Origin of the sequence: Sphaerisporangium sp. TRM90804 (assembly GCF_029846175.1) — a bacterium.
In the GTDB taxonomy this organism is placed as follows: domain Bacteria; phylum Actinomycetota; class Actinomycetes; order Streptosporangiales; family Streptosporangiaceae; genus Sphaerisporangium.
In genome coordinates, this window is record NZ_JARWAC010000029.1 from 1 (window position 1) to 56,819 (window position 56,819).

49 protein-coding genes and 2 tRNA genes (1 of these 51 running past the window's edge) are annotated in these 56,819 nt (G+C 72.9%); 18 read left to right on the plus strand and 33 right to left on the minus strand.

Going from position 1 to position 56,819, the window contains the following annotated elements; translation table 11 throughout:
• Window positions 1-135: 135 nt before the first annotated feature.
• From PYR91_RS31110 to mshB, 4 genes are all read right to left on the minus strand, one after another.
• On the minus strand, window positions 136-1,401 hold the full coding sequence (locus PYR91_RS31110) for a hypothetical protein (protein WP_279785642.1): 1,266 nt from the start codon (window positions 1,399-1,401) through the stop codon (window positions 136-138).
• A 408-nt stretch (window positions 1,402-1,809) separates the two neighbouring features.
• Window positions 1,810-2,259 (minus strand): hypothetical protein, encoded by a 450-nt coding sequence (locus PYR91_RS31115; RefSeq protein WP_279785644.1) that lies wholly within the window; start codon window positions 2,257-2,259, stop codon window positions 1,810-1,812.
• Between the two features lie 80 nt (window positions 2,260-2,339).
• A complete protein-coding gene (locus PYR91_RS31120; RefSeq protein ID WP_279785646.1) occupies window positions 2,340-2,804 on the minus strand; it encodes a DUF6113 family protein in 465 nt (154 codons plus the stop codon).
• An 11-nt stretch (window positions 2,805-2,815) separates the two neighbouring features.
• Entirely contained in the window at window positions 2,816-3,724 is a 909-nt protein-coding gene (gene mshB / locus PYR91_RS31125; RefSeq protein WP_279785647.1) for an N-acetyl-1-D-myo-inositol-2-amino-2-deoxy-alpha-D-glucopyranoside deacetylase, read from the minus strand.
• Between the two features lie 70 nt (window positions 3,725-3,794).
• Here mshB and PYR91_RS31130 point away from each other — a divergent pair, with 70 nt between their 5' ends.
• Entirely contained in the window at window positions 3,795-5,906 is a 2,112-nt protein-coding gene (locus PYR91_RS31130; RefSeq protein WP_279785649.1) for a prolyl oligopeptidase family serine peptidase, read from the plus strand.
• 185 nt (window positions 5,907-6,091) lie between these two features.
• Here PYR91_RS31130 and PYR91_RS31135 read toward each other — a convergent pair whose 3' ends face one another.
• From PYR91_RS31135 to PYR91_RS31150, 4 genes are all read right to left on the minus strand, one after another.
• Entirely contained in the window at window positions 6,092-7,957 is a 1,866-nt protein-coding gene (locus PYR91_RS31135; RefSeq protein ID WP_279785651.1) for a DUF2264 domain-containing protein, read from the minus strand.
• A gap of 81 nt (window positions 7,958-8,038) precedes the next feature.
• Window positions 8,039-8,932: a carbohydrate ABC transporter permease gene (locus PYR91_RS31140; RefSeq protein ID WP_279785653.1), complete on the minus strand. Its 894-nt coding sequence runs from the start codon at window positions 8,930-8,932 to the stop codon at window positions 8,039-8,041.
• The gene (locus tag PYR91_RS31145) at window positions 8,929-9,939 is read right to left on the minus strand and encodes a sugar ABC transporter permease (RefSeq protein WP_279785655.1); all 1,011 of its coding nucleotides are present in this window, start codon (window positions 9,937-9,939) and stop codon (window positions 8,929-8,931) included. The genes PYR91_RS31140 and PYR91_RS31145 overlap by 4 nt, the downstream gene beginning before the upstream one ends.
• A complete protein-coding gene (locus PYR91_RS31150; RefSeq protein WP_279785657.1) occupies window positions 9,927-11,147 on the minus strand; it encodes an ABC transporter substrate-binding protein in 1,221 nt (406 codons plus the stop codon). The genes PYR91_RS31145 and PYR91_RS31150 overlap by 13 nt, the downstream gene beginning before the upstream one ends.
• 183 nt (window positions 11,148-11,330) lie before the next feature.
• Here PYR91_RS31150 and PYR91_RS31155 point away from each other — a divergent pair, with 183 nt between their 5' ends.
• Window positions 11,331-12,518: an ROK family protein gene (locus tag PYR91_RS31155; RefSeq protein ID WP_279785659.1), complete on the plus strand. Its 1,188-nt coding sequence runs from the start codon at window positions 11,331-11,333 to the stop codon at window positions 12,516-12,518.
• A gap of 127 nt (window positions 12,519-12,645) precedes the next feature.
• Complete coding sequence (locus tag PYR91_RS31160; protein WP_279785661.1) at window positions 12,646-13,455, plus strand: sugar phosphate isomerase/epimerase; 810 nt, start codon at window positions 12,646-12,648, stop codon at window positions 13,453-13,455.
• Window positions 13,456-13,793: 338 nt separating this feature from the next.
• Here PYR91_RS31160 and PYR91_RS31165 read toward each other — a convergent pair whose 3' ends face one another.
• Both PYR91_RS31165 and PYR91_RS31170 read right to left on the minus strand, forming a co-directional pair.
• Window positions 13,794-15,716: an ABC transporter ATP-binding protein gene (locus PYR91_RS31165; RefSeq protein ID WP_279785663.1), complete on the minus strand. Its 1,923-nt coding sequence runs from the start codon at window positions 15,714-15,716 to the stop codon at window positions 13,794-13,796.
• A gap of 2 nt (window positions 15,717-15,718) precedes the next feature.
• On the minus strand, window positions 15,719-17,521 hold the full coding sequence (locus PYR91_RS31170) for an ABC transporter ATP-binding protein (protein ID WP_279785665.1): 1,803 nt from the start codon (window positions 17,519-17,521) through the stop codon (window positions 15,719-15,721).
• A gap of 170 nt (window positions 17,522-17,691) precedes the next feature.
• Between PYR91_RS31170 and PYR91_RS31175 the strand changes: the two genes are divergently transcribed.
• The 5 genes from PYR91_RS31175 to glnII all read left to right on the plus strand — a co-directional run bounded on the left by PYR91_RS31175 (window position 17,692) and on the right by glnII (window position 21,945).
• A complete protein-coding gene (locus PYR91_RS31175) occupies window positions 17,692-17,925 on the plus strand; it encodes an RNA polymerase subunit sigma-70 (RefSeq protein ID WP_279785667.1) in 234 nt (77 codons plus the stop codon).
• A 2-nt stretch (window positions 17,926-17,927) separates the two neighbouring features.
• Window positions 17,928-18,488, plus strand: a complete 561-nt coding sequence (locus tag PYR91_RS31180) for a Clp protease N-terminal domain-containing protein (protein WP_279785669.1) — start codon at window positions 17,928-17,930, stop codon at window positions 18,486-18,488.
• A 448-nt stretch (window positions 18,489-18,936) separates the two neighbouring features.
• A complete protein-coding gene (locus tag PYR91_RS31185; RefSeq protein WP_279785671.1) occupies window positions 18,937-19,935 on the plus strand; it encodes an ATP-binding cassette domain-containing protein in 999 nt (332 codons plus the stop codon).
• Window positions 19,932-20,699, plus strand: coding sequence for an ABC transporter permease (locus PYR91_RS31190; RefSeq protein WP_279785672.1), 768 nt, complete (start codon window positions 19,932-19,934; stop codon window positions 20,697-20,699). The genes PYR91_RS31185 and PYR91_RS31190 overlap by 4 nt, the downstream gene beginning before the upstream one ends.
• Before the next feature lie 232 nt (window positions 20,700-20,931).
• Window positions 20,932-21,945, plus strand: a complete 1,014-nt coding sequence (gene glnII / locus PYR91_RS31195) for a glutamine synthetase (protein ID WP_279785674.1) — start codon at window positions 20,932-20,934, stop codon at window positions 21,943-21,945.
• A gap of 76 nt (window positions 21,946-22,021) precedes the next feature.
• Here glnII and PYR91_RS31200 read toward each other — a convergent pair whose 3' ends face one another.
• The 7 genes from PYR91_RS31200 to dnaK form a co-directional block, all read right to left on the minus strand.
• Window positions 22,022-22,690 carry an ATP-dependent Clp protease proteolytic subunit gene (locus PYR91_RS31200; protein WP_279785676.1) on the minus strand — a complete coding sequence of 223 codons (669 nt, stop codon included), beginning with the start codon at window positions 22,688-22,690 and terminating at the stop codon, window positions 22,022-22,024.
• A 61-nt stretch (window positions 22,691-22,751) separates the two neighbouring features.
• Entirely contained in the window at window positions 22,752-23,309 is a 558-nt protein-coding gene (locus tag PYR91_RS31205) for an ATP-dependent Clp protease proteolytic subunit (RefSeq protein WP_279785678.1), read from the minus strand.
• A gap of 284 nt (window positions 23,310-23,593) precedes the next feature.
• Entirely contained in the window at window positions 23,594-26,236 is a 2,643-nt protein-coding gene (gene clpB / locus PYR91_RS31210; RefSeq protein WP_279785680.1) for an ATP-dependent chaperone ClpB, read from the minus strand.
• A complete protein-coding gene (locus PYR91_RS31215) occupies window positions 26,218-26,538 on the minus strand; it encodes a chaperone modulator CbpM (protein WP_279785682.1) in 321 nt (106 codons plus the stop codon). The genes clpB and PYR91_RS31215 overlap by 19 nt, the downstream gene beginning before the upstream one ends.
• Before the next feature lie 17 nt (window positions 26,539-26,555).
• On the minus strand, window positions 26,556-27,533 hold the full coding sequence (locus PYR91_RS31220; protein ID WP_279785684.1) for a DnaJ C-terminal domain-containing protein: 978 nt from the start codon (window positions 27,531-27,533) through the stop codon (window positions 26,556-26,558).
• A 7-nt stretch (window positions 27,534-27,540) separates the two neighbouring features.
• Window positions 27,541-28,158 carry a nucleotide exchange factor GrpE gene (locus PYR91_RS31225; protein WP_279785686.1) on the minus strand — a complete coding sequence of 206 codons (618 nt, stop codon included), beginning with the start codon at window positions 28,156-28,158 and terminating at the stop codon, window positions 27,541-27,543.
• A gap of 5 nt (window positions 28,159-28,163) precedes the next feature.
• Window positions 28,164-30,062, minus strand: a complete 1,899-nt coding sequence (gene dnaK, locus PYR91_RS31230; protein WP_279785688.1) for a molecular chaperone DnaK — start codon at window positions 30,060-30,062, stop codon at window positions 28,164-28,166.
• 367 nt (window positions 30,063-30,429) lie between these two features.
• Here dnaK and PYR91_RS31235 point away from each other — a divergent pair, with 367 nt between their 5' ends.
• The 4 genes from PYR91_RS31235 (at window position 30,430) to PYR91_RS31250 (ending at window position 36,419) form a co-directional block, all read left to right on the plus strand.
• Window positions 30,430-33,504: an AAA family ATPase gene (locus PYR91_RS31235; protein ID WP_279785690.1), complete on the plus strand. Its 3,075-nt coding sequence runs from the start codon at window positions 30,430-30,432 to the stop codon at window positions 33,502-33,504.
• 271 nt (window positions 33,505-33,775) lie between these two features.
• Entirely contained in the window at window positions 33,776-34,693 is a 918-nt protein-coding gene (locus PYR91_RS31240; RefSeq protein ID WP_279785692.1) for a helix-turn-helix transcriptional regulator, read from the plus strand.
• Window positions 34,694-34,784: 91 nt separating this feature from the next.
• A complete protein-coding gene (locus PYR91_RS31245; RefSeq protein ID WP_279785694.1) occupies window positions 34,785-35,330 on the plus strand; it encodes a type 1 glutamine amidotransferase in 546 nt (181 codons plus the stop codon).
• Between the two features lie 201 nt (window positions 35,331-35,531).
• Window positions 35,532-36,419, plus strand: coding sequence for a sugar kinase (locus PYR91_RS31250; RefSeq protein ID WP_279785696.1), 888 nt, complete (start codon window positions 35,532-35,534; stop codon window positions 36,417-36,419).
• Between the two features lie 11 nt (window positions 36,420-36,430).
• Here the strand turns inward: PYR91_RS31250 and PYR91_RS31255 are convergent, their stop codons facing one another.
• Window positions 36,431-38,869, minus strand: coding sequence for an FAD-dependent oxidoreductase (locus PYR91_RS31255; RefSeq protein ID WP_279785698.1), 2,439 nt, complete (start codon window positions 38,867-38,869; stop codon window positions 36,431-36,433).
• A gap of 73 nt (window positions 38,870-38,942) precedes the next feature.
• On the opposite strand from PYR91_RS31255, the gene PYR91_RS31260 reads away from it, so the two are divergent.
• Window positions 38,943-39,920 carry a phosphotransferase gene (locus tag PYR91_RS31260; RefSeq protein WP_279785700.1) on the plus strand — a complete coding sequence of 326 codons (978 nt, stop codon included), beginning with the start codon at window positions 38,943-38,945 and terminating at the stop codon, window positions 39,918-39,920.
• Complete coding sequence (locus tag PYR91_RS31265) at window positions 39,921-41,483, plus strand: amino acid permease (protein WP_279785701.1); 1,563 nt, start codon at window positions 39,921-39,923, stop codon at window positions 41,481-41,483.
• 32 nt (window positions 41,484-41,515) lie between these two features.
• On the opposite strand, the gene lipB is transcribed toward PYR91_RS31265, so the two are convergent.
• Window positions 41,516-42,178 carry a lipoyl(octanoyl) transferase LipB gene (lipB, locus tag PYR91_RS31270; protein WP_279785703.1) on the minus strand — a complete coding sequence of 221 codons (663 nt, stop codon included), beginning with the start codon at window positions 42,176-42,178 and terminating at the stop codon, window positions 41,516-41,518.
• A gap of 31 nt (window positions 42,179-42,209) precedes the next feature.
• Window positions 42,210-42,416, minus strand: coding sequence for a PspC domain-containing protein (locus PYR91_RS31275; RefSeq protein ID WP_279785705.1), 207 nt, complete (start codon window positions 42,414-42,416; stop codon window positions 42,210-42,212).
• A 162-nt stretch (window positions 42,417-42,578) separates the two neighbouring features.
• Here PYR91_RS31275 and PYR91_RS31280 point away from each other — a divergent pair, with 162 nt between their 5' ends.
• Window positions 42,579-43,157, plus strand: a complete 579-nt coding sequence (locus PYR91_RS31280; protein WP_279785707.1) for a hypothetical protein — start codon at window positions 42,579-42,581, stop codon at window positions 43,155-43,157.
• A 73-nt stretch (window positions 43,158-43,230) separates the two neighbouring features.
• Here PYR91_RS31280 and PYR91_RS31285 read toward each other — a convergent pair whose 3' ends face one another.
• The 5 genes from PYR91_RS31285 to deoC form a co-directional block, all read right to left on the minus strand.
• Window positions 43,231-44,205 (minus strand): hypothetical protein, encoded by a 975-nt coding sequence (locus PYR91_RS31285; protein ID WP_279785709.1) that lies wholly within the window; start codon window positions 44,203-44,205, stop codon window positions 43,231-43,233.
• A 171-nt stretch (window positions 44,206-44,376) separates the two neighbouring features.
• Window positions 44,377-45,246 (minus strand): aldehyde dehydrogenase family protein, encoded by an 870-nt coding sequence (locus tag PYR91_RS31290; protein WP_279785711.1) that lies wholly within the window; start codon window positions 45,244-45,246, stop codon window positions 44,377-44,379.
• Window positions 45,239-45,448 (minus strand): hypothetical protein, encoded by a 210-nt coding sequence (locus PYR91_RS31295; RefSeq protein ID WP_279785712.1) that lies wholly within the window; start codon window positions 45,446-45,448, stop codon window positions 45,239-45,241. Before PYR91_RS31295 ends, PYR91_RS31290 begins: the two co-directional genes overlap by 8 nt.
• A complete protein-coding gene (locus PYR91_RS31300; RefSeq protein WP_279785714.1) occupies window positions 45,441-46,889 on the minus strand; it encodes an aldehyde dehydrogenase family protein in 1,449 nt (482 codons plus the stop codon). The genes PYR91_RS31295 and PYR91_RS31300 overlap by 8 nt, the downstream gene beginning before the upstream one ends.
• An 11-nt stretch (window positions 46,890-46,900) precedes the next feature.
• Window positions 46,901-47,857: a deoxyribose-phosphate aldolase gene (gene deoC, locus PYR91_RS31305; RefSeq protein ID WP_279785767.1), complete on the minus strand. Its 957-nt coding sequence runs from the start codon at window positions 47,855-47,857 to the stop codon at window positions 46,901-46,903.
• A 336-nt stretch (window positions 47,858-48,193) separates the two neighbouring features.
• On the opposite strand from deoC, the gene PYR91_RS31310 reads away from it, so the two are divergent.
• The 3 genes from PYR91_RS31310 (at window position 48,194) to PYR91_RS31320 (ending at window position 52,364) form a co-directional block, all read left to right on the plus strand.
• Entirely contained in the window at window positions 48,194-48,358 is a 165-nt protein-coding gene (locus PYR91_RS31310) for a hypothetical protein (protein ID WP_279785716.1), read from the plus strand.
• Window positions 48,359-48,665: 307 nt separating this feature from the next.
• Complete coding sequence (locus PYR91_RS31315) at window positions 48,666-51,533, plus strand: helix-turn-helix transcriptional regulator (RefSeq protein WP_279785718.1); 2,868 nt, start codon at window positions 48,666-48,668, stop codon at window positions 51,531-51,533.
• Window positions 51,534-51,797: 264 nt separating this feature from the next.
• Window positions 51,798-52,364 carry a TMEM165/GDT1 family protein gene (locus tag PYR91_RS31320; RefSeq protein WP_279785720.1) on the plus strand — a complete coding sequence of 189 codons (567 nt, stop codon included), beginning with the start codon at window positions 51,798-51,800 and terminating at the stop codon, window positions 52,362-52,364.
• A gap of 36 nt (window positions 52,365-52,400) precedes the next feature.
• On the opposite strand, the gene PYR91_RS31325 is transcribed toward PYR91_RS31320, so the two are convergent.
• From PYR91_RS31325 to PYR91_RS31360, 8 genes are all read right to left on the minus strand, one after another.
• Complete coding sequence (locus PYR91_RS31325; RefSeq protein WP_279785722.1) at window positions 52,401-53,528, minus strand: UDP-N-acetylmuramate dehydrogenase; 1,128 nt, start codon at window positions 53,526-53,528, stop codon at window positions 52,401-52,403.
• A gap of 50 nt (window positions 53,529-53,578) precedes the next feature.
• Entirely contained in the window at window positions 53,579-54,736 is a 1,158-nt protein-coding gene (locus tag PYR91_RS31330; protein WP_279785724.1) for a hypothetical protein, read from the minus strand.
• Window positions 54,737-54,832: 96 nt separating this feature from the next.
• Entirely contained in the window at window positions 54,833-55,261 is a 429-nt protein-coding gene (locus PYR91_RS31335; RefSeq protein WP_279785726.1) for a MaoC family dehydratase, read from the minus strand.
• A 2-nt stretch (window positions 55,262-55,263) separates the two neighbouring features.
• Entirely contained in the window at window positions 55,264-55,713 is a 450-nt protein-coding gene (locus tag PYR91_RS31340; protein WP_279785728.1) for a MaoC family dehydratase N-terminal domain-containing protein, read from the minus strand.
• Window positions 55,714-55,926: 213 nt separating this feature from the next.
• On the minus strand, window positions 55,927-56,091 hold the full coding sequence (gene rpmG / locus PYR91_RS31345) for a 50S ribosomal protein L33 (RefSeq protein WP_114028158.1): 165 nt from the start codon (window positions 56,089-56,091) through the stop codon (window positions 55,927-55,929).
• Between the two features lie 79 nt (window positions 56,092-56,170).
• Window positions 56,171-56,244 (minus strand) — tRNA-Met (locus PYR91_RS31350).
• Window positions 56,245-56,460: 216 nt separating this feature from the next.
• Window positions 56,461-56,533: transfer RNA gene (locus PYR91_RS31355), tRNA-Thr, on the minus strand.
• Window positions 56,534-56,644: 111 nt separating this feature from the next.
• On the minus strand, window positions 56,645-56,819 hold the 3' portion of the coding sequence (locus PYR91_RS31360; RefSeq protein WP_279785733.1) for a transposase. The gene runs 44 nt beyond the window's last position; 175 of the gene's 219 nt are visible here — the last part of the coding sequence; its start codon lies off the right edge, out of view; the stop codon is at window positions 56,645-56,647.

Below are 56,819 nucleotides of genomic sequence, written 5' to 3' on the forward strand. Positions count from 1 at the left end.
CCCGGCCCGGCCCCGCCGCGCGGCCGGGCCCCCGGGGGGGGGGGGGCGCCGTGGGGGGGGGGGGGGCGCCCCCCCCCCCCCCACCGAGGGCTGTCAGCCGGTCACCGGTCAGCCGGTGACGATCCGCTCAGCCGGTCAGCCGGTGATGATCGTGATTCCGGGGAACGCGGTGGTCGCGTTGCTCCAGGGCGCGTAGTACATGCGCCAGGCGCAGATGCGGCCGGTGGTGACGTAGCCGGTGCAGGCCACGGCGGTGTTGCCGTCGATCGCCGTGTTGACGCCCGCCGCGTACACCTGGAGGGTGTTGTTGGGGTTGACGACCTCGACGGAGCCGCCGCTGTCGCCCTGGCCGACGGCGTTGGTGCCGTTGACCTGCTCCGCGTGGACGGTGCCGAAGATCAGGTAGCCGACGTTGATGGTGACGTTGACCGTCTTGACCTGGATGTTGCAGTTGGTGCCGGAGTAGGCGCCGGAGGTGCAGATCCACATGCCGACGACGCTGCCCGAGGTGCCGATCACCGGGTTGCTGAACTCGCTGGGCGGCGGGCTGCCGGGAGTGTTGTTGAACACCCGGCCGGCCGACGTCCCGTTGATCAGCAGCACGTCGCGGCTGTTGTTGTCATGGGAGATGGGGCCGATGACCTGGCCGGTCGGGTCGGTGGCGGTCTGCGGCACGTCACCGCAGTGGCCGGCCGAGAGCATCCGGCTGACGCCGCCGTAGCTGACGGCGAAGCCGGTGGAGCAGCCGCCGCCGGTGCTGGCGTTGCGCCAAGCGCCGCCGCCCCACCAGGGCGGGGAGTCGTCCCACCGGGTGGCGAGCTGCGGGCGGACGCCGGCCTCGACCGTGACCGGCACGGCCGCGTCGGCGAGCGCGGAGTTGGCGGCGAAGCCGCCGGCGGTGCCGACGGTGAGGCCGCTGCCGTCGGGCTTGGCCGCGACCGAGGTGATGGCGCTGCCGGCCTTGCGGATCAGCCGGTTGCCCTCACGCTCCAGCTCGCGCGCCGAGTACGACGCGGGCAGGACGCTGACCGGGACGCCGGCGCGCAGTTCGCCGACGAGCTTGCCGATCTTCTTGGGGACGTCGCCCTTCCAGTAGACGCGCAGTTCACGGTTCTCGGGGGCGGCGACGACGCCGGCGTAGCCGGCACCGCCCGCGGCGGTGACCCGCTCGGCGGCCTTGACCAGCCGCTCCTGGGTGGCGAGCAGTTCCTGCCACGACCCGAAGCCGCCGGGGACGGCGCCGGTGTGCTCGACCGCCTGGGCGCGCAGGTCCTTGCCGGGGTCCAGCTCGGCGACGGCGGGGGACCCGCCGAGTGCCGCGAGCACGAGCACGCCACCGAGGGCGGTCGCCGCACGCAGGGAGAAACGCTTCTTTCGATCGACGGACTGGGGGGTTATCACGCGGTTTTTCCTCCTTGGCCCACATTGAGGGGGACCAGAGTTGTATTTCACAGGTTCAAAGCGTCAATCAACGGGTTGACACGATGTTCGACCGATGGTAATCGCGACTTTTACTCTGCCCTTATGGCGGAGTTCCGGGCGGGATGTTATGGCGTCCAGCATGCGGACACCCTGGTCGTAGGCCCACTACCTGCGTTAAACAACCGCTTATTTTGTGAATTGATCCCTTGGCGAGCAAAGAGGTCCCATGTCCGCTTGTGGCCAGGAGAAGAAAACGGGAACGGTCGGAACCTGCACACAGGATCGGCCAATACACCGACCCGCTAAAGGCGGAATACCCCCAGCTCAACCGGCAAAGATGAGCCTGCGGATAAAAGATTCACATCACGAGAGAGCGGACGGTGAGTGCTAGCCGGGGAGTCCGGCGCCGCCCGCCCGGCGCCGCCCGCGCCTCCATCGGGACGGGTGGCGGGGATAGCCCCCCTCGTCCAGATCCGCGAGCCGCTCGAAGACGTTCCACGAGGCGGGATGGCCGCAGACCACGACCGAGAACACCACCGCCAGCACGTAGAGCGGCAGCAGCGGGAGGCCGGCGCAGCAGGCCCACTGGGTGGCGTGCCGGGCCTCGTGCCGCAGGAGCGCACCGGTGAGGTAGCCCTCCCCGTGGGCGGTCAGCACCACGTTGCCGACCGTGAAGGCCCCGGCGACCGGGAAGCGGATGCGGTAACCGTAGGCGTGGATGAGGCCGTGCTCGCCGCGCCGGAGCCTGGCGCGCCCGATCAGCGCGATGAGCAGTCCGAGCGGCGTCGAGAGGTTGGCGTAGTTGATCACCGACCTCGCGCGATGCCGTGGGCGCATGCCCCGATTGTCACCCCGGGGCGCCCTGACGGCACGGTGCGGAAGGTGTCCCCCGGCGGACGTGCCGGAGGATCCCCCGGCTACGCCGACCTGCCGTCGGAGACGTCCACCGGGCGCCGCCTGCCGTACGCGCCCTGGTGCAGCAGCCAGGAGGTGGAGGAGGGGATGAGCAGGACGGCCACCACCAGGGCCAGCGCGCCGCCCAGCAGGAACCAGTAGCCCGGAGCGTCACCCGCGATCACCAGGTCGCCCTCGGACTTGCGGGTGGAGAACAGCAGGGCCACCAGCATCCAGCCGAGGCCCGGGACGAACGCGCCCAGCCTGGTGCCCATCAGCCGCCCGGCGGAGTACAGCAGCCCGAACAGCAGCAGGGTCAGCACGATCGGGATCGGCGGCACGGGCTCCCACAGGTTCCAGGAGTGCTCGAAGCCGGAGACGACGCCGAAGACGGCGCCCAGCACGAAGAGCACGCCGTACGCCGCGCCGGCGACGGCGGTGGCGGTGTAGGCCCCCCGCTCGGCGCCCTCGACCTGCTCCTCCTCCATGCTCAGCAAGGCTAGCCGACCCCCACGAAGAGATCGTCTTCGCGGTCGTGGGGCTCGCCGAGGCCCCAGTCGCCGGTGGACGGGCCCTCGGCGGCGGGCCCGCGTGCGCCGGCCTTGAGGATGTAGTGCTCGACGCCGAGGCCGTCCATGCCGAGCCTGTCGGCCAGCACGAACCAGGGGGCGTCCAGGGCGATCTGCGAGCGGTGGGCGCGCATGGCGTCCAGCTTCGCCGCCGCGAACGGGCGGGCGTCGACCTCGGTGGTGATCTCCTCGTCGGGCGAGCCGAAGGGCGGCACGTCGGCGGCGTCCTCGGTCAGGAAGTCGAGGTCGGTGCCGCGCATCGACGCGGCGACGCGCCTGATGAAGCTTCTGGGCATCGCGGTGAAGTAGAACTTGGCGACCTGCCAGGGCTCGCCCTCGCCGAACGAGGGGTCGGCCGCCAGCTCGAACGCCCGCCACGAGACGCGGTACGCCTGGATGTGGTCGGGGTGGCCGTAGAAGCCGTTCTCGTCGTAGGTCACGAGCACCTGGGGACGGACCTCGCGGATGATCGCCACCAGCTCGCCGGCCGCCTCGTCGAGGTCGGCCCGCCAGAACGCCTGGGGGTGGTCGTTGGTGGGCAGGCCCATCATGCCGGAGTCGCGCCAGCGGCCGGGGCCGCCGAGGAAACGGTGGTCCTTGACGCCGAGGGCCTCGCAGGCGGCGTCCAGCTCGCCGACGCGGTGCGGGCCGAGCCTGTCCTCCCGGTCGACGGCCAGATGGGCCAGGTCGGGGACGACGACCTCGCCCTCCTCGCCGAGCGTGCAGGTCACCAGCGTCACCTGGGCGCCCTCGGCGGCGTACTTCGCCATCGTCGCGCCTGTGGCGATGGACTCGTCGTCGGGGTGGGCGTGCACGAGAAGCAAGCGACGGTCAGCCATGCACCGAGGTTATCCCCAGCCCCAAGCAAGGGGCATGGCGCCCTCATGGCGGCCTGGCAGGATGAGGGGCATGAGTGAGAGCTTCCCGCGCATGTACGCAAGGACCCGCCGATTCACGCTCGGAGTGCCCCGGGGCTTCACGATCGCCCCCGGGGGCGACCGCGTCGTCTTCCTGCGCAGCCGGTCGGGCACCGATCCGGTGACCAGCCTGTGGGAGCTCGACCTCGGTTCCGGCGTCGAGCGCCTGGTGCTCGACCCCGCCCGCCTCGGCGCCGACGACGAGCACCTGCCCGCCGAGGAGCGCGCCCGCCGCGAGCGCGCCCGCGAGCAGGGCGGCGGCGTGGTGGCCTACACCACCGACGCGGCGGTGACCTCCGCCGCCTTCGCGCTGTCGGGCGGGCTGCACGTGGTCGAGCTCGCCTCGGGCGAGGTCCGGCGGTTCGACACGCCGGGCGCGGTGATCGACCCCCGGCTGTCGCCCGACGGCACCCGGGTGGCGTACGTCACCGGGGGCGCGCTGCACGTGCTGGAGCTCGCCTCGGGCGATGACCGCACGCTGGCCGCCCCCGAGGCCGAGGGCGTGACGTACGGCCTGGCCGAGTTCGCCGCCGCCGAGGAGTTCGACCGCCTGCGCGGCCACTGGTGGTCGCCCGACGGCACGGCGCTGCTGGCCGAGCGCGCCGACGTGTCGCCCGTGCAGACCTGGCACATCGCCGATCCCGCTAACCCCTCGCGCCCGCCGGTCTCCGTGGCCTACCCGGCGGCGGGCACGCCGAACGCCGTGGTCGAGCTGGTGATCCTCGGTCTCGACGGGTCGCGCACGGCCGTGCCCTTCGACGACGAGTACCTGATCTCCGCCTCGTGGGGCCACCAGGGCCCGCTGATCGTCACCATGCCGCGCGACCAGAAGACCGTCCGGGTCCTGTCGGCCGATCCCGCCACGGGCTCCACCGAGCTCCTGGGCGAGGATTGCGACGACGCCTGGGTGGAGGCCGCGTCCGGCGTGCCGGCTCGCCTTGACGACGGCACCCTGGTGTGGGTGGCCGACTCCGAGGGCGCCCGCCGGCTGCTCATCGGCGGCGTCCCCGTCAGCCCGCCCAACCTCCAGGTGCGCGAGGTGCTGGGCGTCGACGGCGGCACCGTCCTGTTCCGGGCGAGCACCGACCCCACCGAGATCCACCTGTTCACCTGGGCGCGCGCAGCCTCCTCGCCGGCGGCCGGCGGCGACCGGCCCGCCGGGGTGGTGTCGCTGGTGACCTCCGAGCCGGGGGTGCACACCGGCCGGCTCGCCGGGGGCACGCTGGTGACGGCCGTCCAGACCCTCGACGGCCCGGGCACCGCCGTCTGGGTCCGGCGCGGCGAGAAGCGCCTGCCCATCGCCTCGCTGGCCGAGCGCCCGCGCCTGGAACCCCGCGTCGCGCTGGTGCGCACCGGCGAGCGCGACCTGTCGACCGCCGTCCTGCTGCCCAGCGGGCACGTGCCCGGCTCCCGGCGCCTGCCCGTCCTCATGGATCCCTACGGCGGGCCGCACGCCCAGCGGGTGACGGCCTCGGGCCGCACCTACCTGGAGCCGCAGTGGTTCGCCGACCAGGGGTTCGCGGTCATCGTCGCCGACGGCCGGGGCACGCCCGGGCGCGGCCCGGCCTTCGAGCGCGAGATCCAACACGACCTCGCCGGCCCGGTGCTGGACGACCAGGTGGACGCCCTGCACGGCGCCGCCCGCCTCTACCCCGACGACCTCGACCTCGGGCGTGTGGCTATCAAGGGCTGGTCCTTCGGCGGCTTCCTCGCGGCGCTGGCGGTGCTGCGCAGGCCCGACGTCTTCCACGCCGCGATCGCCGGCGCCCCGGTCACCGACTGGCGCCTGTACGACACCGCCTACACCGAGCGTTACCTGGGCCATCCCGACGAGCACCCGGAGGCCTACGAGCGCTCCTCCCTGCTGGCCGACGCCGCGCGCCCGGAGAAGCTCGAACGCCCCCTGCTGCTCATCCACGGCCTGGCCGACGACAACGTCGTGGCCGCGCACACCCTCAGGCTCTCCTCGGCCCTGCTCGCGGCGGGCCGCCCGCACACCGTGCTTCCGCTGTCGGGCGTCACCCACATGACCCCCCAGGAGGTCGTCGCCGAGAACCTCCTGCTGCTCCAGGTCGACTTCCTCAGGAAGTCCCTGGACGCCTGAGCGCGGCGTAGACCCCGGGCGCGACAGACCTCGCGCCCGGGACAGCGCTCACTCCGGGCGCGGCAGACCTCTGCGACCCCCGGGTGTCACCGGATGCCTGTGCGCGCTCACTCCAGGCCGACGGCCCGCTCGGTGAGGACGGCACGCGCCCCCGCGCGGTGGGAGTGGCCGGATGCTGTGCGCGCTCACTCCAGGCCGACGGCGCGCTCGGTGGTGAGTGCGTCCAGCAGGCGGGGCGCGTCGGGTGATCTGTGCCGGGCGAGCAGCTCGGCCACGGCGTCCCAGCCGGGGCGGGCCGGCCAGGGGGCGGCCGGTCTCGGGTGGGCCATGCCGAGCACCGCGCAGGTCAGGTTGTGGGTGCCGGGTTCGTGCGTGGCGAGCAGGGTGGGGATCACCGTGCGCGGCGAGAGCACGTTCGTGCCGGGCAGGGCCTGCACGAGGCTGCCCTCGCGCTCGCCGGCCAGGTCCTCGATCAGGCACGCCCCCGCCGGCGACTCCACGCGGGCGTGCCCGGCGCCGGTTTCGAAGCGGTGGAAGGGCAGGTCGCGGTTGAGCGCGAAGCCGCCCTCGGCCGACCGCAGGGCCCGGCCGGTGGTCACGCGGTGCACGCGGATGTGCCAGGGCGGGTAGGCGATCAGCCAGGTCTCCACCTCCACCTCCGGCCAGGGCGTCCACCGCGAGCGCAGTAGACCGTCGCAGGCCTCGGCGTCGGCCGGCACCTCGCACGGGCGCCAGTGGATCCCGTCCTCGCTGAACGCGAGGGTGCTGTCCAGGGCCGCCTGCTCCAGGCCGTAGGAGCCGCTGGGCACGCTGAAGCCGAACGACGTGGAGTAGGCGAACTTCGCGTACTTCGCGGCGCCGCCGCGCACCCACGTGTGGTGCTGGCGGGCGCTGAGCATGACGACGTGCCGGCCCTCCTCGCAGCGCATCAGCGTGACGCCCGCCTCGGGCTGGGTGCTGACCTCCGGCAGGTGGGGCGCGTCCTGCTCCGGCGACGTCCAGAAGGGGTGGTCTGCGGGCACGGCGAGCGGCAGGAACGCCTTGAACGCCCAGTAGGGCGAGCCGGGCCCGTTGTACTGCTCCATGAGCGCGGGCTGGGCGTAGCCGTACCCCAGGGTGAGCAGCCCGCCGGGGTCGGTGATCGGCTGCCGCAGCCACCAGCGCAGGTGCCGCATGAGGTGGCCCTTGACGGTGCCCCACGGCAGCGCCTCCACGTCGGCGAACGCCAGCGCGCCCCAGAACGCGCCCTGCGCGAAGCGGTAGGTCAGGCTGCGGCCGAACGGCACGGCGGCCCCGTCGGAGGTGAACCAGTGCTCGAAGTCGAGCGCGAAGGCGCGGGCGCGCTCGCGGAACCGCGCGGCCCGGGCGGCGTCGCGGTCGCCGGCCAGCGCCGCGTACAGCAGGCCGTAGTAGTGCATCGCGAAGGGGACGTAGTAGTCGCGCTGGGCGGTGGGGCCGTCGCTGTACCAGCCCCGGCCGAGCGCGAACGATTCCAGCCGGTCGAGCCGGGCGGCGTTGGGGGCCGGGTCGTGCGCGACCCCGACGCGCGCGAGCCCGAGCCCGACGACCACCGGGAAGAACTGCCAGTTGTTGTCGACGGGCTCGGCCGCCATGGCGTTGAGCAGCCACGACCGTACGTTGTCACGCTCCCGCCCGCTCAGCGGGTCCCAGACGTGCTCGGGCGCCAGGGCCAGGGCGAGGCCGAGCGCGGCGGTCTCGACCAGGCGCTGGTCGATGTCGGTCACCGCGCCCCAGAACTCCTCGTGCCGGGGGTCGGTGCCCGCCGCGAGGCCGCGGCGCCACAACTCCCAGTGCTCGTGGGAGCCGCCGCCCGCCGCGAGCGGCGCGAGCCCCCACAGCGGGCGGGCGAACGCCTCCAGCTCGGCGGCGGCGTCCACGTAGTGCGCGGCGTTGCCGCCCAGCCGCAGCCGGGCCGCGCCGGGGCTGAAGTGCGCGATCAGCGGCTCGGTCAGCTCGCGTACGAGCCGTGCCATGTCCTCGCGGGTGCTCGGCACGGCGGGCCCGACGCCGTCCATCCGCTGACTCTCCATCCGACTCCCCGTCGTCGACTCCGGTGCCCCGGTTACTTCGATGCTTCACTAAAAGCTCTGAAAATCAACCCCCGGTAGCCGTCAGGTCTTCAGACCGGTGAACGCGATGCCCTCCATGATGCGGCGCTGGAAGATCATCAGGACGATGATCACGGGGATCACGGCCAGCGCGGCACCGGCCATGATGTAGTACGCGCGCCCCGACTCGGTGCTGGCGAGCTGCTGCAGGGCGAGCGGCAGCGTGTACAGCTCGGGGTCGTTGAGCACCACGAGCGGCCACACCAGGTCGTTCCAGTGGAAGATGAAGCTGGTGATCGTGACGACCGCCAGCACCGGCTTCGACAGCGGCACGATGATGCGCCAGAAGATCTGCATCCGCCCGGCGCCGTCGATGAGCGCCGCCTCCTCCAGCTCGCCCGGCAGCGACATGAAGAACTGCCGCAGCAGGAAGATGTCGAGCACCGAGGCCACGTTGGGAATGATCAGCCCCCACCCGGAGTCGAACATGCCGAGCTCCTGGGTGACGTGGATGCGCGGCACCAGCAGGGTGATCGTCGGCACCATCATGCCGGCGAGCAGCACCACGAACAGCTTGTCCCTGCCCGGGAACGGGATGCGGGCGAAGGCGTACGCGGCCAGCGCGTCGATCAGCAGCTTGACGGGCACCAGGACCAGGCACACCCACACGCTGTTGAGGAACGCGCGGCCGAGGCCGCCGAGCTGCAGGACGTGCTCGTAGTTCTCCAGCGTGGGCGACCATTCGCCGGTCTTGCGATCCATCGGCAGCAGGTTCGGCACCTTGGTGTAGACGTCCGAGCCGTGCTTGAACGAGGTGGCGAGCATCCACAGGAACGGGACGACCGACACCAGGGCCAGCAGCACCAGCGCGACGTACACGGGGGTGAGCCGCACCTGCTTCGGGATGCCTCGCGCCCGCCGCGCACGGCCCGCCTGGGACGACCCGACGCTCGTCACGACGCCTCCTGCTTGATGAACTTGAACTGCAGCGCGGTGATGATCATGATGAAGACCAGCAGGATGAAGGACATCGCGCAGGCGGCGCCCATCGCGTCGTACCTGAACGCGTACAGGTAGAGGTGCAGCACGTAGGTCAGGCCCGACTGCTCGGGCCCGCCGGTCACGCTCCTGTTGCCGCCGCCGGAGAAGATGACGTACACCAGGCCGAACACCTGCAACGCCGCGATGACGCCGGTCACCGTCAGGTAGAACGTCGTGGGCCGCAGCATCGGCACGACGATCCTCCAGAACCGCTGCACCGGGCCCGCCCCGTCGACGATCGCCGCCTCGCGGATGGAGGACGGGATCCCCTTCAGGCCGGCCAGGTAGATGATCATGGAGATGCCGCACTGCCAGGCGGCGATGAAGGACAGGGCCGGGATCACCAGCTCGGGGGTGTTGAGCCAGTTCTGCCGGGGGATGCCGACCAGCCCGATCACGGTGTTGATCAGGCCGTACTGCGGGTCGTAGAGCCAGCGCCAGATCGCGCCGACGGCCGCCTCTGCGGTGACCACCGGTAGGAAGAGCAGCAGCCGGAAGACGTTCGCGCCCCGGCGGATCGTGTTGAGCAGCAGGGCCTGTGCCAGCGCCGCCATCAGCGTCAGCGGCACCGCGATGATCGTGTACTGCAGGCTGACCCGCACCGACTGCCAGAAGTGCGGGTACTTCACGTCGTCGAACAGCAGGTCGGCGTAGTTGGCGAAGCCGACCCAGTCGGGCGTCGTCCGCAGGTTCCAGTCGGTGAAGCTGTAGTACAGGGCCGCCAGGGCGGGATACAGGAGGAAGACGACGAAGTACACCAGCGCGGGAGCGATCAGCAGCCACGCGGTGACGCGGTCGCGCCACCGGACGCCCGGGCGGCGGCGCCGCCCGGGCTCGGGAGTCGCGGTGGGCCGGTCGACCGGCACCGGAGTCGCCGTGGTGATCTCTCCCCCGGCCGGCGGACTGCCGGTCAGCCGGTCCATCCGAGCAGGGCGCGGGTCTTGTCCGCCGCGTCGGTGAGGGCCTGCTGGGAGGTGGCCTTGCCGCTGAGCGCCGACTCGATCGCCGGGGCGATGATCTCGTCGTTGATCTGGATCCACTCGGGCACGGCCGGGCGGGCCTGAGCGACCTTGAGCTGCTCCAGGAAGGCCGCCTGGTCGGGGCCGAACGTCGCGGCGTCGCGCTCGGCCGCCGCGATGTTGGTCGGGAACCCGCCGAGCGCCTGCGCGAGCTGGGTGTTGTTGGTGGAGTTGGTCAGCCAGGCCAGCCACTTCCAGGCGATGTCGGCGTTCTTGCCCTTGCTGAACACCACCGCGTTCTCGCCGCCGATGTTGCCGGCGGGCTCGTTCTTGTACGGCAGCGGTGCGACGCTGAACTGCATGTCGGGGAACTGGTCCTTGATGGTGGCGACGTCCCACGGGCCGGAGATCATCATTCCGGCGAGGCCGTTCTGGAACGCCATGTCCGCGTCGGTGATCTCGCGGGGAGAGGACTTCAGCAGGTCGACCCAGAGCTGCAGCGCCTCGACGGCGGGAGGCTGGTCGAACAGGACCTTCTTCTCGTCGGCGTTCGCCATCTCGCCGCCGGCCGAGGCGACGAAGCCGGGCCACATCCAGCCGCCGTAGCCGTCGCCCTTGGGCACGACGATGCCCGCGACCTTCGAGTCCTTCTGGTGGATGCCCGCGGCCACCTGCTTCAGCTCGTCCCAGGTCTTGGGCGGCGTCGGCACGAGCTGCTTGTTGTAGAAGAGCCCGACCGTCGTGTGGTCGACCGGCACGCCGTACAGCTTGCCGTTGACGCGGTTGGTCGTCAGCGCGCCCTCGTAGAACGCCTTCTCGTCGACGGTGCCGGCCGGCACCTCCTTGATCGTGCTGTCAAGGGCGTAACGCGAGACGAGCGGCTGGTCGAGGATCCCGGCGTCGGGCACCGAGCCGCTGGCGAGGGCGCTGCCCAGCTTGGTGTTGTAGTCGTCCTTCGGGATCTTGACGATCTTGACGCTTACGCCGGGGTTCGCCTTCTCGAAGTCGGTGCGGATCTTCTCGACCACTTCGCCGGCCTGCGGCGTGCGGTCCTGGAACATCCAGTACGTCAGCGTCTTGTCAGCCGCGCCGCCCTCGGAGTCGCCGCCGCACGCGGCGAGCCCGGCGAGCAACGCTACGGCCGCGGCCGCTCCGGTCACTCTCCTGATCATGGTCGTCTCCTAGTCGGGGGGGTTGCACAGAAGATAATGTAAGTTTCGAAAAAAGATGAGAGCCCGCGGGAAACGCTTTGGTAACGCGAATGTGAGACGTTCCCAGGCCAGGTGTCCGCAGGTGACGGGCGACCCGCGTTCGGTTTCTGAACTAACATGGCGCCTGAATCGGGAGGTAGACCATTGGCCAGGCTCGAACGCAGGACGGTCCGCGATGTCCGTAAGGGCAACCGCGCGATGCTCCTGCGGACGCTCTACTTCACCGGTTCCGCGAGCCGCAACGACCTCATCCGGCTGACCGGGCTGAGCGCCGCGACCGTCAGCACCATGACCGGCGACCTCCTTGAGGAGTCGATCATCATGGAGGCCGGGCAGGTCGACTCCGACGGCGGGCGCCCGCGCGTCCTGCTGCGCGTCAACCCCACCTATGGGTACGCGGTCGGCGTCGACGTGGCCGAGACGCACGTCCGCGTCGAGCTGTTCGACCTTGAGATGAAGGAACGCGCCAAGGTCGACTACGCGCTGCGCCCCGCCCGGCACGACCCCGAGCTGGTCGCCCGCCACATCCTGGCGGGCATCGACGTCGTGCTCTCCGACGCCGGCGTCACCACCGGCCAGGTGCTCGGCGTCGGGGTCGGCGTGCCCGGCATAGTGCGGCGCGGGCCCGACTTCGTCATCCACGCCAAGACCTTCGGCTGGGACGGCGTGCCGTTCGGCACGCTCCTGAGCGCGGGCACCCCGCTTCCGCTGTACGTCGACAACGGCGCCAAGGCGATGGGGCAGGCCGAGCTGTGGTTCGGCTCGGGCCGGGGCGCGGGCAACGCCGTCATCGTGCTGATCGGCTCGGGCGTCGGCGCCACCGTCGTCTCCGACGGGGCCACGTTCCAGGGCGTGAGCAGCAGCGCCGGCGAGTGGGGGCACACCAAGATCATCGTTGGCGGGCGGCCCTGCCGGTGCGGCGGGCGTGGATGCCTGGAGGCCTACATCGGCGCCGAGGCCATCCTCGAACGCGCCGGGGTCTCCACGCAGACGACCGGCTGGCAGGAGGAGCTGGCCCGCGTGCTCGACTCCGGCTCCCCCGCGGTCGCGGAGACCGCCACCTACCTGGGCGTCGGGCTGGCCAACCTGGTCAACCTGCTCAACCCCGAGCGCATCGTCATCGGCGGCTGGGTCGGCCTGATGCTCGGCGAGCGACTGCTGCCCGAGATCCTCCAGGCCGCCGCCGAGAACTCCCTGGCTCAGCCGTACGCCGCGACGTCGATCGTGCTCGGCCGCCTGGGCCCCGACGCCGTCGCCCTGGGCGCCGCCACCCTCGTCCTGCGGAACTTCCTCGACGCCACCCCCGCCTCCCGCGTCACCGCCGCGGGATGACCCCTCCCCACGCCCCGGCGATGACGTCCCGTCCCCCCGTACCGGACACCCCCGGCCCGACGGGCACCCGCTCCGCCGAGCCCCGCCCCGCGGGGCCGCCGCCACGGGCCCGGCACCAGGCAGCGCGATGACGGCCTGGCCGCTGGCGGTGAGCACGCTCGGGCTGCCGGGGAGCGACCTGGCCGAGGCGTGCCGCGTCGCCGCGAGGGCCGGGTGCGCGGGGCTGGAGCTGCGAGCCCACCCCGACACCGGTGTGCACGTCGGCATGTCCGCGCGGGAACGCGCGCGTGCCCGCGACGTGCTCGCCGACGCGGGCCTGGTCGCGCTCGCCGTCGCCGGGTACACCCGCGTCGCCGCCCCGGCGCCCGACGCGGACGTCCTGGACTCCCTGCGCGCCGAGATCACCCTCGCCGCCGACCTCGGCGCCCGCCACCTGCGTGTCTTCCCCGGCGGTGACCCGGAGACCCAGACGGACGACCCGGACGCCGAGCGGGCGGCGCGGCGGCTGCGCGCGGTCGCCGGGCAGGCGGGGGAGGCAGGGGTGCGGGTGCTGGTGGAGACGCACGACTCCCACGCCACGGGCCGCCGGGTGCGGCACCTGCTGGAGGCGGCGGCCGTGCCCGAGGTCACCGGGGCGATCTGGGACGTCCTGCACCCGTGGCGGCACGGCGAGGACCCGCCGGACACCCTGGCCGCCCTCGGCGACCACCTCGGCTACGTGCAGATCAAGGACGCCGTCTCGGCCACCGACACCACCCCCGTCCCCCTGGGCACCGGAAGCGTCCCGCTCCCCCGGATCCAGCGCCTCCTGGCCGACCACCGCTACAACGGCTGGATCTCCCTGGAGTGGGAACGCACCTGGTACCCCCACGTCCCCCCGGTCACCGCCATCCTCCCCGCCGCCCTGACCTGGTCCCAAGCCCTCCCACCCCGCTGACCCGGCGCCGCCGGCCGTCCGAGGATCGGTCTCCCGTCCTCCAGGTGAGGTGTTCGTCCGGCCGTCCCTGAAATGGCGCCTTCGGCCCAGCCTTCCAGGGCGCCCCTCATTCAGCCCCTTCGCCCGCCGTCGCGCTGGTGGCAGGTCGCCCGCGCGACGGTGAATGGTGGGCAGGGCGAGAGTCGCCCTTGAGAAGGGCGCGCCGAAGGCACCATTTCAGGGACGGCCCTCCGATCGAAGACGGTCCGGGGACGGCTCCTGGATCAGTGACGACCGCTGGGTGGGCGCTACCGCGGGGGCACCTGGCTCACCCCCCGGCGGACGGTGGGGTGAGCCAGTTAGCGGGAGGTGCCGTGCCAGCTTTGCCAGAGGGCGGCGTAGGGGCCTTCGGCCGCCACCAGCTCCTCGTGGGAGCCGAGTTCGGTGATGCGGCCGTTCTCGACGACGGCCACGCGGTCGGCGTCGTGCGCGGTGTACAGGCGGTGCGCGATGGCGATCACCGTGCGGCCCTGCAGGACGGCGGCGAGCGAGCGTTCCAGATGCCGGGCCGCGCGGGGGTCGATGAGCGAGGTGGCCTCGTCGAGGACCAGCGTGTGCGGGTCGGCGAGCACCAGCCGGGCGAGGGCCACCTGCTGCGCCTGCGCGGGCGAGACCGCGAGGCCGCCCGAGCCGACGACGGTGCCGAGGCCGTCCGGCAGGGCTTCGACCCACTCCCAGGCGTCCACCGCCCGCAGCGCCCCCGTGACCTCGTCGTCCCCGGCGCCGGGGCGGCCGATGAGCACGTTGTCGCGCACGGTGCCCCGGAACACGTGGTGCTCCTGGGTGACCAGCGCGACGTGCCCGCGCAGCTCGTCGAGCGGAAGGTCGACCAGCGGCACTCCCCCGACGGTGACCGCGCCGGTGCGCGGGCCGTGGATGCCCGCCAGCAGCCGGCCCAGCGTCGACTTGCCGGCGCCGGACGGGCCCACCATGGCGAGCCGCTCGCCCGGGGCGAGGTCCAGCGAGACGCCGTGCAGCACGTCGCGGCCCTCGCGGTAGGCGTAGCGCACGTCGTCGGCGACGATGGCCTCGCCGTCGGGGCGGCGCGCGCCGGGCGCGCGGTCGTCGGGCACGTTGGCCACGCCCAGCAGGCGCGCCATGGACGCGCCGCCGACCTGCAGCTCGTCGACCCACGACAGGAAGCGGTCGAGCGGGTCGATGAGCTGCTGCACGTACAGCGTGGCGGCGGTGACCTGGGCCAGCGACACCCACCCGTTCAGGTGGAACAGGCCGCCGGCCAGCAGCGTGGCCACGACGGGCAGGACGTAGCCGAACTCGACGGCGGGGAACCACACCGTGCGCAGGCTCAGCGTGTAGCGCTCGGCGGCCCACGACCGCGCGATGTCGGTGTCGGTGCGCTCGTGCCTGCGGCGCTGCAGGTTGTAGGCCTCGACGGTCCTCGCGCCCTCGACGGTCTCGCTGAGCCCTGCGGTCATCTCCGCGTACGCGGCGTTCTCGCGCAGGTAGCCGTCCCTGGCCCGCTTGAGGTACCAGCGGGTGGAGATCCAGATCAGCGGGACGGCGACCAGCGCGGGCAGCATCAGCAGCGGGCCCACGAGCAGCAGCGCGCCGAGCACGAACGCGCCCGCGACCACGGCGATCAGGGTCTCCGGGACGGCGTGCCGCACCGTGCGCGACAGCGCGTCGACGTCGCGGGAGGTGCGGGTCACGAGGTCGCCGGTGCCCGCGCGCTCGACCGTGGACAGCGGCAGGGCGAGCACGCGGTCGACGAACTCCTCGCGCAGCTCCGCCAGCACCTTCTCGCCCAGCTTGGCCGAGGCGTACACGGCGAACCGGATCAGGACGGCCTGGACCAGGATGAAGCCCGCGATGGTGAGCACGACCACGTCGACGTCGACGCCGCTGCCGTCGCGGACCCCCTGCACCAGATCGCCGAGCAGCCGGGGGCCGGCCAGCCCCGCGACCGCCGCCAGGCCGTGCAGGCCGAGCGCGACGCCGAGCCGGCGCGGGTACTTCAGCGTCAGCCGCCGCGCGTACGCCCGTACCTGCGCCTGGTCGGCGACGGGCAGGATGCGCGTGGGGTCGCCGCCGGCCGCCGCCGGGCCGGGTGCCGCACCCGCCGGGGACGCGCCCGCCGGGGACGCGGCCGGGGCCCGGCCGTCGACGGCCGGGCCGGCCTGCCCGCCCGGGGACGCGGTCAGCGGGTCGCCGGGCTTCGCCTGCCCCGTGGAGGGGGAGGTCGTGCCGGTGGTGTCGTCCATGCCTAGTCCTCCCCTCGGGTGACGGTCGCGCGGTAGGCGGGGGCGGACGCGAGCAGGGCCCGGTGGGAGCCCTCGGCGCGTACCAGGCCGCCGTCGATGAAGATCACGTGGTCGGCCCGGTCGAGGACCAGCGGGCTGGTCGTGCAGACCAGCGTGGTGCGTCCGAGGCGGGCCTTGCCGAGCCGCTCGGCGATGCGCGCCTCGGTGTGGGCGTCGACCGCGCTGGTGGGCTCGACCAGCACCAGCACCTCGGGGTCGGCGAGCAGGGCGCGCGCCAGCCTCAGGCGCTGCTGCTGGCCGCCGGAGAACTCGCGGCCGGCCTCGGCCACGTGCGACTCCAGGCCCTCGGGCAGCGCCTCGACGACGTCCTCGGCGCAGGCCGTGTGCAGCGCGTGCGCCAGGTCGTCCTCCGACGCCGAACCGGTGACGTCGAGCTGGTCGCGCAGCCGCCCGGTGAACAGCCGGGCGGCGTTGTCGGCCACCAGGACGCGCCCGCGCACCTCGGCCAGCGGCAGATCGCGGAGCTGGACGCCGCCGAAGGTGACGTCGGCGGGGACGTAGTGCCCGAGCCGGTCGGCGACGGTGACGGCCTCCTCGGGGGTCGTGCCGGCCAGGGCGGTGAACCGCCCGCACCGCACGGTGACGCCCGAGGCGGTGTCCACCAGGTCGCCGCCGGGCGTGGTGTCGCCGGCCCGCTCGCCGCCGCGCGGGGCGGCGGAGGTCTCCTGGCCGGCGCCGTGGGCGGCCTCGCGGTTTCCGCCGCGTGTGCCGGCGGCTGACGCCTGGTCGCCCCGGGGTGCGGGCGCGCCGGTGATCTCGGGGTCCAGGGCGAGGATGCGGACGACGCGACGCGCGGCCACGTGGCCCTTGGTGAGCTTGTCGGCGGCCTCCGTCAGGGTGCGCAGCGGGCCTATCAGGAACAGCGCGTAGCCGTAGAAGGCGACGAGCTGGCCGACGGTGATCGCGCCGTCCTGGGCCAGGTGGGCTCCGCGCCAGGTGACGAACGCCACCAGTATCCCGGGCAGCAGGAGCTGCGCCCCCTCCAGGGCGGCGTCGATCGAGGCGACCCGCACCCCGGCGTGCCGCACCTTCTGGGACTCCTCGCGGTAGCGGTCGGCGAAGACCCGCTCGCCGCCGATGCCGCGCAGCACCCGCAGGCCCGCCACGATGTCGGAGGCGCGGGTGGCGAGATCGCCCTGAAGGTCGCGCTGCCGGTGCTGCCTGCGGTGCAGCGGGCGCAGCAGCGGGGCGACCGCCAGTGCCATCAGCGGCACGCCGACCAGCACGATCAGGCCGAGCTGCGGCGAGGTGCCGAGCAGGATGACGGTGACCGTGCCGATCGCGACGACCGAGCCGCTGCCGCGCAGCAGGATGTCCATGGAGTTGCCGATGTGGGCGATGTCGGAGTTGCCGACGCTGATCACCTCACCGGTGGAGAGCAGCTTCGGCAGCGTCGCGCCCAGCCGGGTGGCCTGCCGGGCGGTCACCTGCACCGTGCGGTAGGCGGCGCCCAGCCAGGTGTAGACCGCGAACCGGTGGCGCATGATGCCGCCGAAGGCCGTGACGCTGCCGAGGCCGAGCAGCACGGCCGACCAGCGGACGAGCCCTTCGGCGTCCTCGGCGGTGAGGCTGTCGATCGCGCGGCCGATGACCGCGGGCACCAGCGCCTGCGCCAGATACCACAGCACCGCGTACCCGATGCCGATCAGCAGCGGCCCCTTCTGCCCGCGCGCGATCCACCACAGGTACCGGAAAGGGCTGCGGGCATCGGGCACGCCGGGATCGGCGACGGGAAGGGAGCGCATAGGCCTTCAAGGCTGTCGCACCCGAGGTGGGCCCGGCAAACCATTTATCCAGCCTCCACGCGGCGGCACCAGCGAAAACACGCGGCGCCGCCGGGTCCGTCGCAGATCTTCCCGCGCACGCGCGTCAACCAAGGTTGACACCGGATGGGCGTCAACCTATATTGACACTCATGAGCGACACGGCACAGCTCGCCTCCGACGCCGGCAGTCGCGACCCCTCCGTTGGACTTCGCGCCGTTCGGGCGCTGCGGACTCTGGTGGAGCGCCTTGAGGCGCTCCAGGTGGAGAACGCGCGCGAACAGGGCTGGTCCTGGCAGGAGATCGCGGTGCTGCTGGGCGTGACCAGGCAGGCGGTTCACAAGAAGTACGCCGGCGGCCGCGGGCTGCTGAGACGGGAGATGTAGGCATGTTCGAGAGGTTCCACGCGGATGCCCGGCAGGCGGTCACGCTGGCCCAGACCGAGGCCCGGCTGCTGACCCACGACCACATCGGCTCCGAGCACCTCCTGCTCGCGCTCCTGCGGCAGACCGGCACCGTGCCCGCCAGGGTGCTGGCCCGGCACGGGATCGACCACGACCAGGTCAGCGACGCGGTCGTCCGCCGCCTCGGCGGCCCGGCCGGGGACGACCTGGACGCCGAGGCGCTGGGGTCCATCGGCGTCGACCTCGACGCCGTGCGGGAGAAGGTCGAGGCCGTCTTCGGCCCCGGCGCGCTCGACCGCAAGCCCGCCCGCAGGCGCGGCCTGTCACGGCTGCTCGGCGAGCACCTGCCCTTCAGCCCGCACGCCAAGAAGGCCCTCGAACTGTCGCTGCGCGAGGCCCTCAACCTCAAGCACGACCACATCGCCGCCGGCCACATCCTGCTCGGCCTGCTCAGGGACGGCGACGGCCTGGCGGCCCGCGTGCTCGCCGACGCCGGCCTCGACCTCGCCGCCGTCCGCCAGGACGTCCGAACAGAACTGGGCTGAACCCCCGCCCCGAACACCAGCCCCTGTCCCTCTCCCTCTCCCCAGCCGTGGCCGCGCCCGGCGTCCGCCCCGAACGGGCTGACACCTCCGCGCCCCGAGGTCTCGGTCCCGGCGCCGCCGAAGCGCCCTGAGACATTCCCCGGGGCCGCGACGACCCACGCACACCCCCCTTGAACGGGCGCGGGTGAGATTTCTTGCCCGCCCTTCCCCGCGGACCGGGAAACCGCAGATCGGCGGGGGTCGCGCCGCCGGAAAAAAGCCTCTCGCGCGGCCCTGCCACCTGGACGCGGAAACGCGTCTTCGCAGGTCAGCCCGGTATGTGAAGGTCCATTTCACGTTTGCCAGATGCCTGGCGCGTGGCCGAAGATGAGGAAACTTCCGAAAACCGCCCCTGAGCAGGGCTTTCTTTGTCATGCCCGCGATCGTCCATCATCCCGAGGAGGGACCGATGATTCATGCCCGGGGACTGACCCGGCGGTTCAGAGTCAAACGGCGCGACTTCGTCGAGGCCGTGCGCGGCATCGACCTCGACGTGGAACCCGGCCAGCTCGTGGCCTTTCTCGGCCCGAACGGCGCGGGAAAGTCCACGAGCCTGCGCATTCTCACCTCGCTGCTGCCGCCGACCTCGGGCACGGCGACCGTGGCGGGGTGCGACGTCACCTCCGACCCCGCCGGCGTGCGGGCCCGCATCGGCTACGTCGGTCAGAAGAACGGCGCCGCCGAGGGGTACCGCGTGCTGGACGAGCTGGTGACCCAGGGACGCGCCTACGGGCTCCGGATCCCGGAGGCACGGCGGCGGGCCGCCGAGGTCCTGGAGCTGCTCGACCTGCGGCCGCTGGCCAGACGCAAGGCCGACAGCCTGTCGGGCGGCCAGCGGCGCCGCCTGGACATCGCGCTGGGGCTGGTCCACCGGCCGAAGCTGCTGTTCCTGGACGAGCCGTCCACCGGCCTGGACCCGCAGAGCCGGGCGAACATCTGGGAGCACATCCTGCGGCTGCGCCGCGAGCACGGCACCACGTTGTTCCTGACCACCCACTACCTGGAGGAGGCCGACAACATGGCCGAGCGCGTGGTGATCATCGACCACGGCCGGATCATCGCCGACGGGACCGCCGAGGGGCTGAAGAGCGACCTGGCGGGCGACCGCGTCACGATCACCACGCACGGCCGCGAGGACGCCGAGGAGGCCGCGCGGATCGCCGAGCGGGTCGCCGCGCCGTCCGGCACCGAGGTCGACGGGACGACGGTGCGCCTGCGGGTGGCGCACGCCGGCACCACGCTCCCGGAGTACCTGCGGGCGCTGGACGCCGCGGGGGTGAAGGCCGCCACGGCCGAGACCGCGCGCCCCACGCTGGACGACGTGTTCCTCGCCCTCACCGGCCGCACGCTGCGCGAGAGCGAGAGCGCGGCCACGCCGGCCCCTCCCGCGAAGGGCGGTGAGGCGTGACCACCGCCTTCCTCCGCGACACCGGGACGGCGTTCTCCCGGGAGTTCGTCCCCTACCTGCGCCAGCCGTTCATCATGCTGTTCACGATGGGGCAGCCGCTGCTGTTCCTGATCCTGTTCGGATCGCTGCTCGCGGGCACCCCGGGGTTCGCCGGCCAGGGCGAGGGCTCGGCGTGGCAGTGGTTCGTGCCCGGCATCCTGGTCATGATGTGCCTCTCGGGGCCGCTGATGGCCGGGTACTCCCTGCTGATGGAGCTGGCCGGCGGTTCCATGGAGCGCATGCTGGTGACGCCGATGAACCGCACGGCGATGCTGATCGGCAGGACGGCGAAGGAGTTCGCGATCCTGCTGGTGCAGGCCCTGCTGCTCATCGGCCTGTCGCTGCCGCTGGGCTTCCGGTCGAGCCCCGCGGGCATCCTGGCCGGGCTCGCGCTGCTCGTCGTCTTCGGGGTCGGGCTGGGCTCGCTGTCGTTCGTGCTGGCCATCGTCTCCCGGCCGGGCGGGGAGCTGTTCTGGCTGGTGACCCAGGTCACGCTCTTCCCGCTGATGCTGCTGTCGGGGATGCTGCTCCCGGTCGACTCCGGGCCCGGCTGGATGCGGGCGGTGGCCGCGGTCAACCCCGTCTACTACATCACCGAGGCCGAGCGCGCCCTGTTCGCCGGCCGGTTCACCGAGATGCCGGTGCTGTACGGCGGGCTGGCGGCGGCCGCGGTGGCGGTGATCGGCCTCGCCCTCGGCACCCGCGCGATGCGGCGCGGGGTCTGATGGTCTGAGGCCTCCCCGGCCTGACGGCGCCTTGCCCTGGCCTGCGGGGACACCGGTAGGGTGTCCCCGCAGGTCAGGGGCGCCCCGCCGGTGCTCGCGTGTGAGGAGGATCACCGCGCCGGGGCCCTATTTCACATGCCGTTTATCCACGGGCAACAGGTCCGAAACCGCCGCTTGACAAGTTCGGCGTTGCGGGGACCCGCGAAGGGTCCGTCCTGCCGAAGGGAATGACGTGACCTACAAGGCTGAATACATCTGGATCGACGGCACCGAGCCGACCGCTCGGCTGAGGTCGAAGACCAGGATTCTCGCCGACGGAGCCGACCTGCCGATCTGGGGCTTCGACGGTTCGAGCACCAACCAGGCGCCGGGCAAGGCCTCTGACTGCGTGCTGAAGCCGGTCTTCTCCTGCCCCGACCCGATCAGGGGCGGCGACGACGTGCTGGTGCTGGCGGAGGTGCTGCTCACCGACATGACCCCGCACCCCACCAACACGCGTGCCCAGCTCACGCCGATCGCCGAGCGCTTCGCCGACCAGGACTCCTGGTTCGGCATCGAGCAGGAGTACACCTTCTTCAAGGACGGCCGCCCGCTCGGCTTCCCCGCCGGCGGCTTCCCGGCCCCGCAGGGCTTCTACTACTGCGGCGTCGGCGCCGACGAGGTGTACGGCCGCGAGATCGTCGAGGCGCACCTCGACGCCTGCCTCACCGCCGGCCTGGCGATCTCCGGCATCAACGCCGAGGTCATGCCCGGGCAGTGGGAGTTCCAGGTGGGCCCGGCCGGGCCGGTCGACGTCTCCGACCACCTGTGGATCGCCCGCTGGCTGCTCTACCGCATCGCCGAGGACTTCGGCGTCTCCGCGACGCTCGACCCCAAGCCGGTCAAGGGCGACTGGAACGGCGCCGGCGCGCACACCAACTTCTCCACCAAGGCGATGCGCTCGTCGTACGAGGCCATCATCACCGCGTGCGAGGCCCTCGGCGAGAAGCCGCAGGAGCACATCAAGGGCTACGGCGCCGACATCCAGCACCGCCTCACCGGCCTGCACGAGACCGCCCCGTGGAGCGAGTACAGCTACGGCGTCTCCAACCGCGGCGCCTCCGTGCGCATCCCGTGGCAGGTGGAGGTCGACAAGCAGGGCTACATCGAAGACCGTCGCCCGAACGCCAACGCCGACCCGTACGTGGTCACCCGCCTGATCGTCGACACCTGCTGCACGGCCCTGGAGAAGGCCGGCCAGGTCTGACGACCTCGCGCCTCAAGGGGCGCCGCCTCCGCCGTTCGACCGGCGGGGCGGCGCCTTCGCCGTTCCCGGGGCCGGCTCAGCGGGCCCCGGCCGCCACGGGGATGCGCTTGCGGCTGACGAAGATGTCGTCCACCAGCCCGTAGTCCTTCGCCTCCTCGGCGGTGAGGATCTTGTCGCGCTCGATGTCGGTGCGCACGGTCGCGGGCGCGCGCAGGGAGTGCCGGGCGACGAGCCGCTCCAGCAGCTCGCGGGTGCGCAGGATCTCGCGCGCCTGGATCTCCATGTCGCTCGACGGCCCGTAGACGCCCTCCATGGACGGCTGGTGGAGCAGCACGCGCGCCCGCGCCAGCGCTCCGCGCTTGCCCGGCGTGCCCGCCGCGAGCAGCACGGCCGCGGCCGAGGCCGCCTGGCCGATCACCACCGTCTGGATGTCGGGGCGGACGAACTGCATCGTGTCGTAGATCGCCGTCATCGCGGTGAACGACCCGCCCGGCGAGTTGATGTAGATGCTGATGTCGCGGTCGGGGTCGAGCGACTCCAGCGTGAGGAGCTGCGCCATCACGTCGTTGGCCGAGGTGTCGTCGATCTGCGTGCCGAGGAAGATGATGCGCTCCTCGAACAGCTTGTTGTAGGGGTTCATCTCCTTGCTGCCGTACGACGTGCGCTCGGTGAAGGACGGCAGGATGTAACGATCGGTGATGGGCATCGTGCCGGCGCCGCGCCGGGAGCCGTTCGTACCGGTCATGGGTGCTCCGCTCGTCGTGGGCGATGGTGTGGTCGCGCGGGGGGCGCGGTCTCGGCGGAGGTCACGACACCGGGCCGGCCGACGGGACGAGTGCGGCCCGGCGGACGACGTGGTCGACGATGCCGTATTCCCGGGCCTCCTCGGCCGTGAACCACCGGTCGTGGTCGGAGTCGCGCTCGATCTGCTCGACCGGCCGGCCGGTGTGGAAGGCGATGCGCTCGGCGAGCTTCTTCTTGGTGAAGAGCATCTGCTCGGCCTGGATGCTGATGTCGGACGCCGTGCCGCCGATGCCGCCGAGCGGCTGATGCATCATGATACGCGAATGCGGCAGCGCGTAACGCTTGCCCGGCGTGCCGGCGCACAGCAGAAACTGCCCCATGGAGGCCGCCAGGCCCATCGACACCGTCGCGATGTCGTTCGGGACATATTGCATCAGGTCGTAAATCGCCATGCCCGCCGTCACGGAACCGCCCGGCGAGTTGATGTAAAGGAAAATGTCGCGGTCGGCGTCGTCGGCCGCGAGCAGCAGCAGCTCACCGCAGATGCGGTTGGCTATCTCGTCGTCGACCTCCTGGCCGAGGAAGATGATCCGCTCACGAAGCAGCCGGTCGCTGACCATGGCGAGCTGCCCGTACGCGTACGGGGCCTCGGCGCCGCGGGCGACGGGGGAGACGGCTCCGGCGAGAGGATCACTGGAAGAACGGCGCGGAGTCACGGGCCACCTGCTTTCAAGGTCGAACGGGCGCGGCGCCTGGGCCGCGGGATCGATATTCAGCAACGTTGCCAGAAACCCGTTCGGGCCGTAACCTATTTCACCGAAAGCACATTTTCTCGCGGAGATATTACGCTGAGGACGTATTCAGCCCTCAACGGAATTTTATTGACATTTCCGGGTAGGCGATTTCAAACCGCTCCGGACGCCTCCCCGGCGGGGCCGGGGTTCTCGTAGGCGACGGTCAGCTCGCCGTCCACCACCTCCACGCGGATGACGGCGCCCTCGCGGACGTCCTCGGCGATCAGCGCGCGGGCGATCCTGGTCTCCACCTCGCGGGCGATGAACCGCCGCAGCGGCCGGGCGCCGTACACCGGGTCGAAGCCCCGGCGTGCGATGAAGGCGAGCGCCTCCCCGGTGACCTCCAGGGTGGCGAACCGCTCCGCGAGCCGCTTCCTGACGTCGTCGAACATCAGCGCCACGATCTCCTCGACCTCCGGCAGGGTCAGCGGCCTGAACACCACCGTGTCGTCGAGCCGGTTGAGGAACTCCGGGCGGAACCGCGACCGCAGCTCGCCCATGACCAGCTCACGCGCCCCCGGATCCAGCTCCCCTTCGGGGGTCACGCCGTCGATGAGGTACTGCGACCCGATGTTGGACGTCATGATCACCACGGTGTTGCGGAAGTCGACCGTGCGGCCCTGCGCGTCGGTCAGGCGACCGTCGTCCAGCACCTGCAGCAGCGTGTTGAACACGTCCGCGTGCGCCTTCTCGATCTCGTCGAACAGCACCACCGAGTACGGCTTGCGCCGCACGGCCTCGGTGAGCTGCCCGCCCTCCTCGTAGCCGACGTACCCCGGGGGCGCGCCGACCAGCCTGCTGACGGTGTGCCGCTCCTGGTACTCGCTCATGTCCAGGCGGACCATGTTCTCCTCGGTGTCGAACAGCGCCTCGGCCAGGGCCTTGGCCAGCTCGGTCTTGCCGACGCCGGTGGGGCCGAGGAACACGAACGAGCCGATCGGGCGGCGCGGGTCCTTGATGCCGGAGCGGGCGCGCAGGATGGCGTCCGACACCGCGCGCACCGCCTCGTCCTGGCCGATGATCCGCTCGTGCAGGACGTCCTCCAGGCGCAGCAGCTTGCGCCGCTCGCCCTCCTTCAGCCGCGAGACCGGGATGCCGGTCCAGCGGGCCACGATGGACGCGATCTCGTCCTCGGTCACGACCTCGCGCAGCAGCCGGTGGGCGCCCTGCTTGGCGGCGAGCTGCTCCTCCGCCGCTTCCAGCTTGCGCTCCAGCTCCGGCAGCCTGCCGTGGGCCAGCTCGGCGGCGCGGTTCAGGTCGTAGGCGCGGGTGGCCTCCTCGGCCTCGCGCCGCACCGCCTCGATCTCCCGGCGCAGCTCCTGCGCCCTCCTGAGCACGTGCCGCTCGGCCTCCCACTGGGCGCGCATCGCGTCGGCCTCCGCGCGCAGGTCGGCCAGCTCGGCGCGCAGCGCCTCCAGCCGCTGCGCGCTCGCCGGGTCGGCCTCCTTGGCCAGCGCCGCCTCCTCGATCTCCAGGCGCGTCACCCGGCGGGTCAGCTCGTCCAGCTCCGCGGGCATCGAGTCGATCTCGGTGCGCAGCATCGCGCAGGCCTCGTCGACGAGGTCGATCGCCTTGTCGGGCAGGAACCGGTCGGAGATGTAGCGGTGGCTCAGCACGACGGCGGCGACGATCGCGCCGTCCTGGATGCGGACGCCGTGGAACACCTCCAGGCGTTCCCGCAGGCCGCGCAGGATGGAGATGGCGTCCTCGACGGAGGGCTCGTCCACGACCACCGGCTGGAAGCGGCGCTCCAGGGCGGCGTCCTTCTCGATGTACTTGCGGTACTCGGCGACCGTCGTGGCGCCGATGAGGTGCAGCTCGCCGCGGGCCAGCATCGGCTTCAGCATGTTGCCGGCGTCCATGGAACCCTCGGTCGCGCCGGCGCCGACGACGTTGTGCACCTCGTCGACGAAGAGCAGGATCCGCCCCTCCGACGCCTTGACCTCGGTCAGCACCGCCTGGAGCCGCTCCTCGAACTCGCCGCGGTACTTGGCGCCCGCGATCAGGGAGCCCATGTCGAGACTGAAGACGATCTTGCCTTTCAGGCCTTCGGGGACGTCGCCCCGGGCGATGCGCTGCGCCAGCCCCTCGACGATCGCGGTCTTGCCGACGCCGGGGTCGCCGACGAGGACCGGGTTGTTCTTGGACTTGCGGGAGAGGATCTGGACGACCCTGCGGATCTCGCCGTCGCGCCCGATCACCGGGTCCATGTCGCCTTCGCGCGCCGCGGCCACCAGGTCCTGGCCGTACTTCTCCAGCGCCTCGTAGGTCACCTCCGGGTCGGCCGAGGTGACACGCTGGTTGCCCCGCACCTGGGTGAGCACCTCCAGCAGGCGGTCACCGGTGAGGCCGTGCCCCCGCAGCAGGCGGCCCGCCGCGCCGTCCACCTCGTCCGCGACCATGGCGAGCAGGAGGTGCTCGACCGAGACGTACTCGTCCCTGAGCCGCGCGGCCTCCCGCTCGGCGGCCTCCAGCACACGCGACAGGTGCTGGGTGACGTGCACCTCGCCGGGCCGCGCGCCGGGTCCGCTGACGCGGGGCCGCCGCTCCAGCTCGGCCTCCAGCTCCATCCGCAGCTTGTCCGGGTCGCCGCCGGCCGCGGACACCAGGCGGGGCACCAGCCCCCCGGGCTGTTCGAGCAGCGCCATGAGCAGGTGCTCGCCGTCGACCTCGGTGTGACCGCGGCGGACGGCCAAGGACTGGGCCGCGTTCAGGGCCTCCTGGGACCTGCGAGTCAGTCGGCTGAGCTCCACGGTCGTGCTCCCCTCGCTGGTGGGCGGCGGCGCAGAGCGTCCTCCAGCTCCGCGATGCGGTCGAGCAGGTGAATGACGACGCCGAGGGCGGCGTAGTTGAGCGACAGGCCCTCGTGCAGGCGCTCGATGCGGCCGAGCACGACGAGCTGCGACGGCGGGAACCGCAGGGCGTCCCCGGGCCCGGCCACCGGGTCGAGCAGGCCGAGGGCCACCAGCCGCCGCACCTGCTCGGGATGCAGGCCGCAGGCCCGCGCGAAGGTCTCCAGGCCGATGCCGGGGACGCGGGTCATAGCCGTGCTCATGGCACCCTCCCTCCGGTTCACGGCGACGGGTCGCGCGGGTTGAAGGCCGAGACGGCCGCGAGCCGCTCGAAGAGCCGCCGCTCCTCCTCGGACGGCCTCCGGGGCACCACGATCCGCGCCTCGGCGTACAGGTCGCCGGGCTTCCCCTTCGGATTCGGCAGCCCACGGCCGCGCAGTCGCAGGCGGCGGCCGGTGGAGGTGCCCGGCGGCACCTTGAGCTTGGCCTCCCCGCCGGGGGTGTCGACGGCGACGGTGGCGCCGAGCGCCGCCTCCCAGGGGGCCAGCGGCAGCGGCACGTGGACGTCACGGCCCTCGACGCGGTAGCGCGGATCGTCGATCCGGACGACCAGGTACAGGTCGCCCGCCCTGCCGCCCTCGCCGCCCGCCCCGCCCTGGCCGGCGAGCCGGATGCGCTGGCCGTCCGTCACCCCGGGCGGGATGTTCACCTCGATCGTGCGGGGGCCGTCCGGCCCGCGGACGGTGATCGTGCGGCGGCCGCCGCGGTAGGCGTCGGCGACGGTCAGCGTGATCTCCGCCTCCTGGTCGGCGCCCGGCACCGGGCCCCATCGCGCCCCGCCACCGCCGAACATGCCGCCGAACAGGTCCTCGAAGTCGACGTCGCCCCCGGCACCGGTGGTGTACCGGAACCCCTGGCCCTGCCCGCCGGCGCCGCGGCCGGCCCTGCCGCCACGCCACCCGGCGCCGGCTCCCGCCCCGGCCGTGGCACGCCCCTGGGCGCGCTTCCAGGCCTCGGGGTCGACGTCCTCGGGCACCGACCGCCACTCGGGGCCGAACGCGTCGTAGCGCCGCCGCTTGGCGGGGTCGGACAGCACGTCGTAGGCCTCGGAGATGTCCTTGAACCGCTCCTCGGCGCCGGGGTTCTTGTTCAGGTCGGGGTGGCTGGTGCGGGCGAGCTTGCGGTAGGCCCGCTGGATCTCCTCAGGGCTCGCCGTCCGCGGCACTCCCAGGTCCCGGTAGAAGTCGCGCGCGGCCATCCGCCGCTCACTCCGGCCTCGTGGAGACGATCACGGACGCGGGACGCAGCTGGCGGCCGTTCATGCCGTACCCCGGCCGCACGACGTCGACGACGGTTCCCGCCTGCGCGTCGATGTCCTCCACGGTGCCGACGGCGTCGTGCAGGGAGGGGTCGAACCGCACCCCCACCTCGTCGTGGCGCGGGTAGCCGAGCCGGGCGAGGAGCGCCACCGCCTGGTCGCGCACGGCGCGCACCCCCTCGACGACGGCCGAGGGGTCGGCGGCGGCGTGCCGCAGCGCCAGGTCGAGGTTGTCCACGATGCCGAGCCACTCACGGGCGACCTGCGCCCGCTCCTCGTCGCGGATGCGCTCGGCGTCCCGGGCGATCCGTTTCCTGAGGTTCTCCAGCTCGGCGGCCGACCTCAGCCAGCGGTCCTCCAGCTCGGCGATCCTCTGGTCCACGCCCGCGCCGGGCGGCCCCGCGCCGCCGGCGTCCGGCCCGTCCGGCCCGTCCGGCTCGTCCGGCGCGGCCGCCCGGGCGAACGCCGCGCGTTCCGCCTCCCCGGCGCGCAGGGCGTCGCCGGCTCCCTCGGGGTCGCTCCACGGGCCGCCGTCGGCGGGCGTGGGGTCCTGGTGGCGGGTCATCGCGATCAGTCCGAGGTGGTGAACTCGGCGTCGATGACGTCGTCCTCGCCGCCGGGCGCGCCCTGCGATCCCGGGCCGCCCGCCTGCGCGCCGGCGGGCTCCCCGCCCGGCGCGGACACGGCCCCGAGGCTCTGGTACACCTGCTGGAGCTCGGAGGTGAGGTCGCGCAGCCGCTCGGCGGGCGCCTCCTCCTTGATCGCCTGGCGCGCGTCGGAGACGAGCTGCTCGGCCCGTGCCTTCTCGTGCACCGGCACCGCCTCCCCCAGCTCGATCAGCCGCCGCTCCACCTGGTAGGCCGCCGAGTCCAGCGCGTTGCGCGCGTCTACCGCCTCGCGGATCCTCGCGTCCTCGTCCCGGTGCCGCTCGGCCTCCTGGACCATGCGCTCGATGTCGCCCTTGTCGAGGTTGGAGCTCTCGCTGATCGTGATCCGCTGCTCGGCGCCGGTCTCCTTGTCCTTGGCCGTGACGTTGAGGATGCCGCTGGCGTCCACGTCGTAGGTGACCTCGATCTGCGGGTCGCCGCGCGGACCGGGGCGGATGTTCTCCAGCCGGAACCGGCCGAGCGGCCGGTTGTCGGCGGCCCGTTCGCGCTCGCCCTGCAGGACCACCACGTCGACCGCGCTCTGGTTGTCCTCGGCCGTGCTGAACGTCTCGGTGCGGCGGGCCGGGATGGTGGTGTTGCGCTCCAGGATCTTGGTCATCACGCCGCCCAGCGTCTCGATGCCGAGCGACAGCGGGGTGACGTCCAGCAGCAGGACGTCCTTGACCTCGCCCTTCAGCACCCCGGCCTGGATGGCGGCGCCGTCGGCCACCACCTCGTCGGGGTTGACCGACATGTTGGGCTCCTTGCCGCCGGTGAGGCGGCGCACCAGGGCCTGCACGGCCGGGATGCGCGTGGAGCCGCCGACCAGGATGACCTCGTCGAGGTCGTCCGCCGACACCCTGGCGTCCTCCATCGCCTGCTTGACCGGGCCCATGGTGCGTTCGATCAGGTCGCGGGTGATCTCCTCGAACGTCGAGCGCATGATCGTGGTGTTCAGGTGCTTGGGCCCGTTGGCGTCGGCGGTGACGAAGGGCAGGTTGACGGTCGTCTGGGTGACCGACGACAGCTCCGCCTTCGCCTTCTCCGCGGCCTCGAACAGCCGCTGCAGCGCCTGGGGGTCGCGCCGCAGGTCGATGCCCTCCTGACGGGCGAACTCGTCGGCCAGGTGGTCGACCAGGCGCCGGTCGAAGTCGTCGCCGCCCAGGTGGGTGTCTCCCGCGGTCGACCTGACCTCGATCACGCCGTCGCCGATGTCCAGGACGCTGACGTCGAAGGTGCCGCCGCCCAGGTCGTAGACCAGGACGGTCTCGCTGCCCTTCTTGTCCAGGCCGTAGGCCAGGGCCGCCGCCGTGGGCTCGTTGATGATCCGCAGCACCTCCAGGCCGGCGATCCGGCCCGCGTCCCTGGTGGCGTGGCGCTGGGCGTCGTTGAAGTAGGCGGGCACCGTGATCACCGCTTCGGTGATCTTCTCGCCGAGGTGCCGTGCCGCGTCGTCGACCAGCTTGCGCAGGATCATCGCCGAGATCTCCTCGGGCGCGTACAGCTTGTCGCCGACCTTGATGCGTACCGCGTCGTCCGGTCCCGGGACCACCTCGAACGACACGCCTTCGGTCTCGTTGCTGACCTCGTCGAAGCGGCGGCCGATGAACCGTTTGACCGAGTAGACGGTGCCCTTCGGGTTCAGGATGGCCTGCCGGCGGGCGAGCTGGCCCACCAGCCGCTCCCCGGTGGCGGTGAAGGCGACCACCGACGGCGTGGTCCGCTGTCCCTCCGCGTTCGGGACCACGACGGGCCGGCCGTCCTCGGTCGTCGCGATGACGGAGTTGGTCGTGCCGAGATCGATGCCGACTGCCTTGGCCATGGCTGTCCTCCTGGTGGCGTGCGCGCTGCGGGAGCGGCCCGCCCGGCGCCGGTGGTTCACACCGGGAACGTCCCCCCTCTCTTCCGACCCTGGTCAACGCGCGTCGCGCCCACATCCTCAGATCGGGTAGTCGTTCGCCGCCCGGCACCCGCCGGCGCCCGCCGGCGGCGCTCTCCCGGGGGGCGCGAGTAGCGCGCCCGGCGGTCCGCGCGGCGGCGGGGCGCCCGCGTCCCGCCCGGACGGGGGATGCGGCCCTGTCGGCAAGCCGTCGCGCACCCGCCTGTACCGTGAGGAAGAGCAGGTCAGCGAGGTGGCACGCCACACGATGGGCCACCCCGCGGGCCGGACCCCGACGCCGGGGGGAGACATGCGCGGACGCGAGACCGAGTGGCAGATCGTCGACCGGCTGCTGAAGGCGGCATCCCACGGCGAGAGCGGGACGCTCCTGGTCGAGGGCGAGCCGGGCGCGGGCAAGACCCTCCTGCTCGCCGAGGCCGCCGCCCACGCCTCCGACCGGGGTTTCCTGCCCGCCGCGGGCCGCGCGGAGGAGATGACGCCGCTCGTCCCGCTCGCGCCGCTGTTCACCGCGCTGCGGATGCCCGCCCCGGGTGAGGCGCTCCCCGGCGCGCCCGACCCCCGCCTCAGGCTGGTCGAGCGGCTCCGCGAGGCCCTGGTGAGCCGGGCGGCCGCCCGGCCGGTGCTGGTGGCCCTCGACGATCTCCAGTGGGCCGACCCTCCCACGCTGGCGGCCCTGCGGGCCCTGCAGGATGAGCCGGCGGCAGTCCCGGTGGTCTGGGTCCTCGCCCGGTGCACGTTCGCCGCCGGCCCCCACCACCCCCCCGCGTCGCCGGGAGCCGGGGACGCCGCCGGGGAGGCCGCCAGGCGCCTGTTCCGCGTGCTGGAGCGGCGCGGCGCCCGCCGGGTGGGGCTCGGCCCGCTCCGCGAGGGCGCGGTCGCCGACCTCGTGGCCGACCTCCTCGGCGCCGTCCCGGAGCCCGCCCTGCTGGAGCTGGCCGCCTGCGCGGGAGGCAATCCGCTGCTGATCACCGAGCTGGTCACGGGTCTGCGCGAGGAGGGCGCGGTGGGCGCCCGGGACGGCGGGGCCCGCCCGCCGCCCGAGCGGGTGCACGCCGCCGTACGGTGCCGGATGGCGGGCCTTCGCCCGCAGACCCGGCACCTGGTCGAGGCGGCGGCCGTGCTGGGCCGGTCCTTCTCCCCCGAGGACGTGGCCGAGCTGGTCGGCGCCACCCCCGCGGCGCTGCTGCCCGCGTTCGAGGAGGCCCTGGAGTCGGGCATCCTGGCCGCCGGCGAGGACGCGCTGGAGTTCCGGTGCGAGCTGGTCTGGCTGGCCGTCGCCGCCGCGCTGCCCGCCGCCGTGCGTCACGCCCTGCACCACCAGGTGGGCAGGGCCCTGCTGGAGCGCGGCGGCTGCCCGTCGCGCGCGGCGAGCCACCTCATCGAGGGCGCCCGGCCCGGCGACGGCCGCACGCTCACGAGCCTCGACCGGGCGGTCGCGGAGATCGTGACGACCTCGCCGCCCGCCGCCGCCGACCTCGCCGCCCAGGCCGTCCTGCTCAGCGACGACGCCGATCCCGGCCGGCTCGCCCGCGTGGTCACCGCCGCCGAGGCCCTGACCCAGGCCGGGCGCCTCGCCGAGGCCGGCGACCTCGTACGCTCGGCCCTGACCCGCCCCGCGCCCGGCCCGGCAGCCGCCGCGCTCCGGTGCGCGCTGTCCGGCATCCTGCTCCTGAGCGGCCGGCCCGCCGAAGCGGTCGCGGAAGCCGAGGCCGCCCTGTCCGGCATCCCGCTCCTGAGCGGCCGCTCCGCCGAAGAGGTCTCCGTCGAAGAGGTCACGGAGGCCGAGACCGCCCTGTCCACGTCCCGCCCCGGCCCCGACGGCGACCTGCGGGATCGTGCCACGCTCGCGCTGCTGTACGGGCTGGCCGTGTCGGACGTGGAGCGCGCCGGGCGGGAGGCCGAGGCGGTGCTGTCGGGGGGACGCCACGGCGACGCGGCGGTCACCGGCGCCATGGTGGTGCTCGCGACGGCGCGCTGGTGGTCGGGGCGGCTGGCGGAGGGCCTCGGGCTGGCCCGCGAGGCCGTGCGCCGCACCCGCGGGGCCCCGGCGGCGGTGCGGCGCGCCCACCCGCGCCTGGCCCTGGCTTCCATGCTGGCCGACGCCCGCCTGCTGGACGAGGCGTGGACGGTGGCGGGGCAGGCCCGGGAGGAGATCGAGGCGCTGGATCACCGCGTGTGGGCCGCGCTCCCCGCGCTGATTCGCGCGCGCGTCGCGCTGGCCGCCGGCCGGGCCGACGACGCCGTCGCGGAGGCCCGCGCCGGCCTCGACCTGGCCGAGTCGCACGGCGCCCACCTGTTCACCCCGCTCGCCCAGCCCGTGCTCGCCACGGCCGCGCTCCGCCGGGGCGACCTGCGCGCGGCGGCCCGGCACCTGGACGCCGCCCAGGCCGCCGGGCACGGCATCCCCACGACACGGCCCCATTCCTCCCCCGCCGCAGGGCCCGGCCCGGCCGCGCCTCCGCCGGAGCCGGACACCCTGGACGCCGCCACCGCGCATGCCCGCGACACTCCGCCCGCGCGGCCCCGCGACGTCGGCCCCCCGATGGGGGACCGCCTGGTGATGGTCCGCGCGCGGATCGGCGAGGCCCGGGACGGGCCCGGTGCGGCGCTGGAGGAGGTCGCCGCCCTCTGCGCCGCGCTGCGGGAGCGGCCCGGCGCGCTCTCCGGCGACCCGGCGGACGCCGCCTGGCTGGTGCGCGCCGCGCTCGCCGCCGGTGACCGCGCCGCGGCCGGCTGGGCGGCGGGCGCCGCGCGGACGCTGGCCTCGGCCAACCCCGGCTTCGCCGCCGCGCGCGCCGCCGCCGTCCACGCCCGGGGCCTGCTCGACGGCGACACCGCCGCCCTGGCCCAGGCCGCCGGGCAGGGCCCCGACCCCTGGGCGCGCGCCTCGGCCGCCGAGGACCTCGGCGTGGCGCTCACCGCCCGGGGCGACCGGCCGGGGGCCGTGCGCGCCCTGGACCTGGCGCTCACCGAGTACGGCGAGAGCGGGTCCACGCCGGACGCGGCACGGGTGCGCCGCAGGCTGCGCCGCATGGGCGTGCGCCACCGCCACTGGGCCACCGCCGAGCGGCCGGTGTCGGGATGGGAGAGCCTCACCGACACCGAGGCCGCCGTCTGCCTGCTGGTCACTCAGGGCTGGACCAACCGCCAGGTGGCCGACCAGATGTTCATCAGCGCCCACACGGTCGCCTTCCACCTGCGCCAGGTCTTCCGCAAGCTCGGCATCGGCTCCCGGGTGGAGCTCACCCGCCTGGCGGTGGAACGGGGCCACCCTCTCGCGGCGCCGCCCGACGGCCCGCGAACCGCCGGGCGGGCGCGGCACGACGACCCCCGCCCGCCGGCGGGGCGTCCGGGAGCCGCCTGACCGGCACGAGGCCCCGGAAAACAGCCCGGGTGACGGCCCCCACCCGCCGGCGGGGCGGCCCGGAGCCGCCTGACCGGCGCGAAGCCCCCGGAAAGACCCGGGTGACGAGCCCCGCCCTCCGGCGACGGAGCGGCGGAAGGCCGCCCGGCGGGGCTCGGTAGTGGTGCCGCTACTCCAGGGAGTGGTGGGCTCAGTGGGTGAGACGCGGTGTACGTCCCGGGTCCCGGATGAGACACTGACGGCGCATTCGTCCGTGGTCCAGGGAGCTCGTATGATCTCGCCGCTCGCGCAGGACGGCACGCCGGAAGGCGGACCGGAGGCAAATCCGATCACGGGGTCGGGCGGGGGGCCGACCGCGCTGCGCATCCTCCTCGGCGCCCAGCTCCGCCGTCTGCGCACCACACGAGGCATCTCGCGCGAGGAGGCGGGCCGGGCGATCCGCGCCTCGCACGCCAAGATCAGCCGGTTGGAGCTCGGCCGGGTCGGCTTCAAACCCCGCGACATCGCCGACCTGCTCACCCTCTACAAGGTGGGCGACTCCTCCGAGCGGGTGGCGTTCCTGCAGCTCGCCCAGCAGGCCAACGAGCCGGGCTGGTGGCACAAGTACACCGACCTGCTGCCCACGTGGTTCGAGCTGTACATCGGGCTGGAGGAGGCGGCGTCGCTGATCCGCACCTACGAGATCCAGTTCGTGCCCGGCCTGCTGCAGACCGAGGCGTACGCGCGCGCGGTGATCCAGCTCGGTCACTCGGGCGCGTCCGCCACCGAGATCGAACGCCGCGTCGACCTGCGGATCAGCCGCCAGCGACGGATCACCGCCACCGGCGGGCCGAGGCTGTGGGCGCTGGTCGACGAGGCGGCGCTGCGGCGCCCGCTCGGCGGCCCCGGCGTCATGCGCGCCCAGGTCGAGCGGCTGCTCGAGGCCACCGAGGCGCCCAACGTCACCGTCCAGGTCGTCCCGTTCGGCCAGGGCGGCCACTCGGCGGCCGGCGGCCCGTTCAGCATCCTGCGCTTCACCGAGCAGGACCTTCCGGACGTCGTCTACATGGAGCAGCTCACCAGCGCGCTCTACCTCGACAAGCGCGAGGAGACCGACCCCTACATGAAGGTCATGGACCACCTGTGCGTGGAGGCGGCCACGATCGCCGAATCCAAGCGCTTCCTGCACAGTCTCCGCGCGGAGCTCTGAACACCCACCACTCAGCCTGAAAAGGCGCATATCTCCTCGATTGACGGGCACGGTTGATGAAAGGAAGGAAAACGCCGTCAGAGGAGAAATCATGCTTCAGGGCAAGACCATCGCCTTTCTGGTGGCCCCCGAGGGAACCGAGCAGGTCGAGCTGACCGAGCCGTGGAGGGCCGTCCAGGAGGCCGGCGCCACACCCAAGCTCGTCTCGACCCAGCCCGGCACGATCCAGGCGTTCAACCACCTCGACAAGGCCGACACCTTCGAGGTGGACACCACCGTCCAGGACGTCAGCGCCGCCGACTTCGACGGCCTGGTCCTCCCCGGAGGCGTCGCCAACCCCGACAACCTGCGGATGGACGACGAGGCCGTGCGGTTCACCCGCGGCTTCTTCGACGCGGGCAAGCCGGTGGCCGCGATCTGCCACGCGCCCTGGACGCTCATCGAGGCGGGCGTCGTCGGCGACCGCGCCGTCACCTCCTGGCCCAGCCTGCGGACCGACCTGCACAACGCCGGCGCCTCCTGGACCGACCAGGAGGTCATGGTGTGCAAGAACGGCCCCAACACCCTGGTGACCAGCCGTAAGCCGGACGATCTCAAGGCCTTCTGCCAGGCCGCGATCGACGCCTTCGATCACTGACCCGCGGTCCGGCGACCTCGGCGGGCCGGCGCTCCCTCCCCCGCCGCCGCACGGCGGCGGGGCCGGGGGCGGCGGCCCGTCGTCGTCCCGGCTCCCGTATGCGAGAACAGGTCATCTCGTTGTGGGCGCAACGGGTGTCTGCCATGCTTTCGCCCATCAGCGCGGCAGTAAGGGCATCCGCACCGCACGAAAGATCGTCAAATGACCGAGGTCTTCACGCTCGGAGAGGCTCTGGGCGTCCTCTCCGCCGACCGCCTCCGCCACGACACCGAGGCGCGTCTCGACATCGGCGGGGCGGAGCTGACCACCGCGGTCGGCCTGGCCCGGCTCGACCACTCGGTGTGCTGGCTCGGCAGGGTCGGCGCCGACGAGTTCGGCTCGCGGGTGGTCACCGTCCTGCGCGGCGAGGGCATCGACGTCTCCCACGTCCAGCGCGACCCCGCGGCCTCCACCGGCCTCACCGTGCGGCAGCGCCGCATCGGGCGGGCCGGGCACGTGGTCCACTACCGGGGCGGCTCGGCCGGCTCGCGCCTGGGCCCCGGTGACATCCCGGCGCGCGCGGTGCAGGCCGCCAAGGTGCTGCACCTCACCGGCATCACCCCGGCGCTCAGCGGCACCGCCTGGAGCGCCGCCCACCACGCCGTCAAGCTGGCCAAGGACGCCGGCGTGACCGTCTCGGTCGACGTCAACCACCGGCCGGCGCTCTGGGCCGACCGGCAGGAGGCCGTCGAGGCGCTGGCCGAGCTCGCCGCCGGCGCCGACGTGCTGTTCGCCAACGCGGAGGAGCTGCCGCTCATCGAGCCGGTCATGGGCGCGGCGCGCGAGCTGGTGATCACCCGGGGCGCCAAGGGCGCGAGCGCCACCGTCAACGGCATGCGCTACGACGCCCCGGCCGCGCCGGTCACGGTCTTCGACCCCGACGGCGCCGGGGGCGCCTTCGTGGCCGGCTACCTCAGCGGCCTGCTTGAGGAGCTGCACCCCACCGACCGCCTGAGGCGCGGCTGCGCCCTGGCGGCCTTCACGGTGACCAGCCCCAGCTCCTGGCAGGGCCTGCCCACCCGCGCGGAGCTTCCCCCGCTCACCTTCTGAGGCCGCCGCGCCTACCCGGCGGGGAGCCGGCGGACGCGTTCGTGGCGCGGGTCGTAGAGCGGCTCGCCGGCGACGCTCGCGGGCACCCACGTGCCGTTGACGCCCACCTCGACCTCGCCCGCGAAGGGGGCGCCGGGGCCGTCCTCGCCGACCGGCAGGTAGGCGTAGGCGATCGAGCGGTCGACGCGGTGCCCGTAGCCGCCGCTGGTCACCCGGGACGCCGGGGCGCCGTCCACCCTGACGGGCTCGCCGCCGAGGCACACCTGGGCGGGGTCGGCCGGCACCAGGCAGCGCAGGGAGCGGCGCGGGGGCGCCAGCGCCTCGCGGCCGAGGAAGTCCTTGCCGTCGCTGACGGCGAAGCCGAGGCCGGCCTCCAGCGGCGTCGTCTCGGGGGTGACGTCCATGCCCCAGACCCGGTAGCCCTTCTCCAGGCGCAGGCAGTCGAGCGCCCTGTACCCGGCGGGGCGCATGCCGTGCGGCGCGCCCGCCTCCATGAGCGTGTCCCACAGGGTCAGGCCGTACTCCGAGGGGCAGTACAGCTCCCAGCCGAACTCCCCGGCGAACGTCACCCGCTGGGCCAGCACCGGCACGTGGCCGACGGTGATCTCCCGGGCCCGCATGTAGCCGAACGTGAGGTCGTCGCCGGTGAGCGCGCCCAGGATGTCCAGGGCCTTCGGGCCCCACAGGCAGTAGCAGGCGTACGCGGAGGTCACGTCGCGGACCTCCACCCCGTTCCGGCGCAGCCAGGCGGCGTCGTGCACGCCGAACGCCGTCCCGGTGACGACACGGAACCGGTCGTCGTCCAGGCGGGTCACGGTGACGTCCGCCTCGATGCCGCCGCGCTCGTTGAGCATCTGGGTGTAGACGACCGAGCCGGCGGGGCGGTCGAGGTCGTTGGCGAACAGGCGCTGCAGCCGGGCGAGCCCGGAGACCTCCAGCTTGGCGAAGGACGTCTGGTCGAACAGCCCCGCCGCGTCGCGGGTGGCCAGGCACTCGGCCCGGATCGCGGGCGACCAGAATCTGCCCGCCCACCCCGCCGGCCGGAACCGCTCGTCCTGGTCCTCGTCGCGGCCGGCCCCGGGGGCCTCGAACCAGTTGACGCGCTCCCAGCCCGCCTTCTCGCCGAAGGCCGCGCCCATCCCCGCGTGGCGGACCCACGCGGGCGAGCGGCGCAGAGGGCGCGCCGCGGCGCGCTCCTCGCCGGGGTAGACCACGTCGTAGTACTTGCTGTAGGAGTCCAGGGCCTTGGCGCGGGCCCATCGGGGGGCGCGGGCGTGCGCGCCGAACCGGCGGACGTCCATGCCGAAGACGTCGTACTCCGGCGAGCCGTCCACGATCCATTCGGCCATGACCTTGCCGACGCCTCCGGCCGCGGCGAGGCCGTGCACGCAGAACCCGGCCGCCACCCACAGGCCGGGCACCGACGTCTCGCCCAGCAGGAACTCGCCGTCGGGGGTGAACGCCTCGGGGCCGTGCACGACCTTCGCGAACGCCGACGGGTCGTCGCCGTCGCCGGGCACCACCCGGGCCAGCTCGGGCACCCGGCGCCGCGCCGACTCCCACGACTCGCGGAACTTCGCCATGTCGGGGTCGAAGAGCGTGCGCGGCTCGGCCAGCGGCGCCGCCGACTCCCACACGTCCGGGTCACGGACGTAGCCGCCGACGAGCACGCCACCGGCCTCCTCGCGGAAGTACACGATGTTGTCGGGGTCACGGACGGTCGGCGTGGCGGCGGGCACCCCGAACGGCGGCGTCACGACGTACTGGTGCTTGATGGGCACGACGGGCACGTGCGCCCCGGCCAGCCGGCCGACCTCTCCCGCGGCGGCGCCGGCCGCGTCGACCACGGTGCCGGTCGCGATGCGCTGCTCGCCCACCCGGACGCCGCTCACCCGGCCGTCCCGGACGTCCACCCCGGTCACCTCGGCGCCGGTGACGATGCGGACGCCGAGCTTCTCGGCCCCGGCCGCCAGGGCGCGGGCCAGGCTCGCCGGGTCGAGCCAGCCGTCGCCCGGCAGCCACAGCGCCGACCGCACGTCGGCGGTCTCCAGCAGCGGCAGCATGCGCTGAGCGTCCGCGGCGGACAGGAGCTCCATCTCCAGCCCGTAGGTCTCGGCGGCGCCCGCCTGGCGCAGCAGCTCCTCGTGCCGCTCGGCGGTGGTGGCCAGCCGCAGGCCGCCGACGCCGTGCCAGCCCGGGTCCAGGCCGGTGAGCTCGCGCAGTTCGGGGTAGAGCCCGGCCGAGTACATGATCATGCGGGTCTGGGTGACCGTGGACCTGAGCTGGCCGACGAAGCCGGCCGAGTGCCAGGTGGTCCCCTCGGTCAGCTCGTGGCGCTCAAGCAGGACGACGTCGGTCCAGCCGAGCCGGGCGAGATGATAGGCGACGCTGCATCCGGCGACACCGCCGCCGACGACCACGGCCCGCGCCTCGGCCGGAAGTTGCACCATCTCTACTCCCGTGTAACAACCATCCCGCATAATGACGATCAATGGTCTGAAGGTAGACCAAAGGAGGCCCGCCGTGCCAGATGCCCTCACCTCGGCACTCGATCGCGTCGTGGCCTGGGCCGGCCGGCCGGTCATCCCTACCCAGATCAAGGGCGGCCTGAGCCACCGCATCCTGCGCCTGGACACCGAGGACGGCGACCGCTGGCTGCTGCGCGTCCTCGACCCGCGCGTGTCGGCCGCCGGGCTGGGCATCCCGCTCGACCTGGAGATCGTCAACACCACCCGCGCCGCCGAGACCGGCGTCGGCGCGCGGGTCCTGCTCACGCTGCCCGGCGCCGTGCTGCTGGAGTACATCGACGGCCCCACGCTCGACGCGCCGGCCGTGCGCGACCCCGCGATGGCCGAGGGCATCGCGGAGGCCTGCCGCCGCCTGCACGCGGGCCCGCGCTTCGCCACCGAGTTCTCGATCTTCCGTAAGCAGGAGGAGCTGCTGGCGCTCTGCCGCCGGCACGGGCTGGGCACCCCCGCCGGGTACGAGGACCGGCTGCCCGCCGTCGCCGAGATCGAGGACGCGCTGGCGGCCCGGCCGCCGGCCACCGTGCCCTGCCACAACGACCTGCTGCCGGAGAACTTCATCCTGGACGGCACGACGGTCCGCATCGTGGACTACCAGCTCTCCGGCAACAACGACCCCGCCTTCGAGCTCGGGGACATCGCCGCGGAGGCCGACTTCGAACCCGACATGGTCGACCGGTTGACGCGCGCCTACTTCGGGGACGAAGATCCGGCGGCAAGGGTCAGGCTGCACCTGATCATGTCCAACATCACGTGGACGCTGTGGTTCAGCGTCCACCACGGCCTGCTGGCCGAGCACGCCGCGGCCGCCGGCTTCGACTACGAGGCCGAGGCCGCGGACAAGTTCGCCCAGGCCGTACGAGACCTCGACGACCCGGGCTTCGGCTCCCTGATGGACGCGGTGCGGGGCAGGCGACCGTCCCGCGTCCCGCGAAAGGCACCACCCGCACCCCCCGCACCACCCAAGGAGGCCTAAATGGCCCAGCCCTCCGCCCTCGACGACGACGCCGAACGCCTGGCCGAACTCGGATACAAGCAGGAGCTCTCCCGCACCTGGAGCGGCTTCTCCAACTTCGCCATCTCCTTCTCGATCATCTCGATCCTCGCCGGGTGCTTCACCACCTTCGGCCAGGCGTGGAACAACGGCGGCCCCATCGCCATCTCGGTCGGATGGCCGCTGATCTCGGTGTTCATCCTCATCATCGGCCTGTGCATGTCGGAGCTGGTGTCGGCCTACCCCACGGCGGGCGGCATCTACTGGTGGGCCGCCAAGCTGGGCCGCCCGATCCACGGCTGGTTCACCGGCTGGCTCAACCTGATCGGGCTCATCGCGGTCACCGCGTCGGTCGACTACGGCTGCGCCACGTTCCTCAACATCACCATCGGCCGGTTCAGCGAGAGCTGGGCGCAGGGCGACCCGCTGCGGCAGACGTTCCTGCTCTTCGCGGTGGTCCTGGTGCTGCACGCGCTGATCAACATCTACAGCCACCGGCTGATCTCGGTGCTGCAGAACGTCTCGGTGTGGTGGCACGTGGTCGGCGCGGCCGTGGTGGTGGGGATCCTGATCTTCGGGCCGTCGGAGCACCAGAGCGTCGGGTTCCTGTTCGAGCGGTTCAACAACTCCGGGTTCGGCGAGGGCGCCTCGGGCCCGATGTTCTGGCTGTACGTCCTGCCGCTCGGCTTCCTGCTCACCCAGTACACGATCACCGGCTTCGACGCCTGCGCGCACGTGTCGGAGGAGACCCACGGGGCCGCGATGAGCGCGGCCAAGGGCCTGTGGAGGTCGATCTTCTACTCGGCCATCGGCGGATGGATCCTGCTGCTGGCCTTCCTGTTCGCCGCGACCGACGTCGCGGCGGTCAACGAGGAGGCCGGGTTCGTCGGCGCGATCTTCACCTCCTCGCTGACGCCGGCCCTGGCCACCGTGATCTTCGGCATCTCGACGATCGGGCAGTTCTTCTGCGGGATGAGCTGCGTGACGTCGATGTCGCGCATGACGTACGCGTTCTCCCGCGACGGCGCCGTGCCCGGGTGGCGGCTGTGGTCGCGCGTCGACCGCAACCGCACGCCGGTGAACGCGATCATCGCCGGCTGCGCGGTCGCGCTGCTGATCACGCTGCCCGCCCTGTACGCCCCTCCCGGGACCACCACGCCGGTGGCGTTCCTCGCCGTCGTCTCGATCGCGGTGATCGGCCTGTACCTGGCCTTCCTCATCCCGATCTGGCTGCGCCTGCGCATGGGCGACGGCTTCAGGCCCGGCCCGTGGACGCTGGGCCGCAGGTACAGGGTGTTCTGCTGGATCGCGGTGATCGAGATCGCCGTCATCTCGGTCTACTTCGTGCTGCCGATCAGCCCCGCCGGCGTGCCCGGCCACCCGGACTTCACCTGGACGTCGGTCAACTACGCGCCGATCGCGGTGGGCGCGGTGCTGGTGGCCATCGGCCTGTGGTGGCGGCTGACGGCGCGACGCTGGTTCGCCGGCCCGCGCCGCACGATCGACGAGGCGGCCCCGGCCGGGGAGAAGCCTCCCGTCGGCTGACGCCGCCCCTCACGCTCGCGGCCGTCGCCCGCTCACCGCGGCGCGGCGGCCTCGAACGCCTCGGCGACGACCCGGCGGACGTGCGCGAGCACGGGCGGCTCGGCCAGCTCGCGGGCCAGGGAGGTCATGTCGACCTCCGGCATGCCGCACGGCACGGCGTAGTGCCAGGGCTCGAGGTCGCCGTCGACGTTGAGGGCGAAGCCGTGGCTGGTGACGCCGCGGCCTGCCCGCATGCCGATCGAGACGATCTTGCGGCCGGTCTCGCGGGTCCACACGCCGGTGAGCAGTTCCGACCCCGGAGGCGTCTCGCGGCGCTCCGCGGCGAGGCCGAGCTTCTCCAGAGCCTCGACGAGGCGGTTCTCCACCTCGCGGACGTAGTCGACGACGCCCTCGCCGTCACGGAGCTTGACGATCAGGTAGCCCACGAGCTGCCCGGGGCCGTGGTAGGTGAGCTGGCCTCCCCGTCCGGTCGGGACGACGGGGATGCCGTACGAGGGATCGGGCAGGTGCTCGGCGGCGGTGCGCTTTCCGACCGTGAACACCTGCGGGTGGCTGAGCAGCCAGAGCGTGTCGGGCAGGTCGTCGCGCTGACGCGCCTCGACCAGCTCCGACATGCGCTCCATGGCCCGCTCGTAGTCGACGAGCTCGTCCTGGACGAGGGCCAGGGGCCGTGCGCGGAGGGTTCGTTCGCTCACGAGCCCGAGCATACGTCCTACAACCGAACGATCAGCGCCGGGAGTACTGGTTGTAGCCCGCGCCGACCGGTGCCTTCGGCACGAACACCCACATCACCAGGTAGACGACGAACTGCGGGCCCGGCAGGATGCACGAGAGGAGGAACAGCAGCCGCACCATCGACGGCCGCATGCCCCACTTCTCGGCGAGACCGCCGCAGACACCGGCGATCACCTTGTGCTGTCTTGATCTGTGCATGTATCTCTCCCCGTTTCTTCTCCCGTTTCGTGAAGTCCAACGATCGGTACCTCTGCCCCGTTCCGGAAAAGTCATTCACAGCCCCACGCCACCCCCACCGCACGTGCGGTGAACAGGGCCACGACCCCTTAGGGTGGCAATCCCCTGACCATGGAGAGCAAAGTGGATCTGCCCATCCTGCAGGCGCAACGACGTCTCGTCGTGCGCCAGAAGATCACCATGATGGTGAACCGTTATGTGGTCCATCTGGAGGAGCCCGACGGCTCGCAGGGCCCCATGGTCGCGTTCGCCGAGCAGAAGCGCATGGCGTTCAAGGAGCAGGTCACGCTGTACACCGACGAGTCACGCCAGTACGTGCTGGCCGGCTTCAAGGCGCGCAAGGTGCTCGACCTCGGCAGCGGGTACGACGTCGTCGACCACGCGGGCCAGCCGATCGGCTTCTTCAAGAAGGACTTCGCCGCCTCGCTGCTCCGCTCGACCTGGCACTTCCAGCAGCCGGGCCTGCCCACCCTCACCGGCCAGGAGCGCAACTTCGTGGTCAGCCTGGTGCGCCGGTTCGTCGACTCCCTGTCGTGGCTGCCGTACCACTTCGACTTCAAGCAGGGGGCCCAGATCGGCTTCTCGGTGGAGCGCAGGTGGGGCCTGCGCGACCGCTACGCCGTCGAGGTCAACGACCCCCGGCTCGACCGCCGGCTCGTCATCGCGATGGCCGTCGCCCTCGACGCCCTCCAGTCCCGCTGATCCACCCGCCCGGGCGGCCCGCCCCGCCGCCGTAGCCGCCCGGTGAGGGTGACCTCACGATGAACGCCGGCGCTCAGACGCCGGCGGTGGCCGCGGGCAGGGCCGCGCCGACCCGCTCGTCCCGGCCGCGCCGGGCCGGCGCCACGAGCAGCGCCAGCCCCGCCAGCGCCCACACCCCGAGCACGGCGGCGGGCGCCCCCAGGGCCGCCCCGCCGAAGTGGACCACATTGCGCACCGCCTCGGCGCCCGCGCTCACGGGCAGCGCCTGCCCGATCGCCGCGTACCACTCGGGCACGAAGCGCGCGCCGAGCGGCCCGCCGCCCGCGGGCAGCCCGATGGGGATGAACAGGATGGCGGCCAGGCCCGCGCCGGCCACGCCCACCACGCGCAGGAGCCCGGCGACCACCAGGGCGATGGTCAGGGTCAGCGCGGCGGAGACGGCGGCCAGCGCGGCGAGGTCGCCCGGCAGCGCGCCGAACGCCACGTCGGCCAGCAGCGCGTTACCGGCGCCCACCAGCGCCGACCCCAGGGCCATCACGCCCACCCGGGCGCCCGGCCCGAGGCCCGGCGCCTCCCGGGCGAGCAGCAGGGCCAGGGCGAGACCCGGGACGACCAGCGCGAGCGTGTAGAACATGCCCGAGACGCCGCCCGCGTCGCCGGGCGGCAGCGGCACGGCGTCCTCGACGGTGAGCCGGCCGCCCTGGGCCTTGGCGGCCTCCCCGAACACCGTCGTGAGCACGGTGACGGTCGTCCGTCCCGCAGCCCCGGCGACGACCAGCCTGCCCGCCTGCGACACCAGCACGCCGTCGACCTCCCGGTCGAGCAGCGCGGCGCGCGCTTCTCGCTCGGAGGCGTGGCCCGACAGCTCGAAGGCGCCCGGCCGGCGCTGTTCGAGCGTCGCGGCCAGCCGCTCGACGACCTGCGGCGGACCCACCACCGCGACGGGGACGCCGTGCGGCTCGGGGTTGCTCAGCGCGCCGAGGAACGAGCCGGCGAACAGCATGCCCACGAACGTGACGCCCACCAAGATCTGGATGATCCCGCGCATTTTTCACCACCTGTTGAGTTCTCAGTGTCGAGCTCACCATAGACCAAACTCATCGCGGGGTGAATTGTTTGCGCGCACGGGATCAGAACACCGCGCGCCAGACGCGGAAGGCCCCGGCGCCGGGTCGCGAGGACCGGGCTCCGGGGCCTTCGAAAGGGGCCGTGCGGCGGCTCAGACGCCGATCGGGTGCCAGACGGTCTTGGTCTCCAGGAACGCCGTCATGCGCTCGATGCCGGGCTCGGCCAGCCAGTCGACCTTCCCCGCCGGGCGCAGCACCCGCTTGAGGTTCTCGGCGGCGTCCTTCTCGCACGCGACCGCCAGCTCGTCGGGGCAGCCGGTGAGGTCGACCGCGTTGACGTCCATGTGGGCCGACAGCCACGGCGCCAGCTCGGCCGCCCTGCCGGTCAGCAGGTTCACCACGCCGCCGGGCAGGTCGGAGGTGGCCAGCACCTCCGCCAGCGTGATCGCCGGCAGCGGCGCCCGCTCGGAGGCCACCACCACGCAGGTGTTGCCGGTGACGATCACCGGGGCGATCACCGAGACCAGGCCGAGCAGCGGCCCCATCGGCGGCGCCACCACGGCGACGACGCCGGTCGGCTCGGCGCTGGACAGGTTGAAGTAGGGCCCGGCGACCGGGTTGGCCGACCCCCGCAGCACGCCGATCTTGTCGGACCAGCCCGCGTACCAGACCAGCCGGTCGACCGCGGCGTCGACCAGCTCGCCCGCCTTGCGGGCCGAGACGCCGTCGGCGTCGGCGACCTCGGCGGCGAACTGCGCCCGGCGCCCCTCCAGCATCTCGGCGATCCGGTACAGGATCTGGCCCCGGTTGTAGGCCGTGGCGCCCGACCAGCCCGGGAACGCCTTGCGGGCGGCCGACACCGCGTCACGCGCGTCCTTGCGCGAGGCGCGGGCGGCGTTGGCGAGGAAGTCGCCCTTGGAGGAGGTCACGGCGTAGGACCTTCCGCTCTCCGAACGCGGGAACGCCCCGCCGATGTACAGCTTGTACGTCTTGCGCACGGCAAGCCTGCCCGGCTCAGTCATCGCTCCTCCAGGTGGTCTCTTCGAAGGAGAGCCGCGCGGCCATGGCCACCTGGTGGCAGCGGCTCACCCCGCAGCGGTGGGCGAACCAGCCGCGGCGGGTGGTCGTGGCGGCACGCGCGGGACGGGCGTAGGCGCGCCCCTGGGCCGCCTGCGCCCGCCGGGCCCTGCGCGGCCCCCTGCGGTGCTCGCACGGCTCAGACATCGAGATACGCCTCCAGCCCATGACGGCCGCCCTCGCGGCCGTATCCGGACTCCTTGTAGCCGCCGAACGGCGACGTGGGGTCGAAGCGGTTGAAGGTGTTGGCCCACACCACGCCCGCGCGCAGCTTGTCGGCCATCCACAGGATGCGCGACCCCTTCTCGGTCCACACCCCGGCCGACAGGCCGTACGGGGAGTTGTTGGCCTTCTCGACCGCCTCGGCGGGGGTGCGGAAGGTGAGCACCGACAGCACCGGGCCGAAGATCTCCTCGCGGGCGATCCTGTGCGACTGCGCGACGCCGGTGAACAGGGTCGGCGGGAACCAGAAACCCTTGTCGGGGATCGGGCAGGGCGCCGACCAGCGCTCGGCCCCCTCCTGCTCCCCCGCGTCGCTGAGCGACCTGATCTTGTCGAGCTGGGCGGCCGAGTTGATCGCGCCGATGTCGGTGTTCTTGTCCAGCGGGTCGCCGAGCCGCAGCGTCGAGAGGCGGCGCTTGAGCGCGTCGAGCAGCTCGGTCTCGACCGACTCCTGCACCAGCAGGCGCGAACCCGCGCAGCAGACGTGGCCCTGGTTGAAGAAGATGCCGTTGACGATGCCCTCGACGGCCTGGTCGAGGGCGGCGTCGTCGAAGACGATGTTCGCGGCCTTGCCGCCGAGCTCCAGGGTGACCTTCTTGCGCGTCCCCGCCACCGTGCGGGCGATCATGCGGCCCACCTCGGTGGAGCCGGTGAATGCCACCTTGTTCACGTCGGGGTGCTCGACCAGCGCCCGGCCGGTCTCGCCCGCGCCGGTGACGATGTTGACCACGCCGGGGGGCAGGTCGGCCTGCCGGCAGATCTCGGCGAACGCCAGCGCGGTCAGCGGCGTGGTCTCCGCGGGCTTGAGCACGACGGTGTTGCCGCAGGCCAGCGCGGGCGCGATCTTCCAGGCCAGCATGAGCAGCGGGAAGTTCCACGGGATGATCTGCGCCGCGACGCCCAGCGGCCGGGGCTCGGCGCCGAGGCCGTCCCCGCGGCCGAACCCGGCGTAGCGCAGCTTGTCGGCCCAGCCGGCGTAGTAGAAGAAGTGCGCGGCCACCAGCGGCAGGTCGACGTCGCGCGACTCGCGGATCGGCTTGCCGTTGTCGAGGGACTCAAGGACGGCCAGCTCGCGGGCGCGCTCCTGGATGATGCGGGCGATCCGGAACAGGTACTTGGCGCGCTCGCGGCCGGGCAGGCGGCTCCACACCGAGTCGTAGGCCTTGCGCGCCGCCGTGACGGCGCGGTCGACGTCGGCCTCGACGGCGTAGGAGAACTCCGCCAGCACCTCCTCGCTCGCCGGGTTGATGGTCTTGTGCCGCTCGCCGCCCAGGGAGTCGACCCACTCGCCGTTGACGAACAGGCCGTAGGAGGGCTGGATGTCGACGACGTCGCGCGACTCGGGCGCCGGTGCGTATTCGAACATGCGGGGCCGCCTCAGTCGAGGGTGAAGTAGTCGGGACCGGCGTAGCGCCCGGTGGCCATCTTCTGGCGCTGCATCAGCAGGTCGTTGACCAGGCTGGAGGCACCGAGGCGGAACCACGCGGGGTCCAGCCAGTCGGGGCCCGCGGTCTCGTTGACCAGCACCAGGTACTTGATGGCGTCCTTGGTCGTGCGGATGCCGCCCGCGGGCTTGACGCCGACCATGCGGCCGGTCCCCGCGCGGAAGTCGCGCACGGCCTCCAGCATGACGAGCGTCACCGGCAGCGTGGCCGCCGGGGAGACCTTGCCCGTGGAGGTCTTGATGAAGTCGGCCCCGGCCAGCATCGCCAGCCAGGAGGCGCGCCGCACGTTGTCGTAGGTCGCCAGCTCGCCGGTCTCCAGGATCACCTTCAGGTGGGCGTCCTCGCCCTCGCCGTCGCGCGCGCAGGCGGCCTTGACGGCGGCGATCTCCTCGTAGACCTTGCGGTAGTCCCCCGAGAGGAACGCGCCGCGGTCGATCACCATGTCGATCTCGTGGGCGCCGGCGGCCACGGCGAACGCGGTGTCCTCCACCTTCACGCCGAGCGAGGACCTGCCGCTCGGGAACGCCGTGGCGACGCTGGCCACCCGCACGCCCGACCGGCCGAGGGCCTGCACGGCCTGCTCGACGAGGTCGGGGTACACGCAGACCGCGGCCACCTTGGGCACGGACGGGTCGCCGGGATCGGGGCGCACGGCCTTGGCGCACATGGCGCGCACCTTGCCGCGGGTGTCGGCGCCCTCAAGGGTGGTCAGGTCGACCATGGAGATCGCCAGGTCGATGGCGCGCGCCTTGGCGGTCGTCTTGATGGAGCGGGTGCCGAGCATCGCGGCGCGCTGGTCGGCGCCCACGCGGTCGACGCCCGGCAGACCGTGCAGCAATGCCCGCAAAGCCGCGTTCGATGACGCGGCCTCGGCGAGCGGAGTCGTCAGTGTTGACACGCCCCCAGCATCGCCGACCAGCCCGATTGTTCCAAACCGGACGCGGCGCCGGAGCCGCGCGCGGCGTCGCCGACGCCGCGACCTGCGGCGACGGTCAGATTTCCGGCGGATGTCATCCGGCGGTCTCCGGGGCGCCGCCCCGCGTCGGCCCGCCCCGCGCACGATGGGAGGCGCCGGGGCGGGGGCGCCTAAGGCGCGGGCCCGGGGGTCTTAGGCCGCCTTACGCCCTCCCGGCCGGCGAGATAGGGCATCCGCCCGATGTGGGCCGGGGCACCTTAGGCCGAGTCTTGAGTTACCAGAGAAAGACGACACAAGGAGAACGCCGAAATGGCTCCCGAACTGCACTACCAGCTCATCGTCCACCGCAGGACCGAACTCCAGAACGAGGCCGGCGCCCACCGCCGCGCCCGCGAGGCCGTCGCCGGCAGGAAGGCGCGCGAGAGCGGCACCGAGCGGCGCCGCGTCGTCTTCGGCAAGCTCCGCACCACGTGACGGCCTGGTGCGCCGTCGCGGGACGGCGATGGCGTCCGCGAGGGCACGCCGGTCAGCGCGCCCGCCGGGGGGTCCGCGCCGGAGCGCGCCTCACCGGCACCGGCCGGGCCGCCTCCCAGCGGGCCGACCGGGCGGGCCTGCGACGGTCCGCCGCGCTGCGGGCGAGTCCGTGGACACGAATGCCCGGCCGGAACCCTCCCTCCCGGCCGGGCATCACCTCGTGGACCCCAGACCCGGGTTAAGCCGCTGGATAAATAGGGCGAACAGATTTCATGCGCGTGACATGCTTGCTGACATGGTCGGTCGGATGGTGAGTCCCGTCTTCGTAGGCCGGGAAACCGAGCTGCGAACGCTGTCCGAGGCATTCGAGCAGGCACGCAAGCAGGCGGCGTCCGCCGTGCTCCTCGGGGGTGAGGCCGGCGGAGGCAAGACCCGCCTGGTCACCCGCTTCGCCGAGGAGGCGGGCCACACAGGGGCGCACGTTCTCATCGGCGGGTGCGTCGAGCTGTCCACCGAAGGCCTCGCCTACGCGCCCTTCACCGCGGCGCTGCGCCAGCTCGTCAGGGAGATGGGCGCGGCCGAGGTCGCCGCGCTGCTGCCCGACGGCGCCGCCCGCGACCTGGCCCGGCTGCTGCCGGAGTTCGGCGAGCCGACCGGCGACCGCGAGACCGAGACCGGCAGGGCCCGACTGTTCGAACAGTTCCTCACCCTGCTCGAGCGCCTGGCCGAGCGTCGCTCGGTGATCCTGGTCATCGAGGACGCCCACTGGGCCGACCGCTCCAGCCGCGACCTGATCGCCTTCCTGAGCCGCAACCTGCGAACCGCCCCGGTCCTCATCGTCATGACGTACCGCTCCGACGAGTTGCACCGCCAGCACCCCCTGCGGCCCGTGCTGGCCGAGCTCGGCCGCGTCGAGGGCGTGGTGCGGCTCGACCTGCCCCGGCTGAGCCTCGGCGAGGTCGCCGCGCAGATGGCCGGCATCCGGGGCAGCATGCCGGAGTTCGCCCACGTGCAGGCGGTTTACCAGCGCAGCGAGGGCATCCCCCTGTTCGTCGAGGCCCTGCTGGAGCAGGACGACGACAGCGGCCTGCCCGAGTCGCTCCACGACCTGATCATCAACTCGGTCGAACGGCTGCCCGAGGACACCCAGCGCGTGCTGCGCGTCGCCGCCGCCGGCGGCAACCGCGTCTCCCACCAGCTGCTCGCCGCCGTGGCCGACATGTCGGACGTCGAGCTGGAGGACGCGCTCCGCCCCGCCATCGCCGCCAACGTCCTGCAGGTCGCCGACGGGCGCGCGTACGCCTTCCGGCACGCCCTCATCCGCGAGGCCGTCCACGAGGAGATGCTGCCCGGCGAGCACAACCGCGTGCACGCCCGCTTCGCCGAGGAGATCGACCGCGACCGCAGGCTCGTGCCGCCCGGCCGCGCCGCCATCGAGATCGCCCACCACTGGTACTCCGCGCGCGACAACCTGTGGGCGCTGATCTCGGCGTGGGAGGCCGCGAGCAAGGCCGCCATGGCGTTCGCCTACACCGAGCAGCTGCAGCTCCTCGAACGCGTGCTCTCGCTGTGGGACCGCGTCCCGGACGCCGCCGGGCGCATCGGGGTCGACCACACGACGATCCTGGAGCTGGCGTCGGAGGCCGCGGTCATCAGCGGCGAGACCGAGCGCGGCGTCAAGTTCGTCAAGGGCGCGCTCGCCGAGCTGGACGAGACCGCCGAGCCCGAGCGGGTGGCCACGCTGATGGTCCGCTGGGCGCAGATGAAGATCGACAAGGGCAGGCGGGGCGGCCTGGAGGATCTTCGTTACGCCGAGCGACTGGTGCCGCACCCCAGCGCCACGCGCGCCCAGGTGCTCATGCGGCTCGGCTCGTTCCTGATGTTCGTCAACCAGACCGTCGAGGGCTCCGCCCTCACCCTGGAGGCGCTCGGCATCTCCCGCGAGCTCGGCGACGAGTGCCTGGAGGCCGACCTGCTGGTCAACCTCACGCTCGGGCACTCCCTGGCCGGCGAGCTGGAGAAGGCGCTGGCCACCAACGCGCGGGCCATCGAGATCGGCAAGCGGCTGCACGCCGGACGCATCGTGATGCGGGCCATGGGCAACAACGTGGACGCGCTCAACAACCTCGGCCGCTCCGAGGAGGCGGTGCTGCTCGCGCTGGAAGGCGAGGCCCTGGCCAAGAAGTACGGGCGCTACCGCGTCTCGGGCACCTTCATGGCCAACAACCGCGCCGAGGCGCTGGAGTGCCTCGGCCGCTGGGACGAGGCCGTCGAGGTGATCGAGAGCGTGGCCGCCATGGACCCCATCCCGAGGACCCGCGCTCACCTGCTGCGGGTGCGCGCCGACATCGCGGCCGCGCGGGGCGAGGTCGAGTTGCTGGAACGCATCCTCGGCGAGATAGGCGCCCTGCACGGCGAACGCGCCGAGCCCGCCCAGGAGTGGATGGCCGACATCCGGCTCGCGGTGGAGCTGCGCCTGCTGCGCGGCGACCCGCTGGGCGCGCTGACCATCACCGACGAGCTGCTGTCGGCGTCCGGCAACGCCCACTCCAGCAAGGCGATGCTCGGGTGGCGGGCGATGGCGCAGGCCCGCCTGGTGGTCGACGCCGCCGCCGCCGTGGACGCCGACCGGGCCCGGGAGTCCTGGGCCCGCGCCGAGGCGTTCACCGCCACCATGACCGCCTCCGGGCCGGTGGCCGAGGCCTTCCGCCTCATGTACCGCGGCGAGTTCGACGCGGCGGCGGCCACCTGGGAACGCGTGGGACGCCCCTACCCCCGGGCCAGGTCGCTGACCCAGGCCGCCGTGGCGGCCGCCAAGGCCGGCGACCGCGACGGGGCCGCGGCGCGGCTGCGCGCGGCGTACCCGCTCGCCCGCGCGCTCGGCGCCCGGCCGCTGCTCGTCGAGATCGAGTCGCTGGGCCGCCGGGTGGGCGCGGTGCTGGCCGAAGGCGCGGCCGGCCCGCAGGCCGCCGTGCCGGGCGCCGACCTGACCCCCCGCGAGCTGGAGGTGCTGCGGCTCGTCGCGCTCGGCCGCTCCAACCGCGAGATCGCGAGCGAGCTGTTCATCTCGGCGAAGACGGTCAGCGTGCACGTGTCCAACATCCTCGGCAAGCTCTGCGTCTCCACGCGCGGCGAGGCCGCGGCGACGGCGCACCGCCTGTCGCTGCTCGGCTGACCGGCGCCGAAATCTTTTACCGCCCGACGGAATGCGACCTTTAGCGCATCCGTTAGGGTTGTGAACACCGAAGGGGAGTAGTCCCAATCGCGTCGGTCGACACGCTGGCGAAAGCCCGGCCACGCGAGCCTCACCGAGGCGGACGAGACCTTCGGCCCAGCAGCACACGTAAATGCTGCCGGGCCGAAGACGTCGTACCCGGTAGATCCCCCGGTGCTCCGCGTTCAGGCCCGGTCGCGTGACAGGAAAGGGCGACCCCCCCTCGTGGAAGCGTTCTGGATCAGTCTCGGCGTCGTCTTCGTCGCCGAGCTCGGTGACAAGAGCCAGCTCATGGCACTCACCTTCGCCACCCGTTTCAAGGCATGGCCGGTGCTCGCCGGCATCACCATCGCGACGACCGTGGTCCACCTGTTCAGCGTCGGGGTGGGCGGGCTCATCGGCGACGCGCTGCCGCGTACCGCCGTCACCATCGTGGCGGGCCTGGCGTTCCTCGGCTTCGCGCTGTGGACGCTGCGCGGCGACGAGCTCACCGACGAGGAGTCCGCCAAGGCCAGGCGCACGACGCGCAGCGCCCTGATCGCGGTGACCGTGGCCTTCTTCCTGGCCGAGCTGGGCGACAAGACCATGCTCGCCACCATCACCCTGGCCACCCAGCACGGCTGGCTGGGCACGTGGATCGGCTCGACGGTCGGCATGGTGGCCGCCGACGCGCTGGCCATCGCCGTCGGGCGCGTCGTCGGCACCCGCCTGCCGGAGAAGGTCATCCGCTACGGCGCCGCCGCCGGGTTCGCGGTGTTCGGCGTGGTCCTGCTCGCCGAGGCCCTCATGTAGCGGCGGGCCCGTGCCCCCGCGCCCCGGTGGGGCGGCTCAGAGCTCCAGCCCCACCAGGACCGGCTCGTTGACCAGCGTCACGCCGAACTTGGCCTGGACGCCCTCCCTGACCTCGCGCGCGAGCGCCAGCAGGTCGGCGGCCGTGGCCGGCGCCTCCTGGGGCGCGGCGGGGGCCGTGGGAGAGCCCGCGAGCGCCTCGGGGTCGGTGGGGAAGCCGGTGACCGCCGGCCCGCCGGGGTTGGTCAGCGCCAGCGTGTGCTTGGTCGAGATGCGCGCCGGCCCCCGGCTGTAGCCCTTGTGGAAGCCGGCGTGCTCGATGAGCCAGGCGGCGGGCACCTTCACCCCGCCGTCGGGCATGTCCCAGCGGGGGTGGCCGGGCGCCCTGCGCTCCAGCTCCTCGGCCTCCGGCGCGGCCAGCACGGGGTTGGTGAAGAACGACCCCGCGCTGTAGGTGTCGGGGTCGGCGGCGTCCAGTACCATGCCCTTGCCGCGGCGCAGGTCGAGCACGGCCGCGCGCGCGTCGTGCAGGGGGACGGTGGCGCCGAGCCGCACGCCGAGCCGCGCCGCGAGCTCCTTGTAGGCGACCGGCGCCGACCGGCCGGACCTCTCAAGCACGTACGCCACCGACAGCACGACGTACCGCGACAGGTCGGCCTTGAAGGCGCTGTGCCGGTAGGCGAAGCCGCACCGCTCGGCGCGGAGATCACGCACCTCGCCCGCCCGGCGGTCGTAGACCCGGACGTGCGAGACGGTCTGCGCGACCTCCTGCCCGTAGGCGCCGACGTTCTGGATCGGCGTCGAGCCGACCAGCCCGGGGATGCCCGACAGGCACTCCACGCCGGACCAGCCCTCGGCCACCGTGCGGGCGACCAGGGCGTCCCAGTCCTCACCGGCCTCGGCGGTGAGCACGACCCGTCCCCGCTCCTCGGCGATCTCGACCCCGCGGGAGCGGACGCGCACCACCAGGCCGTCGAAGCCGGCGTCGGAGACGACCAGGTTGCTGCCGCCGCCGAGCACGAGCACCGGCTCGCCGCGCCGGTCGGCCTCGGCCACCAGCGCGGCCAATTCCTCGCCGGAGTGGGCGGTCGCGAACGCGCGGGCGGCCCCGCCCACCCTCAACGTGGTGTACGGCGCGAGCCGCACCCCTGCAACGCGGTCAGCCATGCACCTTCCCCCGCACGTGGACGCCGGCGCGGGCGCGCCGGCTCCCCAGCCTAGACCGAACGCAGCAGGCCGAGGACGCGGTCGTAGGTGCGGCGCGACTCCCGGTCGCGGTAGCCGGGATCGACGTCGTGGTAGGCGTGGTGCCGCTCCTGGTGCACGGGCAGCTCGCCCTCGGGCACGACGACCCTCCCGGGCAGGGCGAGGGAGAACTCCAGATCGGCGTTGCGGTAGTAGCGCGCCTCGGCCGGGAACCCGCCGGCCTTGAGCGCCTCCTCGCGGCGCACGGCGATCAGGTAGCCGAGCAGCGCCCTGACCTGCCCGGGCCCCGCCTCGTGCCAGTTGTGACCGTCGTCGTCGGGGTCGACGCCCTTCCACCCGGCGGCCACCACGTCGCCGCGCAGCGCGGCGGTCAGCGGCGTCAGCGCGTCGCCGTCCAGGATGGTGGAGGTCTCCATCGCCACGTGGATCTCGCGGTCGTCCAGCTCCAGCAGCTTGTTCCGGCTCGCGCCCCACCCGGCCGAGCCGCCCCGCCAGTGCGGGGTCTCGGCCACGTGCCAGGCCGCGACGCGCTCGGGGTGCCGCTCGGCCAGCTCGTGCAGCACGGTGCCCGCGCCGTCGATGTCGCCGAGGTCCAGGGCGAGGATCTTGGCGTCGGTGTGCGAGATGAGCGCGTCGAGGCACTTGCGCAGGTCGGCTGGGTGGCCGTCGACCAGCAGGCCCACGGTGACCGTCGCGCTGGGCGTCTCGTCGTGCTCCTGGGCGGTCGCCGCCGCGCTGATCGCCTGGTCCATCCTGGACGTCGCGAGGCTGGAGTCCCACAGCACCTGCGAGGCGACCATGTTCTCGGTGCCGACGTGCTCCTCGACCTGGTCGGCCACCCCCTCGGGCCGGCCCCGCTCGGGGTGCGCGCCCGCCTGGTCGTCCTCGGGGCGGTCGTTCGCGCGCCGGCCCCCGGCCGCGTCCTCGGTCACGTCGGAACCCTCGCCGCGGGGCTCGCCGTCCTCGGACGCCGGGATGGACTCCACTTTCGGCCACACCTTGAACGGCGGCTTGGGGGCCAGCTCGAACCGGTCGCCGGAGTCGCGGACCACCCATCCGGCGTCCTCGATCTCCTGGCGCAGGATGTCCGCCGCGGAGAAGTCGCGCTCCGCCCTGGCCTTCGCCCGCTGCTCGGCGAGCCCCTGTACATGCTTCGGTGCCTCAGTCACGCTCGCCCCATTACCCACCTGCGGCGGATGCATTCAGGACACCGCGCGCGTACCGGGTGGCGGGCGTCACCCGGCCCCGGGCGGGCTCAGGCCAGATCAGGCCAGCCGGACCGTCGCGCGCGCCCGGGACAGCACCCGCGCGTCGCCCGACCGGGCGGTGAGCGCCAGGACCACGAGGTTGCCGTCGAGTTTCTCCTCGACGACGCCGCTCACGCTGATCACCGCGCCGGCCTCGTTGTCGGGGACGACGACCATGGAGGAGAACCGCACGCCGTAGTCGACGACAGCTCCGGGATCGCCCGCCCAGTCGGTGACGAACCGCCCGGCCTGGGCCATCGTGAACATGCCGTGCGCGATGACGTCGGGCAGGCCCACGGCCTGCGCGTGGCGCTCGTTCCAGTGGATGGGGTTGAAGTCGCCGGACGCGCCGGCGTACATGACGAGGTTGACGCGGTGGACCGGGTAGTCGACCGCGGGGATCTCGTGGCCGACCTCGATCTGGTCGTACTTCACCGTCGACGTCATGGTCAGGCCGCCCCTCCGCGCTCGACGAGCGTGTTGTACGTCGTGCAGACGGGCTCGCCGGCCACCGTCGTGACGTCGCTCTTGATCGTCAGCATCTCGTTGCGGCCGACGCTGCGGATCTCGGAGATCGTCGACGTGCACAGCAGCTCGTCGCCGGCGTAGACGGGCCGGGCGTACTCGAAGCGCTGCATGCCGTGCACCACCATCGAGTAGTCGAGGCCGAGCTCGGGGTCGGCGAACGCCTCGCCGGCGCCGGACAGGCTGAAGACGATGGGGAAGGTGGGCGGGGCGACGACGTCGGGATGACCGGCGGCGCGCGCGGCCTCGGGGTCGCGGTAGATGGGGTTCTGGTCGCCGATGGCGGCGGCGAACTCCCTGATCTTGACCCGGCTCACCTCGTAGGGTGCCGGCGCAGGGTACGTGCGCCCGATGTAGTCACGGTTCAGAGCCATCGTGCCGGAGCCCCTTCGCAGTGCCGGATGACCAGGCCGAGGCTAACAGAACCGCCTTCGCCTGGGTCACCGGGAACCCCGGGGGCGCCGCACCTTGGACCACCGTGCGTCGAACGGCCGACGGCCCGTGCGCTCACCGTGAGGGTGCGCGGCGTCGGGCCGTGGCCTGCGAGCGCCGCGAGCCTCGGCGAGGCGGGCGGCGGCCCGGGAGTGTCAGCGGGTCTCGCGGTGAGGCCGGTGGCACTTGCAGTTCGGGCAGTACTTCTTCAGCTCCAGGCGATCCGGGTCGTTGCGCCGGTTCTTCCGCGTGATGTAGTTGCGGTGCTTGCACTCCTGGCAGGCCAGCGTGATTTTCGGCCTAACGTCGGTGGCAGCCACGTGGGAGTGCCTTTCTACGTTTGGGACACATGGACAACCCGAACCCGGCACCTCGATACAGAGGGACCTGGCAGGGTAGTAGCGGAGGCCGGACTTGAACCGGCGACACAGCGATTATGAGCCGCTTGCTCTGCCTGACTGAGCTACTCCGCCTCAGGCCGTCGAACCCGACCGGCCTCGGCAAGGATACCCGACCTGTACGACGATCGCGCACTGCGTACGCGCCGTCCGATGCGGGCCCGGTACTCCCAGTATGCCTGATAGCGCGGCTCCCACACTTCTCCTATTTTGTGCCGAACCGCCGGCGGGCGCACCCACCCAAGCGAAAAGCCCCGCCCGATAAACCCGGGAAGGGCGTTCGCGCTGTCGAGCCCCTTTACGGAATCGAACCGTAGACCTTCTCCTTACCATGGAGACGCTCTGCCGACTGAGCTAAAGGGGCTTGCCCTGCCTGCGCTTCGCGTTACCGCGTGCGCTGCGGACAGGTGCAACCATACACGGACCCCGCGGCCGACGCGAATCAGAACGCCCATCGCGGGGGGCCGCCGAGGGCCTAGCGGAACGCCTCCTCGCGGGGGCGCGAGGGGCGCCGGCCGAAGGGCAGGCTGATCACTTCGCAGAGATCGGCGAGGTTCACGAAAGCGCGCAGCTCCTCCACCGAGAAGCAGTCGACGACGTACTCGCCATGGCGGCGGAGGCGGAGAACCTGGCGATGCCCACGCATCGCG

What these genes read in the sequence shown, in the direction of transcription:
- PYR91_RS31205 (WP_279785678.1), bottom strand. Translation starts at nt 23,309, where the DNA reads ATGGTCAGCGACCGGCTGCTTCGTGAGCGGATCATCTTCCTCGGCCAG.
- PYR91_RS31115 (WP_279785644.1), bottom strand. Translation starts at nt 2,259, where the DNA reads ATGCGCCCACGGCATCGCGCGAGGTCGGTGATCAACTACGCCAACCTC.
- PYR91_RS31310 (WP_279785716.1), top strand. Translation starts at nt 48,194, where the DNA reads ATGGCTCCCGAACTGCACTACCAGCTCATCGTCCACCGCAGGACCGAA.
- PYR91_RS31300 (WP_279785714.1), bottom strand. Translation starts at nt 46,889, where the DNA reads ATGTTCGAATACGCACCGGCGCCCGAGTCGCGCGACGTCGTCGACATC.
- PYR91_RS31235 (WP_279785690.1), top strand. Translation starts at nt 30,430, where the DNA reads ATGCGCGGACGCGAGACCGAGTGGCAGATCGTCGACCGGCTGCTGAAG.
- PYR91_RS31265 (WP_279785701.1), top strand. Translation starts at nt 39,921, where the DNA reads ATGGCCCAGCCCTCCGCCCTCGACGACGACGCCGAACGCCTGGCCGAA.
- PYR91_RS31160 (WP_279785661.1), top strand. Translation starts at nt 12,646, where the DNA reads ATGACGGCCTGGCCGCTGGCGGTGAGCACGCTCGGGCTGCCGGGGAGC.
- PYR91_RS31165 (WP_279785663.1), bottom strand. Translation starts at nt 15,716, where the DNA reads ATGGACGACACCACCGGCACGACCTCCCCCTCCACGGGGCAGGCGAAG.
- PYR91_RS31290 (WP_279785711.1), bottom strand. Translation starts at nt 45,246, where the DNA reads ATGACTGAGCCGGGCAGGCTTGCCGTGCGCAAGACGTACAAGCTGTAC.
- PYR91_RS31170 (WP_279785665.1), bottom strand. Translation starts at nt 17,521, where the DNA reads ATGCGCTCCCTTCCCGTCGCCGATCCCGGCGTGCCCGATGCCCGCAGC.
- mshB (WP_279785647.1), bottom strand. Translation starts at nt 3,724, where the DNA reads ATGGCTGACCGTCGCTTGCTTCTCGTGCACGCCCACCCCGACGACGAG.
- PYR91_RS31225 (WP_279785686.1), bottom strand. Translation starts at nt 28,158, where the DNA reads ATGACCCGCCACCAGGACCCCACGCCCGCCGACGGCGGCCCGTGGAGC.
- PYR91_RS31200 (WP_279785676.1), bottom strand. Translation starts at nt 22,690, where the DNA reads ATGACCGGTACGAACGGCTCCCGGCGCGGCGCCGGCACGATGCCCATC.
- PYR91_RS31245 (WP_279785694.1), top strand. Translation starts at nt 34,785, where the DNA reads ATGCTTCAGGGCAAGACCATCGCCTTTCTGGTGGCCCCCGAGGGAACC.
- PYR91_RS31335 (WP_279785726.1), bottom strand. Translation starts at nt 55,261, where the DNA reads ATGACGTCGACGGTGAAGTACGACCAGATCGAGGTCGGCCACGAGATC.
- PYR91_RS31315 (WP_279785718.1), top strand. Translation starts at nt 48,666, where the DNA reads ATGGTGAGTCCCGTCTTCGTAGGCCGGGAAACCGAGCTGCGAACGCTG.
- PYR91_RS31250 (WP_279785696.1), top strand. Translation starts at nt 35,532, where the DNA reads ATGACCGAGGTCTTCACGCTCGGAGAGGCTCTGGGCGTCCTCTCCGCC.
- PYR91_RS31120 (WP_279785646.1), bottom strand. Translation starts at nt 2,804, where the DNA reads ATGGAGGAGGAGCAGGTCGAGGGCGCCGAGCGGGGGGCCTACACCGCC.
- PYR91_RS31150 (WP_279785657.1), bottom strand. Translation starts at nt 11,147, where the DNA reads ATGATCAGGAGAGTGACCGGAGCGGCCGCGGCCGTAGCGTTGCTCGCC.
- PYR91_RS31255 (WP_279785698.1), bottom strand. Translation starts at nt 38,869, where the DNA reads ATGGTGCAACTTCCGGCCGAGGCGCGGGCCGTGGTCGTCGGCGGCGGT.
- dnaK (WP_279785688.1), bottom strand. Translation starts at nt 30,062, where the DNA reads ATGGCCAAGGCAGTCGGCATCGATCTCGGCACGACCAACTCCGTCATC.
- PYR91_RS31215 (WP_279785682.1), bottom strand. Translation starts at nt 26,538, where the DNA reads ATGAGCACGGCTATGACCCGCGTCCCCGGCATCGGCCTGGAGACCTTC.
- PYR91_RS31285 (WP_279785709.1), bottom strand. Translation starts at nt 44,205, where the DNA reads ATGCGCGGGATCATCCAGATCTTGGTGGGCGTCACGTTCGTGGGCATG.
- PYR91_RS31295 (WP_279785712.1), bottom strand. Translation starts at nt 45,448, where the DNA reads ATGTCTGAGCCGTGCGAGCACCGCAGGGGGCCGCGCAGGGCCCGGCGG.
- PYR91_RS31180 (WP_279785669.1), top strand. Translation starts at nt 17,928, where the DNA reads ATGTTCGAGAGGTTCCACGCGGATGCCCGGCAGGCGGTCACGCTGGCC.
- PYR91_RS31135 (WP_279785651.1), bottom strand. Translation starts at nt 7,957, where the DNA reads ATGGAGAGTCAGCGGATGGACGGCGTCGGGCCCGCCGTGCCGAGCACC.
- PYR91_RS31130 (WP_279785649.1), top strand. Translation starts at nt 3,795, where the DNA reads ATGAGTGAGAGCTTCCCGCGCATGTACGCAAGGACCCGCCGATTCACG.
- PYR91_RS31220 (WP_279785684.1), bottom strand. Translation starts at nt 27,533, where the DNA reads ATGGCCGCGCGCGACTTCTACCGGGACCTGGGAGTGCCGCGGACGGCG.
- PYR91_RS31325 (WP_279785722.1), bottom strand. Translation starts at nt 53,528, where the DNA reads ATGGCTGACCGCGTTGCAGGGGTGCGGCTCGCGCCGTACACCACGTTG.
- PYR91_RS31275 (WP_279785705.1), bottom strand. Translation starts at nt 42,416, where the DNA reads ATGCACAGATCAAGACAGCACAAGGTGATCGCCGGTGTCTGCGGCGGT.
- PYR91_RS31240 (WP_279785692.1), top strand. Translation starts at nt 33,776, where the DNA reads ATGATCTCGCCGCTCGCGCAGGACGGCACGCCGGAAGGCGGACCGGAG.
- PYR91_RS31145 (WP_279785655.1), bottom strand. Translation starts at nt 9,939, where the DNA reads ATGGACCGGCTGACCGGCAGTCCGCCGGCCGGGGGAGAGATCACCACG.
- PYR91_RS31185 (WP_279785671.1), top strand. Translation starts at nt 18,937, where the DNA reads ATGATTCATGCCCGGGGACTGACCCGGCGGTTCAGAGTCAAACGGCGC.
- PYR91_RS31175 (WP_279785667.1), top strand. Translation starts at nt 17,692, where the DNA reads ATGAGCGACACGGCACAGCTCGCCTCCGACGCCGGCAGTCGCGACCCC.
- PYR91_RS31340 (WP_279785728.1), bottom strand. Translation starts at nt 55,713, where the DNA reads ATGGCTCTGAACCGTGACTACATCGGGCGCACGTACCCTGCGCCGGCA.